At 69.1% G+C, this 55,659-nt stretch carries 51 protein-coding genes and 1 pseudogene (1 of these 52 only partly in view); 29 read left to right on the top strand and 23 right to left on the bottom strand.

The genetic code is table 11. The features are described 5' to 3' along the window. The 11 genes from ACM14_RS20005 to ACM14_RS19955 all read left to right on the top strand — a co-directional run. Positions 1–1,250 carry the 3' portion of a hypothetical protein gene (locus ACM14_RS20005; protein WP_065347118.1) on the top strand. The gene continues 247 nt to the left of window position 1, outside the view, so only the last 1,250 of its 1,497 coding nucleotides appear in the window; its start codon lies beyond the left edge, outside the window; its stop codon occupies positions 1,248–1,250. 153 nt (positions 1,251–1,403) lie between these two features. Further along, positions 1,404–2,516, top strand: a complete 1,113-nt coding sequence (locus ACM14_RS20000) for a hypothetical protein (RefSeq protein ID WP_065347117.1) — start codon at positions 1,404–1,406, stop codon at positions 2,514–2,516. A 22-nt stretch (positions 2,517–2,538) separates the two neighbouring features. Further along, positions 2,539–3,783: a toxic anion resistance protein gene (locus ACM14_RS19995; protein ID WP_065347116.1), complete on the top strand. Its 1,245-nt coding sequence runs from the start codon at positions 2,539–2,541 to the stop codon at positions 3,781–3,783. A gap of 2 nt (positions 3,784–3,785) precedes the next feature. Next, positions 3,786–5,396 carry a VWA domain-containing protein gene (locus ACM14_RS19990; protein ID WP_065347115.1) on the top strand — a complete coding sequence of 537 codons (1,611 nt, stop codon included), beginning with the start codon at positions 3,786–3,788 and terminating at the stop codon, positions 5,394–5,396. A 28-nt stretch (positions 5,397–5,424) separates the two neighbouring features. After that, on the top strand, positions 5,425–6,048 hold the full coding sequence (locus ACM14_RS19985) for a hypothetical protein (protein ID WP_065347114.1): 624 nt from the start codon (positions 5,425–5,427) through the stop codon (positions 6,046–6,048). A 398-nt stretch (positions 6,049–6,446) separates the two neighbouring features. Next, complete coding sequence (locus tag ACM14_RS19980; protein ID WP_012202700.1) at positions 6,447–7,034, top strand: aminodeoxychorismate/anthranilate synthase component II; 588 nt, start codon at positions 6,447–6,449, stop codon at positions 7,032–7,034. A gap of 29 nt (positions 7,035–7,063) precedes the next feature. Next, a complete protein-coding gene (trpD, locus tag ACM14_RS19975; protein ID WP_013804671.1) occupies positions 7,064–8,098 on the top strand; it encodes an anthranilate phosphoribosyltransferase in 1,035 nt (344 codons plus the stop codon). A 50-nt stretch (positions 8,099–8,148) separates the two neighbouring features. Then, positions 8,149–8,952 carry an indole-3-glycerol phosphate synthase TrpC gene (gene trpC / locus ACM14_RS19970; RefSeq protein WP_065347113.1) on the top strand — a complete coding sequence of 268 codons (804 nt, stop codon included), beginning with the start codon at positions 8,149–8,151 and terminating at the stop codon, positions 8,950–8,952. 193 nt (positions 8,953–9,145) lie between these two features. Next, positions 9,146–9,880 (top strand): hypothetical protein, encoded by a 735-nt coding sequence (locus ACM14_RS19965; RefSeq protein ID WP_139093474.1) that lies wholly within the window; start codon positions 9,146–9,148, stop codon positions 9,878–9,880. Between the two features lie 18 nt (positions 9,881–9,898). Continuing rightward, positions 9,899–11,392, top strand: a complete 1,494-nt coding sequence (locus ACM14_RS19960; RefSeq protein WP_084027414.1) for a fibronectin type III domain-containing protein — start codon at positions 9,899–9,901, stop codon at positions 11,390–11,392. Positions 11,393–11,549: 157 nt separating this feature from the next. Further along, positions 11,550–12,281, top strand: coding sequence for a uracil-DNA glycosylase (locus tag ACM14_RS19955; protein WP_043780562.1), 732 nt, complete (start codon positions 11,550–11,552; stop codon positions 12,279–12,281). On the opposite strand, the gene ACM14_RS19950 is transcribed toward ACM14_RS19955, so the two are convergent. Continuing rightward, a complete protein-coding gene (locus ACM14_RS19950) occupies positions 12,275–14,308 on the bottom strand; it encodes an alkyl/aryl-sulfatase (RefSeq protein ID WP_065347111.1) in 2,034 nt (677 codons plus the stop codon). The genes ACM14_RS19955 and ACM14_RS19950 overlap by 7 nt on opposite strands. Before the next feature lie 87 nt (positions 14,309–14,395). On the opposite strand from ACM14_RS19950, the gene ACM14_RS19945 reads away from it, so the two are divergent. After that, the gene (locus ACM14_RS19945; RefSeq protein ID WP_012202707.1) at positions 14,396–15,109 is read left to right on the top strand and encodes a Crp/Fnr family transcriptional regulator; all 714 of its coding nucleotides are present in this window, start codon (positions 14,396–14,398) and stop codon (positions 15,107–15,109) included. Positions 15,110–15,136: 27 nt separating this feature from the next. Here ACM14_RS19945 and ACM14_RS32105 read toward each other — a convergent pair whose 3' ends face one another. The 4 genes from ACM14_RS32105 to ACM14_RS19930 all read right to left on the bottom strand — a co-directional run bounded on the left by ACM14_RS32105 (position 15,137) and on the right by ACM14_RS19930 (position 17,838). Next, positions 15,137–15,274 carry a hypothetical protein gene (locus ACM14_RS32105; protein ID WP_175403289.1) on the bottom strand — a complete coding sequence of 46 codons (138 nt, stop codon included), beginning with the start codon at positions 15,272–15,274 and terminating at the stop codon, positions 15,137–15,139. Continuing rightward, on the bottom strand, positions 15,264–15,812 hold the full coding sequence (locus tag ACM14_RS19940; protein WP_065347110.1) for an ATP/GTP-binding protein: 549 nt from the start codon (positions 15,810–15,812) through the stop codon (positions 15,264–15,266). Before ACM14_RS19940 ends, ACM14_RS32105 begins: the two co-directional genes overlap by 11 nt. After that, on the bottom strand, positions 15,805–16,464 hold the full coding sequence (locus ACM14_RS19935) for a hypothetical protein (protein WP_065347109.1): 660 nt from the start codon (positions 16,462–16,464) through the stop codon (positions 15,805–15,807). Before ACM14_RS19935 ends, ACM14_RS19940 begins: the two co-directional genes overlap by 8 nt. A gap of 453 nt (positions 16,465–16,917) precedes the next feature. Continuing rightward, positions 16,918–17,838, bottom strand: a complete 921-nt coding sequence (locus ACM14_RS19930; protein WP_034366405.1) for a LysR family transcriptional regulator — start codon at positions 17,836–17,838, stop codon at positions 16,918–16,920. Between the two features lie 153 nt (positions 17,839–17,991). Here ACM14_RS19930 and ACM14_RS19925 point away from each other — a divergent pair, with 153 nt between their 5' ends. The 3 genes from ACM14_RS19925 (at position 17,992) to ACM14_RS19915 (ending at position 21,146) form a co-directional block, all read left to right on the top strand. After that, positions 17,992–18,999, top strand: a complete 1,008-nt coding sequence (locus ACM14_RS19925) for a tripartite tricarboxylate transporter substrate binding protein (protein ID WP_065347108.1) — start codon at positions 17,992–17,994, stop codon at positions 18,997–18,999. Between the two features lie 157 nt (positions 19,000–19,156). Continuing rightward, positions 19,157–20,758 carry a gamma-glutamyltransferase family protein gene (locus ACM14_RS19920; RefSeq protein ID WP_065347107.1) on the top strand — a complete coding sequence of 534 codons (1,602 nt, stop codon included), beginning with the start codon at positions 19,157–19,159 and terminating at the stop codon, positions 20,756–20,758. 97 nt (positions 20,759–20,855) lie between these two features. Then, positions 20,856–21,146: a hypothetical protein gene (locus tag ACM14_RS19915; protein ID WP_043825481.1), complete on the top strand. Its 291-nt coding sequence runs from the start codon at positions 20,856–20,858 to the stop codon at positions 21,144–21,146. A 74-nt stretch (positions 21,147–21,220) separates the two neighbouring features. On the opposite strand, the gene ACM14_RS19910 is transcribed toward ACM14_RS19915, so the two are convergent. From ACM14_RS19910 to ACM14_RS19885, 6 genes are read right to left on the bottom strand one after another with little or no spacing between them, the layout of a single operon-like run. Further along, on the bottom strand, positions 21,221–21,862 hold the full coding sequence (locus ACM14_RS19910; RefSeq protein WP_047328012.1) for a nucleoside/nucleotide kinase family protein: 642 nt from the start codon (positions 21,860–21,862) through the stop codon (positions 21,221–21,223). Then, positions 21,859–22,728: a sugar phosphate isomerase/epimerase gene (locus ACM14_RS19905; protein WP_065347106.1), complete on the bottom strand. Its 870-nt coding sequence runs from the start codon at positions 22,726–22,728 to the stop codon at positions 21,859–21,861. Before ACM14_RS19905 ends, ACM14_RS19910 begins: the two co-directional genes overlap by 4 nt. Then, positions 22,725–23,762, bottom strand: coding sequence for an ABC transporter permease (locus ACM14_RS19900; RefSeq protein ID WP_065347105.1), 1,038 nt, complete (start codon positions 23,760–23,762; stop codon positions 22,725–22,727). The genes ACM14_RS19905 and ACM14_RS19900 overlap by 4 nt, the downstream gene beginning before the upstream one ends. Further along, the gene (locus ACM14_RS19895) at positions 23,759–24,805 is read right to left on the bottom strand and encodes an ABC transporter permease (RefSeq protein WP_065347104.1); all 1,047 of its coding nucleotides are present in this window, start codon (positions 24,803–24,805) and stop codon (positions 23,759–23,761) included. Before ACM14_RS19895 ends, ACM14_RS19900 begins: the two co-directional genes overlap by 4 nt. Further along, positions 24,798–26,297: a sugar ABC transporter ATP-binding protein gene (locus ACM14_RS19890; RefSeq protein WP_065347122.1), complete on the bottom strand. Its 1,500-nt coding sequence runs from the start codon at positions 26,295–26,297 to the stop codon at positions 24,798–24,800. The genes ACM14_RS19895 and ACM14_RS19890 overlap by 8 nt, the downstream gene beginning before the upstream one ends. An 11-nt stretch (positions 26,298–26,308) precedes the next feature. After that, on the bottom strand, positions 26,309–27,298 hold the full coding sequence (locus ACM14_RS19885; protein WP_065347103.1) for a substrate-binding domain-containing protein: 990 nt from the start codon (positions 27,296–27,298) through the stop codon (positions 26,309–26,311). Between the two features lie 177 nt (positions 27,299–27,475). On the opposite strand from ACM14_RS19885, the gene ACM14_RS19880 reads away from it, so the two are divergent. Next, complete coding sequence (locus ACM14_RS19880) at positions 27,476–28,507, top strand: LacI family DNA-binding transcriptional regulator (RefSeq protein WP_254662101.1); 1,032 nt, start codon at positions 27,476–27,478, stop codon at positions 28,505–28,507. Between the two features lie 19 nt (positions 28,508–28,526). Here the strand turns inward: ACM14_RS19880 and ACM14_RS19875 are convergent, their stop codons facing one another. The 3 genes from ACM14_RS19875 to ACM14_RS19865 all read right to left on the bottom strand — a co-directional run bounded on the left by ACM14_RS19875 (position 28,527) and on the right by ACM14_RS19865 (position 30,845). Beyond that, positions 28,527–29,288 carry a DUF1828 domain-containing protein gene (locus ACM14_RS19875; RefSeq protein WP_065347101.1) on the bottom strand — a complete coding sequence of 254 codons (762 nt, stop codon included), beginning with the start codon at positions 29,286–29,288 and terminating at the stop codon, positions 28,527–28,529. Continuing rightward, positions 29,285–29,749 (bottom strand): hypothetical protein, encoded by a 465-nt coding sequence (locus ACM14_RS19870; RefSeq protein WP_016454004.1) that lies wholly within the window; start codon positions 29,747–29,749, stop codon positions 29,285–29,287. The genes ACM14_RS19875 and ACM14_RS19870 overlap by 4 nt, the downstream gene beginning before the upstream one ends. 178 nt (positions 29,750–29,927) lie before the next feature. Then, positions 29,928–30,845: a LysR family transcriptional regulator gene (locus tag ACM14_RS19865; protein ID WP_065347100.1), complete on the bottom strand. Its 918-nt coding sequence runs from the start codon at positions 30,843–30,845 to the stop codon at positions 29,928–29,930. A gap of 111 nt (positions 30,846–30,956) precedes the next feature. On the opposite strand from ACM14_RS19865, the gene ACM14_RS19860 reads away from it, so the two are divergent. The 3 genes from ACM14_RS19860 (at position 30,957) to ACM14_RS19850 (ending at position 33,875) form a co-directional block, all read left to right on the top strand. Continuing rightward, positions 30,957–32,186, top strand: coding sequence for an alpha-hydroxy acid oxidase (locus tag ACM14_RS19860; protein WP_013804649.1), 1,230 nt, complete (start codon positions 30,957–30,959; stop codon positions 32,184–32,186). Positions 32,187–32,237: 51 nt separating this feature from the next. Then, entirely contained in the window at positions 32,238–33,224 is a 987-nt protein-coding gene (locus ACM14_RS19855) for a tripartite tricarboxylate transporter substrate binding protein BugE (protein WP_065347099.1), read from the top strand. Between the two features lie 147 nt (positions 33,225–33,371). Next, the gene (locus ACM14_RS19850) at positions 33,372–33,875 is read left to right on the top strand and encodes a carboxymuconolactone decarboxylase family protein (protein ID WP_065347098.1); all 504 of its coding nucleotides are present in this window, start codon (positions 33,372–33,374) and stop codon (positions 33,873–33,875) included. Between the two features lie 15 nt (positions 33,876–33,890). Here the strand turns inward: ACM14_RS19850 and ACM14_RS19845 are convergent, their stop codons facing one another. The 5 genes from ACM14_RS19845 to ACM14_RS19825 form a co-directional block, all read right to left on the bottom strand. Then, a complete protein-coding gene (locus tag ACM14_RS19845) occupies positions 33,891–34,871 on the bottom strand; it encodes a tripartite tricarboxylate transporter substrate binding protein (RefSeq protein WP_175403288.1) in 981 nt (326 codons plus the stop codon). A gap of 42 nt (positions 34,872–34,913) precedes the next feature. Beyond that, positions 34,914–36,119 (bottom strand): tricarballylate utilization 4Fe-4S protein TcuB, encoded by a 1,206-nt coding sequence (gene tcuB / locus ACM14_RS19840; protein WP_065347097.1) that lies wholly within the window; start codon positions 36,117–36,119, stop codon positions 34,914–34,916. 141 nt (positions 36,120–36,260) lie between these two features. Then, positions 36,261–37,676, bottom strand: a complete 1,416-nt coding sequence (tcuA, locus tag ACM14_RS19835) for an FAD-dependent tricarballylate dehydrogenase TcuA (RefSeq protein WP_065347096.1) — start codon at positions 37,674–37,676, stop codon at positions 36,261–36,263. An 87-nt stretch (positions 37,677–37,763) separates the two neighbouring features. Further along, positions 37,764–38,726 carry a LysR substrate-binding domain-containing protein gene (locus ACM14_RS19830; RefSeq protein ID WP_012202727.1) on the bottom strand — a complete coding sequence of 321 codons (963 nt, stop codon included), beginning with the start codon at positions 38,724–38,726 and terminating at the stop codon, positions 37,764–37,766. Positions 38,727–38,782: 56 nt separating this feature from the next. After that, the gene (locus tag ACM14_RS19825; RefSeq protein WP_013804645.1) at positions 38,783–39,589 is read right to left on the bottom strand and encodes an IclR family transcriptional regulator; all 807 of its coding nucleotides are present in this window, start codon (positions 39,587–39,589) and stop codon (positions 38,783–38,785) included. A gap of 173 nt (positions 39,590–39,762) precedes the next feature. On the opposite strand from ACM14_RS19825, the gene ACM14_RS19820 reads away from it, so the two are divergent. The 6 genes from ACM14_RS19820 to ACM14_RS19795 are packed head-to-tail and all read left to right on the top strand — an operon-like array spanning position 39,763 to position 46,208. Continuing rightward, the gene (locus ACM14_RS19820) at positions 39,763–40,791 is read left to right on the top strand and encodes a tripartite tricarboxylate transporter substrate binding protein (protein WP_065347095.1); all 1,029 of its coding nucleotides are present in this window, start codon (positions 39,763–39,765) and stop codon (positions 40,789–40,791) included. Positions 40,792–40,847: 56 nt separating this feature from the next. Further along, positions 40,848–42,347, top strand: a complete 1,500-nt coding sequence (locus ACM14_RS19815; protein ID WP_065347094.1) for a class I adenylate-forming enzyme family protein — start codon at positions 40,848–40,850, stop codon at positions 42,345–42,347. 31 nt (positions 42,348–42,378) lie between these two features. After that, positions 42,379–43,164, top strand: a complete 786-nt coding sequence (locus tag ACM14_RS19810) for a citryl-CoA lyase (protein ID WP_065347120.1) — start codon at positions 42,379–42,381, stop codon at positions 43,162–43,164. Positions 43,165–43,212: 48 nt separating this feature from the next. After that, positions 43,213–44,379: a CaiB/BaiF CoA-transferase family protein gene (locus ACM14_RS19805; RefSeq protein WP_175403287.1), complete on the top strand. Its 1,167-nt coding sequence runs from the start codon at positions 43,213–43,215 to the stop codon at positions 44,377–44,379. A gap of 36 nt (positions 44,380–44,415) precedes the next feature. Further along, a complete protein-coding gene (locus ACM14_RS19800) occupies positions 44,416–45,420 on the top strand; it encodes a tripartite tricarboxylate transporter substrate binding protein (protein ID WP_065347093.1) in 1,005 nt (334 codons plus the stop codon). A gap of 11 nt (positions 45,421–45,431) precedes the next feature. Next, positions 45,432–46,208 carry an enoyl-CoA hydratase gene (locus ACM14_RS19795; RefSeq protein WP_065347092.1) on the top strand — a complete coding sequence of 259 codons (777 nt, stop codon included), beginning with the start codon at positions 45,432–45,434 and terminating at the stop codon, positions 46,206–46,208. Between the two features lie 2 nt (positions 46,209–46,210). Here the strand turns inward: ACM14_RS19795 and ACM14_RS19790 are convergent, their stop codons facing one another. Beyond that, complete coding sequence (locus ACM14_RS19790; RefSeq protein ID WP_065347091.1) at positions 46,211–47,137, bottom strand: LysR substrate-binding domain-containing protein; 927 nt, start codon at positions 47,135–47,137, stop codon at positions 46,211–46,213. Between the two features lie 102 nt (positions 47,138–47,239). Here ACM14_RS19790 and mnmA point away from each other — a divergent pair, with 102 nt between their 5' ends. Further along, the gene (mnmA, locus tag ACM14_RS19785) at positions 47,240–48,358 is read left to right on the top strand and encodes a tRNA 2-thiouridine(34) synthase MnmA (RefSeq protein WP_065347090.1); all 1,119 of its coding nucleotides are present in this window, start codon (positions 47,240–47,242) and stop codon (positions 48,356–48,358) included. A gap of 120 nt (positions 48,359–48,478) precedes the next feature. Next, positions 48,479–50,038, top strand: coding sequence for a serine hydrolase (locus ACM14_RS19780; RefSeq protein WP_065347089.1), 1,560 nt, complete (start codon positions 48,479–48,481; stop codon positions 50,036–50,038). Here ACM14_RS19780 and ACM14_RS19775 read toward each other — a convergent pair. Together ACM14_RS19775 and ACM14_RS19770 are read right to left on the bottom strand one after the other, a co-directional pair. Further along, a complete protein-coding gene (locus tag ACM14_RS19775; RefSeq protein ID WP_065347088.1) occupies positions 50,007–52,001 on the bottom strand; it encodes an ATP-binding protein in 1,995 nt (664 codons plus the stop codon). The genes ACM14_RS19780 and ACM14_RS19775 overlap by 32 nt on opposite strands. A 5-nt stretch (positions 52,002–52,006) precedes the next feature. Next, on the bottom strand, positions 52,007–52,690 hold the full coding sequence (locus ACM14_RS19770) for a response regulator transcription factor (RefSeq protein ID WP_013804635.1): 684 nt from the start codon (positions 52,688–52,690) through the stop codon (positions 52,007–52,009). Positions 52,691–52,881: 191 nt separating this feature from the next. Here ACM14_RS19770 and ACM14_RS19765 point away from each other — a divergent pair, with 191 nt between their 5' ends. Next, a complete protein-coding gene (locus ACM14_RS19765) occupies positions 52,882–53,517 on the top strand; it encodes a TetR/AcrR family transcriptional regulator (protein ID WP_034389704.1) in 636 nt (211 codons plus the stop codon). A gap of 15 nt (positions 53,518–53,532) precedes the next feature. Here ACM14_RS19765 and paaN read toward each other — a convergent pair whose 3' ends face one another. Next, the gene (gene paaN, locus ACM14_RS19760; RefSeq protein WP_065347087.1) at positions 53,533–55,191 is read right to left on the bottom strand and encodes a phenylacetic acid degradation protein PaaN; all 1,659 of its coding nucleotides are present in this window, start codon (positions 55,189–55,191) and stop codon (positions 53,533–53,535) included. Between the two features lie 148 nt (positions 55,192–55,339). On the opposite strand from paaN, the pseudogene ACM14_RS19755 reads away from it, so the two are divergent. Then, positions 55,340–55,659, top strand: a pseudogene (locus ACM14_RS19755) (phenylacetate--CoA ligase); the annotation flags it as partial.

The raw sequence follows: 55,659 nt of genomic DNA, 5'->3' as shown, positions 1-55,659 counted from the left end.
TGGCGCGCAACCTGGGCCTGGGCCCGTCGGCCAGCCTGGCCGACCGCTGGCGCGGCCTGGGAGGCGCCCTGCTGTCGCGCTTTGCGGCCACGCCGTCGGACTACCAACAGACGGTTGCGGAGTACCAGGCGCCCACGGCGGCCGACTCCGTCGCAGGCAGCGCGGATGCGCAGGCCCTGGACAAGTCCGCACTGAGCGATGTGTCCGTGGGCGCTGCCACCGTGAGCCTGAAGATCCGCACGCAATCGGGCCAGACCGTGGAGCTGCGGATTGCCACGAACGACGGCAGCGAAGCGGGCAGCAGCAGCGGGCTGCGGGTCGAGGTCAAGAGTTCCGGCACCTTGAGCCAGGCCGAGAGCGCGGCCATTGCCCAGCTGGCCGACGGGCTGGACGAGGCGCTGGAAGGCCTGGGAAAGCCGGGCAAGCCCCAGCTGGAACTGGGCAAGCTGATGGACTTCGACCGCAGCGTGCTGTCCGGCCTGGACCTGGACATCAAGAACCCCAAGCCTTCGCAGCCCCTGTCCTCGTTCAGCCTGCATGTGGGCGCCGATGGCCGATCGGTGGCGATGAAGGGCGCGGCGGGCGAGCTGGCCGTCAACCTGGAGTCCGATGCCCCCGTGGGCGCCAGCGCTTCGCAGCGCCAGGCCGCGCTGGACCAGCATCTGAAGCGCTTTGATGCCGCCGCGCAGCGCGGCCGTGCGGATGCGGCGCTGGTGGACATGTTCAAGAGTGCCTTCAGTCAGCTGCACAACGCGCAGGCGCCGGCCGCGCCGGGCGCCATCGTCGCGCTCTCCGGGCTGGAGCGTTCCGTGCAGTCCCTGCAAAGCGGCCTGGCCGATTTCCAGGCCAGCTTCAGCGGTGACTTCGAGAACACCAACGAATTCGGCGCCGTGACCGAAATCGGCCGCGCCGAGTACCAGGTGGGCCAGAAGACCACCCGGCAGTCCCGCGGCAGGGAGGGCGAGTCGATCGCCCAGGTGGTGACCGAGTCCCTGAACGCCGAGTCCAAAAAGGCGCGCAACCGCAGCATGCTGGATTTGCAGTCGGGCAACTATGACCTGACCAAGGTGCAGGACAGCCGCACCATCACCACGCTGATCGAGACAGCCGGCAAGCAGGTCACCGGTGCGCTGCGCAAGACGCAAGAGCGCCAGATGCAGACGTGGGACCAGCTGGTGGAGCACCGCACCCAGCAGCACCGCGAAACGCCTGGTGGGCGCAGTTTCACTGAGCAACTCGCGCTGAGATAGTCGCGTTGAGGTAGTCGCGGCGCGGGCCGGGCCGCGTGTCGTCGTTGTGTCACAAAACTTCCGTATAAGAAGTTTTTTTGAACAAAACATGACAACGGCCCGCGCGTTCATGACCGAATTTCATCTTGCCGTCATCCAGGGCGGAGCCTCTCAATGAACGCGCGCCGTGCTTTGGCGGCGGGGCTGGCGGCGCTGCTGCTGGCGGCCGTGGGCGGCGGCGTCTGGTACTCGCGCACGGCCCTGGTGCAGGACCGCCAGGCGCAGCTGACGCAGCAGCAGTCCGTGACGGCACGCGGCCTGATCGGCTCCGAGAAGGAAGCCTTCTTCCAGGACGAGCGCGTGCGCGATGTGCTGGCGCGCCACGGCGTGACGGTGACGGTGCAAAAGGCCGGCTCGCGCAGCATTGCCAACAGCTACGACCCCAAGCAGTACGACTTCGGCTTTCCCTCGGGTGCGCCGGCGGCGGCCCAGCTCAAGGCGGCGGCCAGGGCCGCTACCGTCTATACGCCGTTCTACACGCCCATCGTGTTTGCCAGCTGGCGGCCCATTGCCGAGATCCTGATCGCCAACGGCGTTGTGCAAAAGCAGGGCGACTTCTTTTACGTGACCGATCTTCCCGCCCTGCTGGCCATGGCCGGCAAGGGCACGCGCTGGCGTGACCTGAAGGCCTCCGGCGCCTTTGCCACCGGCAAGGCCGTGCTGCCCGCCAGCACCGATGTGCGCAGCTCCAACAGCGCGGCCATGTACCTGGCGCTGGCCAGCTATGTGCTCAACGGCCAGCAGGTGGTGCAAAGCCCGGCCGACCTGGAGCGCGTGATGCCGCAGGTGGCGCCGCTGTTTTTGCGCCAGGGCTTCCAGGAAAGCTCGTCGGCCGGCCCCTTCGAGGACTACCTGGCCCTGGGCATGGGCAAGGCGCCGCTGCTGGTGGCCTATGAATCGCAGCTGGTGGAGTTCCTGCTGCGCCACCCGCAGCGCAGGAGCGGCGAGATGGTGATGCTCTACCCGCAGCCCACGCTGTATTCCAAGCATGTGCTCGTGCCCTACACGCCTGCGGGCGATCGCGTGGGCCAGCTGCTCGAATCCGATCCGCAGCTGCGCGCATTGGCGCAGGAATACGGCTTTCGCACCGGCGGCGACACGCACGGGCCCGAGCGCTGGGCCGGGCAGGGCGTGCAGGCGCCCGCGCAGCTGGTGGAGGTGATCGATCCGCCCAGCCAGGAGTGGCTGGAGCGAATGATCGTGGACATGGAGCAGCGCTTCAAATGACCGAACGTTCCAGGAGCAACCGATGAGCAACACCCCCCAGACCACCACGGCCAGCGCCGCCGTGGCCGTGCCTGCACAGGAGCAGGATTTCGTGCTGGAGCCGCCTGCGCCCGCCCTGCCCGTGCCCATCGAGTCGGCCAGCGGCAAGGTCCGCCTGAAGGCCGAGGAAGTGCAGCAGCTGGACGCACAGGTGGCGCAGTTCATCGACGACATCACCGCCAACGACAGCCAGTCGCCCGCCTTCAAGGGCGCGGTCGAGCGCATCCACGGCATGGGCAACAAGGAGGTGCAGGCCGCTGCCGCCGTCTCCAACCGCATGCTGGAGCGCCCCGTCAAGACGCTGAACAACGGCCTGTTCGACCAGGGCAGCCAGGTCGGCCAGGGCCTGATCGACCTGCGCCGCCAGGTGGAGGCACTGGACCCCTCGCGCCAGGACGACCTGTTCAAGCCGCGCAAGCTGCTGGGCCTGATCCCCATGGGCAACAGGCTGGTGGACTACTTCGACAAGTTCCAGTCCAGCCAGAGCCACCTGAACGCCATCATCGACAGCCTCAAGCGCGGCAAGGACGAGCTGCTGCGTGACAACGCCGCCATCGAGCAGGAAAAGGCCAACCTGTGGGGCCTGATGGAGCGGCTGGAGAAATACATCCACATCGGCAAGAAGCTGGACGCGGCGCTGGAGGCCAAGGCCGCACAGCTGGACGCCAGCGACCCGGAAAAGGCCCGCGTGGTGCGCGAGGACATGCTGTTCTACGCACGCCAGAAGGTCACCGACCTGCTCACCCAGATGGCGGTGAACGTGCAGGGCTACCTGGCACTGGACCTGGTGCGCAAGAACAACCTCGAACTGGCCAAGGGCGTGGACCGCGCGACCACCACCACGGTCTCCGCCCTGCGCACGGCCGTCATCGTGGCGCAGGCACTGGCCAACCAGAAACTGGTGCTGGACCAGATCACGGCGCTGAACACCACCACGGGCAACCTGATCGCCGGCACCAGCGAGCTGCTGCGCGAGCAAAGCGGGAAGATCCACGAGCAGGCGGCCAGCAGCACCATCGACATCGCCAAACTGCAGCAGGCCTTCGGCAACATCTACCAGACCATGGACGCCATGGCCGACTTCAAGGTCAAGGCCCTGGCCTCCATGCAGACCACGGTGGACACGCTGTCGCAGGAGGTGGACAAGTCCCGCGCCTATCTGGAAAAGAGCCGCCGCGAGGACGTGCGCGAGGCGCTGCAGGCGCCCGCCGGCGAGGTGGTGCTGTGAGCATGTTCCGGCGCCTGGCGGCCTGGTGGCTGCTGGGCCTTGCGCTGGCCCTGGCCGGCTGCGGCAAGTCGCCCGAACCCGCGACGCAGGCCGCGGCAAAGGCCGATGCGCCTGCTGGTCCCCAGGGTGCATTCACCGTGCTGGCCGGCTCCGAGCTCAAGGACGTGGCGCCCGCGCTGGAGCAGGCCGCCACGGCGGCGGGCGTGCCGCTCAAGCTCAGCTATGCGGGCACGCTGGAGATGGTCGAGCGCATCAATGCGGGCGAGCAGTACGACGCCATCCTGCCGCCCAATGGCGCCTATCCCGCGCTGGCGCTGGCGAACAAGCCGCTGGCGCGCGAAAAGCTTTTCTACTCGCGCGTGGCCCTGGGCGTGAAGGCCCCCGTGCTGCAAAAGCTGGGCTGGGACAAGGCACCGCCCACCTGGGCCGACATCGCACGCGCTGCCGCCCAGGGCCGGCTGCGCTACGGCATGACCAATCCGGCCAGCTCCAACACCGGCATGAGCGCGCTGTTCGCCGTGGCCTCGGCCGTGGCCGGCAAGACCGAGGACCTGGACGCCAGGGAGGTCAACGCCAAGGTGCTCAAGGATTTTCTGTCGGGCCAGAAGCTCACCGCCGGCAGCTCCGGCTGGCTGGCCGAGGCCTTCGAGCGCGAGCCCGGCGCCGTCGATGCGCTGGTCAACTACGAGGCCGTGATCCTGCGCCTGAACGAGAAGCTGCCCGCCGCCGACCGGCTCACCCTGGTCTACCCGCGCGACGGCGTGATCTCGGCCGACTATCCGCTGATGCTGCTCAACGCTGCGCGGCGCGCCGACTATGACAAGCTGGTCGCCCAGTTCAAGGCCCCCGCCTTCCAGGGCCAGCCGCTGCGCCAGGCCCAGCTGCGCCCCGCCAGCCCCGAGGCACAGGCCAGCCCGGCGCTGCCCACGGCGCCCGTGGTGGAGTTGAGCTTTCCGAACCGGCTGGAGGTGATCGATGCCGTGCTCTCGGCCTACCAGAGCGATCTGCGCCGCCCGGCCACCAGCATCTTCGTGCTGGACGTGAGCGGCTCCATGAAGGGTGCGCGGCTGGCGCAGATGAAGGAGGCGCTCAAGCTGCTGTCCGGCGCCGAGGCCTCGGCCGCCAGCCAGCGCTATGCCGCCTTCCAGGCGCGCGAGCGCGTGCTGCTGATTCCGTTCTCGGGCCTGGTCGGCCAGCCCGCGCGCGTGCAGTTCGCGGCGGGCGACCTGCAGGCCGCAAGCGCCCAGGTGCTGGCCTATGCCGACAGCCTCGTGGCCGACGGCGGAACGGCCATCTACGACGCGCTCACGCTGGCCCAGCAGCAGGCACGCCAGGAACTGCGGGCCGATCCCGAGCGCTTCGTCAGCATCGTGCTGCTGACCGATGGCGCCAACACGGCCGGCCGCGACTGGGCCGCATTCGAGCGCGAGCAGCGCATGGCGCGCGACGGCGGCGCGCCGCTGGTGCGCGTCTTTCCCATCATCTTTGGCGAGGCGCAGTCCGGCGAAATGCAGGCCCTGGCCGCGCTGACGGGCGGGCGCGCCTTCGATGCGCGCAACACCGGCAAGAGCGGACTGCCGCTGGTGTTCAAGGAAATCCGGGGCTACCAGTGACAGCGCCGCCACCGATCGGACCCGCCTGATGCGCCGCCTGCAGCTTTTCTTCTACGGCAACGGCAACCTCGCCGGCCTGGCGCTGGCCCTGCTGGGGCCGGTGCTGCTGTTCGCGGGCGTGATCGGCGCCGGCTGGGGCTGGATCACGCTGGGCCTGTACGTCGCGGGCCTGCTGCTGGGCTGGGCCCTGCAGCCTGCGGGCGCCAGCTTCGAGCGTGCGCTGCAGCAGCACTGGAGCGCCGAGGACATCCGCGAACGCATCGACGAGCTGGTGCAAAAGGCCCGCCCGATGCTCACGCCCGAGATGCAAAAGCATCTGGACAGCGTGCGCGGCTCGGTGCACGAGGTGCTGCCCTCGCTGGCCGACGCCGGCCCGGTCTTCAACGACGGCCTGTTCACCGTGCGCGAGACGGTGCTGCAGTACCTGCCCGCCACGCTGTCGCACTATGCGGCGCTGCCGCCGCTGTTCCGTGTCACCCAGCCCGTGCAGGACGGCAAGACGGCCAGGCAACTGCTGACCGAGCAGCTGGCGCTGCTGGCCGGGCAGATGCAGCAGGTGGTGGCCCATGTGGCGGCCAGCGATGCGCAGGCGCTGCTGGCCAACGGGCGCTTTTTGAAGCAGAAGTTCGACCAGCCGGATTTCCTGAAGTGAGGCGCCTGCAGGGTCGTCCCGCCACGCTGCGCGGACCCTGTGTTAGCATGCTCCGCCATGCAGCCTGCTGCATTCCCGTCTTCCAGACACTTGAACTCTCGATCCAAGACAGCCATGAACGGTACGCCCGTTTCGATCATCGTTGCACAGTGGTGGCGCTTCCAATAAGGAAGCGGCACGTCGTTGCGGTTGCGTACCGCGCCTTGCCGCCGTGACGGCAGCAAGGCTCACCCAGCAGATGGCTCCCCGGCACGGCGGCTCCCAGAACCCAGGAGATTGCCCAGATGCCCTCAGATTCCCCCTTCCAGACCCAGGCAGCATTGCGCGCATTCCCGCGCCAGCCTTCGCTGCGGCATGCCCGCGCCACCCGTTTTTCCCTTTGAGACCCAGGAGCCGGTATGACCAGACTGCTGATGATCGACAACTACGACAGCTTCACCTACAACATCGTTCAGTACTTCGGCGAGCTGGGTGCCGATGTCACCGTGGTGCGCAATGACGAGGCCACGCTGGACGAGGTGATCGCCCTGGTCGAGCGCGAGAAGATCGACCGCCTGGTGATCTCGCCCGGCCCCTGCTCGCCGGCCGAGGCCGGCATTTCCGTGGCGGCCATCCAGCACTTTGCAGGCCGCCTGCCCATCCTGGGCGTGTGCCTGGGCCACCAGAGCATTGGCGCGGCCTTCGGCGGCGACATCGTGCGCGCGGGCCAGCAGATGCATGGCAAGACCAGCGTCATCACCACCGACCGCAAGGGCGTGTTCGCCGACCTGCCCGAGCAGTTCACGGTCAACCGCTACCACTCGCTGGCCATTGCGCGCTCCAGCCTGCCCGAATGCCTGGAGATCACGGCCACCAGCGAGGACGGCGAGATCCAGGGCGTGCGCCACACCAGCCTGGCCATCGAGGGCGTGCAATTCCACCCCGAGAGCATCCTCACCGAGCATGGCCACGCCATGCTCAAGAATTTCCTGGAACAGAAGGCCTGAGCAGGCCGGCACCCAACCGAGACACCGCAATGACCCAGATCACCCCCCAGGAAGCGCTGCAGCGCACCATCGAGCACCGCGAAATCTTCCACGACGAGATGCTGCACCTGATGCGCCTGATCATGCGCGGCGAGCTCTCGCCCGTGATGACGGCCGCCATCGTCACCGGCCTGCGCGTGAAGAAGGAGACCATCGGCGAGATCACGGCCGCGGCCGAGGTCATGCGCGAGTTCTCCAACAAGGTCCATGTGGAGGACAAGCGCCACCTGGTGGACATCGTGGGCACGGGCGGCGACGGCGCCAACACCTTCAACATCTCCACCTGCTCCATCTTCGTGATCGCGGCGGCGGGCGGCAAGGTCAGCAAGCACGGCGGGCGCAGCGTCAGCAGCAAGAGCGGCAGCGCCGACGCCATGGAGGCGCTGGGCGTCAACATCCAGCTCAGCCCCGAGCAGATCGCGCGCAGCATCGCCGACGTGGGCATCGGCTTCATGTTCGCGCCCAACCACCACCCGGCCATGAAGAACGTGGCGCCCGTGCGCAAGGAGCTGGGCGTGCGCACCATCTTCAACATCCTGGGTCCGCTGACCAATCCGGCCAGCGCGCCCAACATCCTCATGGGCGTGTTCCACGAGGACCTGGTCGGCATCCAGGTGCGCGCGCTGCAGCGCCTGGGCGCCGAGCACGCCATCGTGGTCTATGGCCGCGACGGCCTGGACGAGATCAGCCTGGGCGCGGGCACCCTGGTGGGCGAGCTCAAGGACGGCGTGGTGCGCGAGTACGAGATCCATCCCGAGGACTTCGGCCTGCGCATGGTGGGCACGCGCGCCTTCAAGGTGGACAATCCCGAGGAATCCAAGGCCATGCTGCTGGGCGTGCTCCATGGCGAAAAGAGTGCCGCGCGCGACATCGTCTGCCTGAACGCGGGTGCCGCCCTGTATGCGGCCAACGTGGCCTCCAGCATCGAGGACGGCATGGCCCGCGCCCAGGCGGCGCTGGACAGCGGTGCTGCCCTGGCCAAGCTCAACGAACTCGTGGCCTACACGGCCCGGCTGACGGCCTGAGCCGCGCAGCCCCCATCGACCACCGAATACAAGAAACCAAGGAAAGCAACGTGTCCGACATCCTCAAGCAAATCTGCGACGTGAAAGTGCAGGAAGTGGCCGCCGCCCAGAAGCGCATGCCCTTCGCGGACATGCGCCGCGACGCCGAAAGCCGCGTGCTCACGCGCGACTTCGTGGGCGCGCTGCGCGCCAAGATCGCCGCCGGCCATGCCGGCGTGATCGCCGAGATCAAGAAGGCCAGCCCCAGCAAGGGCGTGATCCGCGAGGACTTCATCCCCGCCGACATCGCGCAAAGCTATGCCGATGGCGACGGCAAGGGCGTCAGCGCCGCCTGCCTCTCGGTGCTGACCGACAAGCAGTTCTTCCAGGGCAGCGTGGACTATCTCAAGCAGGCGCGCGCCAGCTGCCACCTGCCCGTGCTGCGCAAGGACTTCATGGTCGATCCCTACCAGATCTACGAATCGCGGGCCATGGGTGCCGACTGCGTGCTGCTGATCGCCGCCTGCCTGGACGACGCGCAGATGGCCGAGATGGAACAGATCGCCCACAGCCTGGACATGGCCGTGCTGGTCGAGGTCCACGACGGCGCCGAACTGGACCGCGCCCTTCGGCTCAAGACGCCGCTGGTGGGCATCAACAACCGCAACCTGCGCAGCTTCGAGGTCAGCATCCAGACCACGCTGGACCTGCAAAAGAACGTGCCGGCCGACCGCCTGCTGGTCACCGAGTCGGGCATCGGCAGCCGCGAGGACGTCAAGGCCATGCGCGATGCCGGCATCCACAGCTTCCTGGTGGGCGAGGCCTTCATGCGCGCCAAGGAGCCGGGAGAGGCGCTGGCCAAGCTGTTTGCCTGAAGCCAAGACCGGATCGGTCCCTCGGTGGTGCGCCACCGAAGCAGCCCGCCGCAGCCATGCGTGCGGGCTTTTTTTGTGCAAATAGTGTTTCTAAAAGTTTTTCGTTTGCATGATAATTATTGACAATGCGCATGAAATGCCGCTCCGGCAACATGGCCGCAGCCCATCGCCTACGGAGACTTCGATGTCGTTCATGCCCCGTGCCCCTTTCCTGTCCAGCCGCGGCTGGGCTGCCCTCATCGTTTGCGCATCGGCCACGCTGGCATCGTCCGGCGCCTGGGCACAGGCCACGCGCACCTGGGTCTCGGGCGTGGGCGATGACGTCAACCCCTGCAGCCGGACAGCACCGTGTAAGACGTTTGCGGGGGCCATCGCCAGGACGGCCGCCAATGGCGAGATCAACGTGCTGGATCCTGCGGGCGTCGGTGGAGTCACCATCACCAAGTCCATGCAGGTGGACGGCACAGGCGTGCTTGCCGGCGTGCTGGTCTCCGGTAGCGCGGGCATCACCATCAACGCGGGTGTTTCTGACACCGTGGTGCTGCGGGATCTGGACATCGTCGGCAACGGCACAGGAACGTTCGGCGTCAGAATCTTCCAGGCAGGCAAAGTGGTGCTGGACAACGTCAGGATCCAGGGCTTCACGCAGGCGGCGGTCAAGGTCGAGACGAGCGCTACTTCTGTGTCTGTTCTGGTGCAACGCTCGCAATTGCTGGGCAATGTAGTGCCAGCACAGGGCGAGCCGGAACGCGCCGCCATCAGTGTCCAGAGCACGACCGCCCAGGTCTACCTGTCCAACACCACGGTGTTCGGCAATGACAAGGCGTTCAACGCTGTGGCAGGCGGGAAGATCACCTCGTTCAACAACAACCGGGTCATGGGCAACACCCAGGACAGCGCGCCCACCGACACCGTCTACGAACGCTGATCGGCGCAAGGCAGCATCATGCACAGCGTAAAAGGCGTTGCCCGCAAGTCCTGTCTGGGGCTTGCGGTGTTTGCGGCCCTGGGCCCGGCGCAAGCCGCCGAACTGCTGGCCAACGGCAGTTTCGAGCAGAACTCCGGTCCGGGTTCCCTGGTTTTCACGGGCTGGCAATCCGTGTCCCAGGCCGGCTCCAAGGGCGGCTTCGCCGCCCAGCAAGGCACCAAAGGCGCCATCACGCCCGTGGCCGTGCCTGCACCTCCCGACGGGGCGTTTGCCCTCATGAGCGACCAGCCCGGCCCCGGCAGCCATGTGCTCTACCAGGACGTCGCCATTCCGGCGGGCAGCCCGGCCACGCTGAGCGCCCGCGTCCATGTCCAGAATGCGGCCAAGGTCGCTGCGGCGCCGGCCACGCTTGACTACACGGTGGCTGTGCCCAACCAGCAGGTGCGCATCGACGTCATGAACCCTGCCGCCGCGCCCGACAGCCTGGGCGCCGGTGTGCTGGCCAATGTCTTCCAGTGGCCGCCGGCCACGGCGCCCGGTCCTTCGGACAGCGGCAGCGGCTACCAGTCGCTGCAGTTCGACCTGTCGGCCTACGCGGGCCAGATCGTGCGCCTGCGCATTGCCGAGGTGGACAACCGGCAAAGCCTGTTCTTCGGCGTGGATGCGATGAGCGTCTGGTCCGGCAGCGTTCCGGGCGCACTTCAGCCACCTGCCGATACGGGCTTTTTCGCGCAGGGCACGGCCGTGCAGCTGACCTTCGATCCGGTGGCCTCCATCCCCGGCCAGACGGTCACGGGCTATGTGGCGCAATGTGTCCCGCAAGGTGGCGGCGCGGTGCTGATGGGCACGTCCAGCACTCCGACGGTGGCGGTCAACGGCCTGACACCCGGCGTGGCCTACAACTGCAGCGTGGCGGCACAGTCCAGCAGCGGTGCGGGGCCCGCCTCGCAGCCCCTGACGGTCAACGCTCCTGTCGCTGGCGCCACCACCATCTCGACCCTGCAAGGCGGCAGCGCGACGCTGACCGTCAGCAATCCGGCCAGCGGCTGCAGCCTGCAATCGGCATCGCTGGTGCGTGCGCAAAGCCTGCCCACGGCGCCGCCCCAGGGTGCAGCGGCCTATCCGCTGGGTGTGCTGGACCTGCGCTCGTCGGGCTGCAACTCAGGCGCGACGCTGAAGCTCAGCGTCACCATGCCGCAGGCCCTGCCTTCGGGTGCCCAGTACTGGAAGTACGGTCCCACGGCGGCCAACCCGGCACCGCACTGGTATGCCTTCAACGATGGCTTCAAGGTGACCTCGGCCAATACCTACACCCTGGAAGTCCAGGACGGTGGCCTGGGCGATGATGACCTGCAGGCCAATGGCGTGGTGGTCGATCCGGGTGGTCTGATGGTGATGGCGGCGACCTCTCCTGCCGCCATTCCCGTGTGGAACCTCGCGGGTCTGGCGGCCACATCGGCCTCGGTGCTGCTGGCCATGGCGGCAATGCGCCGGCGCCGCCGGACGCGCTGATGCGCTGACGTGCATGTCGCACACGCCGGGCGGCTGTGCGACTGCGGGTATCCTCAGGACATCAATGCACCGGCCGCGCGCCGGTGCATTCCCGTTTCTTTCGTACCTTCGAGGAATCACCATCGCGCGCCATGCGTGCGCTGGTGCCCCATCCGCCATGGCCCTTCAAGACGACGCAATCGCCCCGGCGCAAGCCGACCAACTCCAATCCGCCGATCCCGCCGACTGGCCCGTTGCGCCCGACTGGCAGCCCCTGGTCGAGGACTTCTTCGCGGGTGCCACGGGCCAGCAGCTGCTGACCTTTCTGCACCAGCGCCTGGAAGCCGGCGCCGTGATCTTTCCGCCCCAGCCGCTGCGCGCGCTGGAGCTGACCCCGCCCGAGGAAGTGCGCGTGGTCATCCTGGGGCAGGACCCCTACCACGGCCGGGGACAGGCCGAAGGCCTGTCGTTCTCGGTGGCGCCGGGCGTGCGCATGCCGCCCTCGCTGCAGAACATCTTCAAGGAGATGCAGCGTGACTTGGGCGTGCCCTTCCCGCCGTTCCCCAACCCGGGCGGCAGCCTGGTCAAGTGGGCCAGGAACGGCGTGCTGCTGCTCAACACCTGTCTCACGGTGGAGGAAGGCCAGGCGGCCAGCCACTCGGGCAAGGGCTGGGAGCTGCTGACCGATGCGGTGATCCGACACATCGCCCAGGGCGCGCGGCCCGTGGTCTTCATGCTCTGGGGCAGCCATGCGCAGTCCAAGCGCGCCTTCATTCCGGCCGACCGGGGCCATCTGGTGCTGACCAGCAACCATCCCTCGCCGCTGTCGGCGCTGCGCCCGCCCGTGCCCTTCATCGGCAACGGGCACTTCGGCAAAGCGCGCGACTTCCGCGCCCAGCACGGTTACTGAGCGGCCCGCTCGGGGCGTGGCTCCACGATGGGGAACACGCTGTCGAAGCGGTCCAGCATGGACATGAGCGCCGTCACCTTGGAGGCGTCGCCCTCGATGCGCAGCTGGCCGCTCTTGATGGCCTCGGCCATCGTGGTCTCCTGGCCTGCAATGGCGTCCAGCGTGGCTCGCGTCAGGCGCAGGCTGGCATGGGCGGCGGGCGCAAGGCCCGGGCTCTGGGTGAGGGCGCTGTTCTCCAGGTTCAGGCTGCGCTGCTCGCCGGTGTCGGTGAAGGTCCAGTTGAGCACGATGCGCTGGCCTGCGGCCTTGCCCGCGTCCAGCCGCACGCCCAGGTAGTCGAAGAACATCTCCAGCGGCAGGCTGCGCACCAGGTCGCGCGCGGTGCTACCGGGCCTGGGCAGCTGGGGCACGCCCTGGCGCAGTTCCGCCGCGCCCTGCAGGAAGGCGTTGCGGGCCGTGGCCGATTCCATCTGGTAGCCCAGCTGTTCATAGGCATTGGCCGCCAGGCGGCGCGCGGCCTGGTTGGCCGGGTCGGCAAAGACCAGTTGCGAGGCGATCTGCGCAACCCAGCGGTATTCGCCGCGCTCGTAGTCGGCCTGCGCACGGCGCAGCACGGCGTCGGCGCCACCCATGTATTCCACGGTCTTGCGCGCGGCGGGCACGGGCGGCAGCGCCTCCAGCTGGGCCGGGTTGCCTTCGTAGTAGCCCAGGTAGTGCTGGTAGATGGCGCGGATGTTGTGGCGCAGGTGGCCGTAGAAGGCATGCGTTGCGCCGTCGCGGGCCAGGGATTCGGGCATCTTCAGCATCTCGGCGATCTCCGAGCCCACGTAGCCGTGGTTCATGAGGCGCACGGTCTGGTCGTGCAGGTATTTGTAGGTGTCGCGCTGGCCGGCCAGCAGGTGCTGCAGCCGGGGCTGGCCCCAGACCGGCCAGTGGTGCTGGGCAATCATGATCTCGGCCTTGCCGCCATAGGTGTGCAGGGCGTCGTTCAGGTGGCGGGACCAGCCCAGCGCGTCACGCACCTGGGCGCCGCGCAGCGGCAGCAGGTTGTGCTGGGTGTGCACGGCGATCTCGGCCATGTTCAGCACCTTGAGCTGGGGGTAGTACATGATCATCTCGGCCGGCGCCTCGGCCCCGGGCGTGAGCGCGAACTCGATGTCCACGCCGTCGATGCGCAGGGTCTCGCGCGGCTCATCGATCACGCGCGTGGGCGCGATCAACCCCATGGTGCCGGGCGCACCCGCCTTGCCCAGCCCTGCGTCCACCTGTCCCCTGGAATCGCGCGGCAGCAGCATGCCGAACTGGTAGAGCGCGCGCCGGCCCATGGCGTGGCCGGCGATCACGTTCTCGCCCACGGCCTCGGCCATGAAGCCCGCCGGCGCGATGACCTGCACGCGGCCCGCATCCACCTCTTCCTGGCGCACCACGCCGCGCACGCCGCCGAAATGGTCCACATGGCTGTGCGAGTAGACGACGGCCACCACGGGCTTGCGCGGGCGGTGCTGGAAGTACAGGTCCATGGCGGCCTGGGCGGTCTCGGTGTACATCAGCGGATCGACCACGATCAGGCCGGTCTCGCCCTCGATGATGCTCATGTTCGACAGGTCCAGGCCGCGCACCTGGTAGAGCCTGTCCGTCACCTGGAACAGGCCGCTGACGCGGTTGCGCTGGGCCTGGCGCCACAGCGCGGGGTGCACGGTGTCGGGCGCCTGGTCCTGCTCCAGGAAGGCATAGGACTGCATGCTCCAGATGGGACGGCCCTGGGCATTGCGCACGACCAGGGTGTCGGCCGGTGCGACCAGGCCGCGCCGGGCGTCCTCCATGGCCTGCGCATCATCCAGCGGCTGCTGCGCCAAGGCCGCCTGCTGGGCCGCGCGCGTGGCGGCGCTGGCCGGCTGGGGCCTGGCCATGTCGGAGACGGGCAGGCTGCCGTGGGCGCAGGCGCCCAGCAAAGCGGCTGTGGCCAGGCTGGCCAGCAGGCGGGAAGGGCGCGCCAGCGCGCGGGGCAGGGGGTGTGAGGCTTGCATGGAAAGGTCTCCTGGCATGTTCGATGTCAGCGGCGAAAATACGCAGGCCCGCCGGCTGTGTCTGTCAGCCACCCGACATCCCTTTCCATGCAAGCTTCCCTCGCCTCTTCCTACCTGCCCACGCTGCGCGCCGGTCGCTGGTTCAGCGCACTGGCGCCGCAGTTTGCCGATTTGCTGCTGGCGCTGGCCCAGCCGCGCAGCCTGGAGACGGGCGAGGCCCTGTTCCTGCGCGGCGATGCGCTGGAGGGCGGGCTGTTCGCCGTGGTCCGGGGCAGCATCGGTTTCTCCGGTGTGGGTGGCCAGAGCGAGCAGGCGCGCGAGGCGCTGCTCACGCGCATGGGACCGGCCACCTGGTTTGGCGAGATCGCGCTGTTCGACGGTTCGCCGCGCACCCACGATGCCCACGCCATGGAGCCCAGCGTGGTGCTGCAGGTGCCGCGCCAGCCGCTGCTGGACTGGCTGCAGCAGCACCCCGCGCACTGGCATGACCTGGGCGTGCTGATGTCGGGGCGCATGCGCGCGGCCTTTGCGGCGCTGGAGGACCTGGCCCTGCTGCCCGCGCCACAGCGCCTGGCGCGCCGCCTGGTGGCCATGGCGCGCGGCTACGGCGAGCGGCTGGACGATGTGCCGGCCCGGCCGCGCCTGGATATCACCCAGGAGCAGCTGGCGCGCATGCTGTCGATCTCGCGCCAGACCACCAACGTGCTGCTGCAGGGCCTGCAGGCGCGCGGCCTCATCCGGGTGCAGCGCGGCGAGATCGAGATCCTGCAGTGGCAGGCGCTGTGCGCCGAGCGGTTCTGAGCGGCGCAGCCAGTCAAGGGCTGTTGTTCAGACCACCAGCGCATTCTCCACGACCTGCACCTTGCGGCGCGCCAGCGCGAGATTGGCCTTGGCCTTGTCGAGCACCAGGTACAGGAACAGGCCCTCGTGGTGGGCGCGCGCCTTCAGGGCGGGGTCATTCTGCATGGGGGCTGTCCTGCGACAGGGCTTCGATCTGCAGCAGCAGCAACTCGATCAGTGCCACCACCTGCGCGCGCTCGCGCACATCGGCCGGCACCACCGGGCACAGCAGGCCACGCGACTGCAGGTGCAGGGCAAATCCTTCGAGGTCGGGCCGACCATGCCGGTCCATGCGGCACACGGCCACCACGCAGGCCGTGGTGCGCAGCGTGGCGGACAGGGCATTGATGTAGGTATCCAGGTCGCCCAGTGGATCGGGCCGGCTGTTGTCGATCAGCAGGATCACCCCCAGCGCGCCGTGCGAGAGGATGTTCCACATGAAGTCGAAGCGCTCCTGGCCCGGCGTGCCGTACAGGTACAGTTTTTCGCCGTTGTCCAGGGTGATTTCTCCGTAGTCCATGCCGGCGGTGGTCAGGGCCTTGTCCACTGCTGCGCCGGTGTTGCGCACGTCGGTGCTTACCGGCGCGATCTCGCTGACGGCGCGTATGGCGGTGGTCTTGCCCGCGCCCGCGGTTCCGCAAATCAGGATCTTCAGCTCACTCATGCACGGAGGCTCTCGTCAATTGGGCAAGCCGCTGGCGGATGCGGTCGAGGATGGCCTGGGCGGGACCCGGGGCAGCGCTGCTGCGGGGTGCCGTGGCGGTCCAGCGCAGCAGGCCGATGGCATCGAGGCGGTTCAGGAAGGCCGCGCAGATCTCTGGCGCAAGGCCCGAGCGCCGGCACAGCGCCTGCAAGGTGGTCGGCCGGCCCGTCATCAACGTTGCCAGGCGCATGTGGTGCGCGCTTGTCAGCAGCCGCTGGGGGGGCCAGCGCAGCAGCTGCACCAGCATGTCGGCCGCCGCTGCCGGGTGGGGTGCCGCCACCATGCGTTGCCCGGACGCCGTCTGGCGCACGGCCAGGGCGCGCAGGCCCATGGCATTGAGGCAGTCCTCCACCACGTCGGCGCGCAGGGGCAGGCTCAGGTAGTCCCCCGTGGGGCGGGTGCTCTGGGGCTGGCGGCCCACGCGCAGCGTCACCCGGCTGGACGGCGGCTCGTGCACGCCTTCATGCAGTACCACCAGGTCGGCCGAGGATTCCGTCCATTCCCAGCGGTGCTGCGTGCGGTGGTCCACCAGCCGCACGAAGGAGCGGAACAGCCTGGCGTCGCGGTCATCGAGGCCGCGCAGCGTGAAAGTGAGAGTGGGACGCTCATCCATGCCGCATTGCCTTCAGCAATTGCAGCCGCAACCGCAACCGCAATCGTAGTTGCCGTGCCTGCAGGCTCCGGCCTGCCTGTTTCCTTGTGCCCATTACGTTGCCGTTTCCTGTCCTGAATGCGCCGCACGGCAAAGCAAGCCGCGCATGCCAATGATTTCAAAGGAGATGCGGGCGCATCATAGGAAGCGCTTGGAGCGGGAGCGGGCAGTTCGCCAGCGTGATTCGGAATCGTCCGATATGTATCCGGATCAGTCCTATCGCATTGCGTTCCTGCAGCGAGACTTCAGACTCTCTGAGCGTTTTTTTGGTCGCTTCCGGATTTTCAGAGCCATGGCGGCGCTGAAAAACAGGAGTTATCTGGTTGTTGTAACCAAGACCTTGGAATGCATTGCCAATTCAGCAGGCTTGCCGTGTTTTGTGTCTGGGCGTCCCATGCCAGGGAGCCAGGTTGACTACCAGGAGGTTGGCAGCCTGAGCTGCAGCATTTCCAGGAAGGACTGCGCCGCATGCGGCAGCGTGCGGCCGGCCAGGGTCTGCACCTCGATGTCGCGCAGGTCCATGCCCCGGTCGCTGAGCGCCACGGCCACCAGTGCGCCTGTGGCCACCATGTGGCGCGCGGCGATCTCGCTGGCCACGGCCACGGCGGCGCCCTGGGCTGCAAAGTTCAGCAGGGTCTTGCCGTGGTTGCTCTCCATCACCGGCATCAGCATCAGGCCCTGGCGGCTGCAGGCGGCGTCCAGCAGCTGGCGCACGGCCGTGTCGGCCGGCGTGAGCGCCAGCGGATGGCGCACCAATTGGGCCAGCGACAGGCGGCGGGCCTGCGCCAGCGCATGGCCGGGTGCGACCAGGGCAACCAGGGGCGCCGCCACGCGGCAGGCCACGGCAATGCCTTTTTCAGGCGCGCGGCTGAAGCACAGGCCGATGTCGGCCGTGCCGCTGCGCACGGCCTCTGGCACGGCAGGCGTGGGCAGCACCATCACCTCGAAGACGATGCCGGCATGCGCGCGCTGGAACGCTGCGCACAGGCGCGGCAGGAATTCGTTGGCAAAGGCGTCGGAGCTTGCGATGCGCACGCGGCCGCTGCGCAGCCCCTGCAGGGCCTCGATCTCGCCCAGCGCGCGCTCGGCATCCAGGCCGGCGCGGCGCACATGGTCGGCCAGGATCTCCCCGGCCGCATTGAGCACCATGCCGCGCGGGTGGCGTTCGAACAGCGGCGTGCCCAGCAGCCCCTCCAGCGCCGCGATCTGGCGGCTGATGGCCGAGGCCGCCACATGCAGCCGCGCCGAGGCCTCGGTCAGCGATCCGCATTGCGCCACTTCGTGGAAGTAGCGCAGCGCGGTGTCCTGCAAAAGAAGGTGGCGGGCGTCGGGCATGTCGCCCCGATTGTCATCAATTTGCCGCAGAGGCAACGCAGGTTTGCAAATTTGCTGATGGCGGCAAAGGGGCGAGGGTTCTACGATGGCCTGTTGCGGCGTTGCTGGGGAGCAGCGGCTGCAGCCGTCCAACCCCTGTCCAGGAGTGTGCCCATGAAGGCATTGCCCAGCGTTTTACTTCCACGCCGCGCCATCGTGGCTGCAGCCTGTGCCCTGGCTGGCGCCATCGCCCTGCCCGCCGTGGCACAGGGCCAGGCGTCCTGGCCCTCGCACCCGGTGCGCCTGGTCGTGCCCTTTCCGGCCAGCGGCGCCACCGACCTCGTGGCGCGCGTGGTGGCGCAGCGCATGTCCCAGGACCTGGGTCAGCAGCTGGTCATCGACAACCGCCCCGGCGCGGGCGGCACCATTGGCACGGGCGAGGCCGCCAAGGCCTCGCCGGACGGCTACACGCTGCTGTTCACCACCAGCAGCACGCATGCCATCTCGCCGCACCTGATGACCCGTCTGGCCTACAAGGCCGACAAGGATTTCACGCCCATTGCCGAGATCGGCGGCGCGGCCAGCATCCTGCTGGTCACGCCCTCGCTGCCCGTGCGCAACGTGCAGGAGCTGATCGCCTATGCCAAGGCCCATCCGGGCGCCCTCAACTACGCCAGCAGCGGCAACGGCACCATCGTCCACCTGAACGCGGCGGCCTTCGCGGCGCGCGCGGGCCTGCAGCTGACCCATGTGCCCTACAAGGGCACGGCCCAGTCCATCACCGACCTGGCCGCTGGCCAGGTGCACCTGCTGTTCGACTCCATTCCCACCGGCATGCCCCATGTGGCCAGTGGTCGCCTGCGCGCACTGGCCGTGACCGGCGACAAGCGCAGCGCGCTGGCGCCCGACCTGCCCACGGTGGCCGAGTCCGGCCTGCCTGGCTATTCTTCGGTCACCTGGTTCGGCGTCTATGGTCCGGCCGGCATGAAGCCCGAGCTGGTGGCGCGGATCAATCAGGCCTTCAACAAGGCCATCCAGAATCCCGAGGTGGTGGCCAGCCTGGCCAAGCAGGGCGTGGAGGCCGCATCGCCCCGCACGCCCGCGCAGTTCGCTGCCATGGTGCAGGCCGACAGCGTCCGCTGGGCGCAGGTCATCAAAGACAACAAAATCACATTGGATTGAGTGAAGCACCCCCTGAGCGGCTTTGCCGCTTCCCCCTCTCCTGCGGGAGGGGGACGACGCCCTTGCTGCGGGGCGGCCCTTGCTTGGCGTCCCTGAGCTGGGCCGTGCCTGCGGTTCCTCAAGCTATCGGTGGCGCGTTGGCGCTATGGAAATTGATATGACAAGCACTGTTACGGATTGGACACTTCCCTACGCCTCGCACCGCTCTTCGGTGCTGGGCCGCAACATGGTCTCCACCTCGCAGCCGCTGGCCGCGCAGGCCGGCCTGTCCATGCTGCTGGCCGGCGGCAATGCCGTGGATGCGGCCATTGCCACGGCCATGGCGCTGACCGTGGTCGAGCCCACGGGCTGCGGCCTGGGCAGCGATGCCTTCTGCATCCTGTGGGATGGCAAGGAGCTGCACGGCCTCAATGCCTCGGGCCGCTCGCCCGAAGCCTGGACGCCCGAGTACTTCGCCGCGCTGGGCGGCATCCCCGAGAAGGGCTGGAACGCCGTCACCGTGCCCGGCGCCGTCTCGGCCTGGGTGGAGCTGTCGCGCCGCTTCGGCAAGCTGCCGTTCGAGCAACTGGCCCAGCCCGCCATCCGCTATGCGCGCGACGGCTTTGCGGTCTCGCCCACCATTGCCACGCTGTGGGCGCTGGGCGGCGCCAAGCTCGGCGACCAGCCCGGTTTTGCCGAATGCTTCCTGCCCGATGGCAAGGCCCCCAAGGCGGGCGAGGTGTTCCGCAGCGAAGCCCATGCGCGCACGCTGGAGGAGATTGCCGCCACCAAGGGCGAGTCCTTCTACCGTGGCGCACTGGCGCGCTCGATGGCCGAGCACGCCAAGGCCTGCGGCGGCGCCATGACCGAGGCCGACCTGGCCGCCCACCAGGCCGACTGGGTCGGCACGGTGTCGCAGACCTTTGGCGATTCGGTGATCCACGAGATCCCGCCCAACGGCCAGGGCATTGCCGCGCTGATGGCGCTGGGCATGCTGGACGCACTGGGCGTGGGCGCCGAGCCGCTGGACGGCGTGGAGTCCGTGCACCTGCAGGTCGAGGCCATGAAGCTGGCCCTGGCCGACCTGCACGAATACAACGCCGACGGCGACCACATGCGCGTCGAATCCGCCCATCTGCTGGACGCCGGCTACCTGCGCGAACGCGCGGCGCTCATTGACCGCGAGCGCGCCAGCGCGCCCACCTACGGCGCACCGCGCCCAGGCGGCACGGTCTACCTGGCGGCGGCCGATGCCAGCGGCATGATGGTCTCGTTCATCCAGTCCAACTACATGGGCTTCGGCTCGGGCGTGGTCGTGCCGGGCACCGGCATCAGCCTGCAAAACCGCGGCCACGGCTTCACCACGCAAGCCGGCCATGCCAACGAGGTCGCGCCGCGCAAGCGCCCCTCGCACACCATCATCCCGGCCTTTGCGATGAACGCCGACGGCACGCCCCAGATGGCCTTCGGCGTCATGGGCGGCCCCATGCAGAGCCAGGGCCACCTGCAGATGGCCCTGCGCGTGCTGCGCTACGGCCAGAACCCCCAGGCTGCCGCCGATGCACCGCGCTGGCGCGTGACGGGCGGCAAGGGCGTGGCCGTGGAGCCCGCCTTCGACGCCGAGGTCGTCGACGCCCTGCGCGCACGCGGCCATGAGGTCACGGTGGAGGAAGGCCATGGCGTCTTCGCCTTCGGCGGCGCACAACTGGTGCTGCGCGACGGCGACCACTACATCGGCGGATCGGACCCGCGCAAGGATGGGGGCGTGGTGGCGTTCTGAGCGCGCGAAAGCCCCAAGGCCTGCCGCGCAGATCGAGTTCGCTTTAGAGTCATGGCATCGAAATCTTGATGCCATGGTGCGAACGGAGGTGGATGCAATGACGGCCAGAGATGATGAATCGGCGCTGCTATCGCGCTGCTCCTTCGTCGCCCGGGAGCGTGCTCAGCCCGCCCAGGACCAGCGCGAAGCCAACGTGTTTCGCCTGGCCGCCATGATCGTCCGTTCACGATTCCCCCAGGAATCTGCGAGCCTGATGCAGGCCAGCGAGCGATATTTCGCCTTGCATCCAGAAGAAAGACTGCCATCGGAAGATGTGGTCAGGCGGGGTTGGGTTCTGAGCCTGCCCCGTCTGCGCGACATGCTCAGCCGCCGACTTGCCGCGTATTGAATCCATGGCCCACTAAGGGCTTGCAAGGTCTGCCCACGCGATTCGAATAACGGCCTGTACGCGGCCACCCCCGCTCACCCCCAGCGCAACACCCAATCCGCCCGTCCCCGCGTTGCCGCAATGCGGCGCGCATTGGGCTCGTCCACCTGCGCCACCCAGTCGCGTGCGGCCTGGGGGCTGCGGCCGTGGAGTTCGTGGCGGCGGGTCAGGCGTTCGATGCGAAGGCGGTCGTCCATGTCCACGTACCAGACCTCGTCCAGCAGCGCGCGCACGGCATGCCAGTGCGTGCCCGGCGCATCCTGTTCATCCATCAGCAGGTAATTGCCTTCGGTGATGACCAGGGGCACGCCGGGCGCGATGGCGATGGCGCCTGCAATGGGCTCCTCGATGGCGCGCCGGAATTCGGGGGCGTAGACCGTTTCACCGGCCACGGGCGCGCGCAGGCGGCGCAGCAGGGCCACGTAGCCGGCCGAGTCGAAGGTGTCGGGCGCGCCCTTGCGCTGCGCGCGGCCCAGGCGCTGCAGCGCGGACTGCGCCAGGTGGAAGCCGTCCATGGGCACGGCCGCCGCCAGCGGGCCCAGCGCCTGCAGCAGGGCGGCGCAGACCGTGCTCTTGCCTGCGCCGGGCGGGCCAGCCAGGCCCAGCAGGCGGCGGGGGCCGGAGCGTGCCAGCGCAAACGCACGCGCCAGGGCCTCGGGCGGCAGGATGGCCGTCATGCGCGTGCCTGCTGCGCGCTGGCCAGCCCGTCTGCCATGAAGCCGCGTGCGTGCAGGGCCAGGTCCATGCCGTCTTCCCACATCGGGCGCCAGATGGCCAGCGCGTTCGACAGCTGCTCGTTGACGATGGCGGACGAGAAACTCTCGAAGGTGACGGTGCCCTGGTAGCCGATCTGCGCGAGCGCACCGAAGAACTGCGCGAAGTCGATGTGGCCCGCGCCCAGGTAGCCACGATGGTTCTCGCCGATGTGCACATAGCCCAGCCGCTGTCCGCAGGCCAGTACGGGCGCGGCGAGGTCGGCTTCCTCGATGTTCATGTGGTAGGTGTCCAGGTGCACGCAGACATGGGGCCGGCCGACTTCGTCGATGAACTCCAGCGCTTGCGTGGCCGTGTTCAGCAGATTGCTTTCGTAGCGGTTGACCACCTCCAGGCCCAGCGTGACGCCGCGCTCGCCCGCGAAGTCGGCAATGCGCCGCACGGCCTCGATCGCGTTGCGCCGGCCCTGCGGCGTGCAGGGGTGGCCGTATTTCGCCATGGCGCCGTAGAGGATGCCGCCGAAATAGCGCCCGCCCAGGCGCGCCGTGATGTCCACGCCCTCTTGCAGCAGCGCCAGGCCGCGCGCGACCACGGAGGGGTCTTCGCTGGAGACATCGGCCTCGAAGGTCAGGCCCCGCGAGCAGCCCACGGCCAGTCCATGCTCCTGCAGCAGATCACGCGTGAGCGACAGGTCCATGAGCCGGGGGCCGTGCAGGGACAGCTCGACCAGGTCGTAACCGGCCTGGCGCGTCTGCTCGATCACATGGCGGGTGGAGGCCGGCGACAGGTCGCCGGCCCAGACAAGGGCGTGGATGCCGAGGGGGTTCATAGGGGCTCCGGGTGGACTCTGCGAGAGCGTGAAGGGGAGGGGGCGGCGGGTGCCCGGGCACGGCCCCGACAGCGCGCGAGCAGGTGGCGCGCGGCCACGGCGGCGATCATGGTGGCGCCCCACAGGGCCTGCGTGAGCTGGGCATTGGCGCCCAGCAGGTTCACCCCGCTGGACAGCACCTGCAGGATGAGCAGTGCGACGAACAGCCCCGACACCCGGCCGAAGCCGCCCATGGGATCGGTGCCGCCCAGGATGGCCGCAAGCACCGTGACCAGCAGGTAGGACTGGGCGTAGCCCGCGCTGGCCGAGTTGAAGCGCGCCATCATCAGCACGGCCGCGATCCAGCACAGCAGCGTGGACAGGGTGTAGACGCCGATCAGCACGCGGCGCGTGTCGATGCCCGCATGGCGCGTGGCCTCGGCATTGGAGCCGACCATGCAGATGGCCAGCCCGTGGCGCGTGCTGCCCAGGTACAGGCCCACCAGCAGGCACACGACCGCGAAGATCCAGAACGGCAGCGGCAGGCCCAGCCACTGGGCGGAGCCCAGGGCCTGGAAGGCCTCGGGAAAGCCTGCAATGGGCTTGCCGCGCGTGAGCCAGACGCACAGGCCGTTGATCAGCGACATGGTGCCCAGCGTGACGAGGATGGGATGGGCATGGACGCGCGCCACCAGCCAGCCGCTGGCCAGCCCCACCAGCAGGCTGGCGAGGGCGCCCACGGTCAGTGCTGCGGCGATGAGCAGGCCCTCATGGCCCGACAGGTCCAGGCCCAGCGCCGACAGGCCTCCCACCAGCACCCAGGCCATGGCCAGGCCCGCCATGTTGGCGCTGGCGACCACGGCCAGGTTGATGCCGCCACTGACCAGCGGCAGCATCTGCGCCAGTGCCAGCAGGCCCAGCTCGGGGATCTGCAGCAGCACCGATTGCAGCGTGCCCAGGGTGGCGAAGCTGCCGGGCAGCAGCAGCGTGAACACGGCGCACAGCAGTGCCAGCAGCGCGATCAGGCCCAGCGGCGCGCCAGGGCTGCGGTTCATGGCGCAGCCCCCGCCAAAGGCGCTGCAGGAGTGGCGTCAGCGCTGCGCTGCTGGTTGCGCCGCTGCGTGCGCCGCAGTCCCGTTGCGGCGGCGCAGGCCAGCACCACGGCGCCCAGCAGCACCTGAAAGAAATACGGCGACACGCCCATCAGGTTCAGCCCGTTGCGCAGCACGGCCAGCAGCAGCACGCCCATCAGCACGCCGCCCACGCTGCCCGTGCCGCCGAACAGGCTTGCGCCGCCCAGCACGGCGGCTGCGAGCACGAACAGCTCCGTGCCGACCAGGGCGTTGGGCACCGACTCGCCCACGCGGTGCGCCTGCACCAGGCCTGCGATGGCCGCCATCATGCCGAGCCAGCCATAGGCCACGCCCTGGATGGCGCCCAGCCCGATGCCCATGCGGTGCGCGGCCTCGGGGTTGCCGCCGAAGGCGTACAGGCGCCGCCCCAGCGCGCTGCGGCCCAGCAGCAGCGCCGTCAGCACGGCGGCTGCGCCGGCCACGGCGATGGGCAGGGTCAGGCGCACGGGGTCTGCGCCGTCGGCGCTTGCGAAGCGGGCCAGCACCACGGAATCGCTCCACCACGACGGCAGGTCGTAGATGGACCGGCCGCCCGTGCCATGCATCAGAAGCGCGAAGTACAGGTTCAGCGTGGAGATGGTGATGATGATGGAGGTGGCGCGCAGGCGGTGGATGAGCAGGGCGTTGAATGCGCCCAGCGCCAGTCCCGTGGCCAGGCCCAGCGCGATGCTGGCCGCCGGTGCCCAGCCCAGGCGTGTGGCCGCGAGGGCCGCAAGGTACTGCGCCACCGTGGCCGTGGCGGCAAACGAGATGTCGATGCCGCCCGCGACCAGCACCACCAGCAGGCCCACGGCCATGATGGCGGTGACCGATGCGCCCTCGGCCACGTCCATCCAGTTGCCCAGTGTCCAGAAGCCCGGCGCCAGGGCGCCGAACAGCAGGGCCATGGCGGCAATGGCCAGGCCCAGCCGGGCCACGGGGTGGTGCAGCAGCGCGTGTGCGTTTGCGTGTGCGTGTTCAGGCATGGACGGCCTCCTCGATCTGGCTTTCGGAATGCACCCCCGGCACGAACTCGCCGGCCATGCGTCCGCCGCGCATGTGCAGCACGCGGTCGCAGTGGGCATGGACCTCGGCCACCTCGTCCGAGATGACGATCACCGCCATGCCCCGTGCGGCGAGCCCGTGCACGATCTCGAAGATGCCCTGGCGGTTGCCGATGTCCACGCCCACGGTGGGCGAGTCGAGGATCAGCAGGCGTGGCGCGGTCGCCAGCCAGCGGGCCAGCACCACGCGCTGGGCATTGCCGCCGGACAGCTGGTGCACGGGCGCGTCCAGCGCGGGCAGGCGCATGTGCAGGCGGTCGCGCCACTGGGCCGCAGTGGCGGCGCGGCGACTGGCGGGCAGCCAGCCCAGCGGGCCGGACAGGCGCGGCAGCATGGCCAGCACCAGGTTGTCCTGCACGGACTGGCGCAGGTTCAGGCCGATGGACTGGCGGTCCTCGGGCACATAGGCAATGCCCGCCGCCATGGCGTCGCGGTTGCTGCGCAGCACCAACGTGCGGCCGCCCAGGCGGATGCTGCCGCGATCGGGCCTGCGCATGCCGAACAGGCCCAGGGCCAGCTCGGTGCGGCCCGCGCCCAGCAGCCCGGTCAGGCCCAGGATCTCGCCCTCGCGCACGTCGAAGCTCACGTCCTCGTAGTCGCCGTCGCGGCCCAGGCCGCGCACTTCCAGCAGCGCGGGCGCGGCGGACATGTCGCGCGCATGCAGGCGCTCATCCACTTCCTGCCCGGTCATCAGCGCGGCCAGTTGCCTGCCCGACAGTTGCGCGGCGGGCCAGGTGCCTAGCTTGCGCCCGTCGCGCAGCACGGTGACGCGGTCGGCGATCTCCATGACTTCGTCCAGCTTGTGGCTCACGAAGACGATGGCCATGCCATCGGCCTGGAGCCGGCGCACCACGGCCAGCAGCGCATCGACCTCGGCACGCGTGAGCGAGGCCGTGGGCTCGTCCATGAACAGCAGCCTGGCCCGGGCCGCCATGCCCCGGCAGATGGCCACAAGCTGGCGGCCCGCAATGGGCAGGTCGCCCACCCGCGCATCCAGCGGCAGCGCAATGCCCAGGCGCCGCAACACGGCCTGGGCCGCCTCGCGCTGGCGCCTGCGGTGCACGGGCGCCCACCAGCGGCCCATGGCCTGGTCGAAGGCGATGTTCTCGGCCACGCTCAGATTGGGAAACAGCGACAGGTCCTGGTAGATCACCTGGATGCCCAGGGACTTGGCCAGCGCCGGGTCCAGCCGCTGCACGGGCTGTCCGCCGATGTCGATGCGCGCGCCCGGCTGCGGCGCATGCACGCCGCTGAGCACCTTGATCGCCGTGCTCTTGCCGCTGCCGTTGCTGCCCATCAGGCAGTGCACTTCGCCGGGCATCACGTCCCAGTCCAGCGCATGCAGCGCGGTGGCTTCGCCAAAGCGCACGGTGACCGCCTGCATGCGGACCAGCGCCGTTGTGGTGGCATCCATGGCAGCGCGGCTCACAGGCCCAGGCTGACCAGCCGGTCTATGGTCTGCCGGTTGATCGGCTCCAGCCTCTGGCCCTGGATGTTGCGGCGCTCGCGGTCCACCTGGACATTGCCCAGGCCCGGTATCTCCATGCCGTCCGTGGGCTCGCGGCCGTCGATCAGCATCTTGCCCACATGCACGATCACCTCGCCGGCCAGCGCGGGGTTCCAGATGAAGCCTTCGCGGATCACGCCGTCGCGCACCAGCTTCGCCCCCTGGCCCGGCGAGAACGAGCCCACCACGGCAATGCGCTCGGCTTTGCGCGCATCGGCCACCGCACGGCCCGCGCCAATGGGGCCCTGGCTGCCGAAGGCCAGAAAGCCCTTGAGGTCGGGGTGCGCGCGCATCAGGTCCTGGGCGCTGCGGTAGGAGTCGTCCAGGCTCTCGGCCACGCCGAAGCGCTCGGACACCAGCTGCATCTTCGGCCACTGTTTTTTCTGGTGGGCGATGGCCGCATCGGCCCAGGCGTTGTGCAGCGGCACGGTCAGCGAGCCCACGAAGACCACGTACTTGCCCTCGCCACCCATGGCCTTGGCCAGGCTGTCCATGTGGCGCTCGCCAAAGCCCGCGACGCTGCTCAGCTCGATGTTCCAGTCGGCGCCCTTCTGGTCGGGCGACTCGTGCGTGAGCACCTTGATGCCCGCGCTGCGCGCACGCCGGAACACGGGCTCCAGTGTCCTGGCGTCATTGGGCACCACGGCGATGACCTTGCTGCGGCGCGCGATCAGGTCCTCGACCGCGCGCACCTGCTGGGCCGCATCGGCCTCGGTGGGGCCGACCATGCCGCTGGAGATGCCCAGCTCGCGGCCTGCCTTGCGGATGCCGGTCTCCATGGCGTTGAACCACGGAATGCCCCCGACCTTGGCCACCACCGACACATCCTCGGCACCGGCCGCGCCTGCCAGCGCCGCCAGGGTGCAGGCCAACAGTGCCCTCGAGAACCGGCTGAATCCATGGAACATGGCGCTCCTCCCTGTGTTTTGCACAATCGATTGCGCAAACTATAGACAGATGGACTTCCATTGCCGATGCGGGATTTCCCGGGCCGCTGCTGCGTGCCGGTGCCGGTCCGCCCGAATCGCTGTCGCAGCGGCTACGATGGCCGCCGAGCGCTCCCGTCCCAACCCCTGCAGAGCACCGTGAACCGCCCCCGAACCTCCACCATCTACGACCTGGCCGAACTGGCCGGCACCTCGGCCTCGACGGTCAGCGCCATCCTCAACGGCAGCTGGCAGTCGCGGCGCATCAGCGAGGAGACCGCGCGCCGCGTGCAGCAGCTCGCGCAGGAACACAGCTTTGCCGTGAACCGCCAGGCCAGCGGCCTGCGCCGCCAGCGCTCGGGGCTGATCGGCATGGTGATTCCCACGCACGAGGACCGCTTCTTCGGCGCGCTGTCCCAGGCCTTCGAGCGCATGGCCCATGAGCGCGGCCTGTGCCCGCTGGTGGTCAGCACGCTGCGCGACGGCGCGCTGGAGGTGGAGACCGTGCGCTCGCTGATCGCCTTTCGCGTGGAGCACCTCATCGTCACGGGCGCCACCCGGCCCGACGCCGTCAGCGCCGAATGCCGACAGGCCGGCGTGCGCCATGTCAACGTGGATCTTCCCGGGGAGAAGGCGCCCTCCGTCACCAGCGACAACCGCTGGGGTGCGGCCGAACTCACGCGCCTGCTGCTGGCGCGCTCCAGGCCCCCGGCAGGTGCGCCGCAGGACGCCGTCTGCTTTCTGGGTGGCGTCCGCAAGGAGTACGCCACCGAGCAGCGCCTGGCCGGCTTTCGCGAAGCCCTGGCGCCCCACACGCCGGTGGCGGACGAGCACATCGTCTGCTGCGGCTACGACCCCGAAGCGGCCCGCCTTGCCATGGCCGCGCTCTACCAGCGCCTGGGCGGCCTGCCGCGCGCCCTGCTGTTCTCATCGGGCATCACGCTGCAGGGCGCCATCCGCTTCCTGCGCGCACTGCCCGATGCGGAACTGGCGCAATGCAGCTTTGGCAGCTATGACTGGGACCCCTATGCCGAATGCCTGCGCTTTCCGGTGCACATGGTGCGCCAGAACGTCGAAGGCCTGATGGCAGAGGCCTTCCGCGCCATCGACGGCGAAGGCCTGCGCGCGGGGCAGGTGGTGCAGGTGCGGCCGCAGTTGGTGGAGTGGGGGATTTTGAGTCCCCCGCCATAGGCTCAGGGCTTTTGCCTGCTCAGTGCACGATCGCAGCGCTTGCAGAGTCTGCAGGGACAAGCTTGCTGAAGTGGATCACGTCGCTGACGATGCTTCTGAAGACTTGCTGGGTGTTTTTGGCGGCCTGTTTGTCGAATCTGTCATCGATCACGACCACGATGTTTTCGCCGTCATTGGTTTGCCGGTTGGTGATGTCCACCAGCTTGTAGAGGGCGGGAGCCGCAGACTGCTGCGTTGGCTTGACGGCCAGATACCCAGAGCCTTCCATCTTGAAGTCCAACTCATGCCGCTTGCCCGAGCTTCCAAGGTATTCGGGCCTAAGTTGCAGCTCCTTGCCGGGGTACCTTTGGAGCAGGGCTTGTGCTACCTCCGTGGCAAATGCCGATCCATCGGCGTCCACGCCCTGGTGCTCCATCTCCCAATGGGTGATGGCTACAAGGCAGGAGATGTACCGTGCAAAGGCGTCGGCGGACGACGAGTCCGTTGACAGGATCTCTATGACGCCCTTGGCATTGAGTGAGGCCCCGTGTTTGCTCGCCAGGTTGCTGAGGAACCTCAGCTTGTGCCCTGACGAGAAATTCATCCCTCTGCCAATGAAGTGCAGGACGGTCTGGCCATCGTCGAAAAACCGATGTACGTCGTTGTCGAAACTCTGCACATACACAGGCACGGGGTCGCCATCGGCAAAACAGAAGGGCGTGTTGATCCTTGCAAGCGTGCCTTGCTCGTTGATGGGCTGGCACGCAAACCCGGTCAGGTTGAGAAGGTTCTGGCAGATCATGGTTGGAGCCTCAGCTGTTCTGGATCCTCAAGTGCGGGCCTGAATTCGATGTTGGTGCGTTGACAGAAAAATGCGAAAACATCATGGAAAGTCCGCCATGACTTCCACTCTGGAACAGGGTTTCGTGCATCTCCCAGATGCTCATGCGCCTGATCGTGCCAATTGTCGGGGTTGTAGCTTTTCGTCGTGATCTGCAATTGGTAAACCCTTGCCTTGGGCTGCTTCTTCATGTGACGGAACACACTCATCTTCAGGGTGATGAGCCCAGTATCCGAAGAGCGATAGAAGTTCAACTGGACCACAAGGCCTGTCCCCTTGCCGCTGTCCGTTACCAGGCCCTGTTCAAAGTTGAACGCTCCCTGTGGCTTGTCCAGTAACTTCCAATCGTCGGCCTCGGCGTCGTCGCAATAGTGACGTTCTGACAGTATCTGGCGAGCCTCCGCCTCGTCAAGACTATCCACCCTCTCCTCCTTTCATGTTGTTTGTGCAGGAGTTGCCGACAGCCAGCGCAGTGGCGCTGCTCACCTCCTGCCCTTGGTCACAACCGCGCTCGCCCTTTGATTCTGGAGTGCGCCGACCTTGACGCATGTTGTATCGCATCAACGCGATCAAGGGTATTGCGTCTGGATCCATTGGCCTTCATCGCCCTGACCCCACCAACCCCGGCATCACCGTGAAATCCACCTGCGCCTGCGCCATTTGCTGCATGGCCGGGATCAGGGCGCGGGCGTCGCCGCGCCGCCATTGGAAGGCGTAGTGCAGGGGCGCGAGGGCGGCCTTGGGATGGGCGCCCCCGACGGCGCGCAGGCCCAGGGCGGCGATCCAGCCGGTGGGCAGGAAGCCCACGCCCAAGCCGGCGCGCAGCATGCCGGCCACGGCGCCCCAGCTGTTGCACAGGATGCGCTCGCGCACGCTGGCGCCCTGGGCGAGCAGCCAGTCGTCCAGCAGGCGCGTGGTGCCGGCCTGCGGGGGCAGGGTGACCAGCGCATGACGCTGCAGCAGGGCCGTGGCGCCCAGGCGGCCCGCGCCTGCCAGGCCGGGGGCCACGGCCCAGGCAAAGCGTGCGGCGCCCACGGGGCGGGACAGCAGGCTGCTGCGCGAGGAGCGGCCCGCGATGACGGCAAAGTCCAGCTCGCCGTCGTCCAGGCGCTGCTCCAGCACGCCGCCCACGTCCACATGGGGCTCCAGCACCAGTTGCGGATGGGCCTGGCGTGCGGCGGCCACGAAGGCCGGCAGCCAGGTCAGCGCCGACAGGTCGCCCACGCCGAAGCGGCAATGCCCGGCCAGCGCCTCGCGCGTGTCCAGGGCCTGGCCCAGCGCGGCCATGGCGTTGAGCACCTCCAGCGCGGCGGGCAGCAGGCGCTGGCCGGCGTCGGTGAGCACGGCGCGGTGGCCGCTGCGGTCGAACAGCGGCTGGCCCAGCGCGGATTCCAGTTCCGTGATGCGCTTGGACAGCGAGGACACGGACAGGTGCACGCGCTGCGCTGCCGTGGCGAAGTTGCTGCAGGTGGCGGCCCACCAGAAGGCTTCGAGCTGCTTGACCGAGGGTGTGGACATGGGTCTGTCATTGGCAAAAAGCGAACAAGTGCATTCTAAATAATCCACTTTCATTCAATGGATGCGCGGCCTACAGTGGCGCCGGTTCCTGAACATTCCGAGGTCCACACCATGGCCGCCATCGCCTCCTCCTCTGCCTCCACGCCTTCGGCATCCGCCCTGCCGGCGCCGCGCGCCCCGGCCGTGCTGCGCCGCATGCTGTCGCTGCATGATTTCGAGGAGGCCGCGCGCCGCAGGCTGCCCCGGCCCATCTTCGGCTACATCGCCGGGGCGGCAGAGGACAACGCCTCGCTGCGCGACAACCGCGAGGTGTTCGGCGAATGGGGCCTGACCACGCGCGTGCTGGCCGATGTGTCGCAGCGCTCGCAGGCCGTGGAGCTGTTCGGCGAGCGCTATGCCAGCCCCTTCGGCATTGCGCCCATGGGCATCAATGCGCTATCCACCTACCGGGGCGACCTGGTGCTGGCGCGCGCGGCCCAGCGCGCGGGCATTGTGTCGGTGATGAGCGGCACTTCGCTGATCCCCATGGAGGAGGTGGCGCGCGAGAGCCCGGCCACCTGGTTCCAGGCCTATATCCCCGGTGACCAGGCCCGCATCGACGCGCTGATCGACCGCGTGGAGCGCGCAGGCTTTCGCACCCTGGTGGTGACGGTGGACATACCGATCTCCGCCAACCGAGAGAACAACATCCGCACAGGCTTTTCCACGCCGCTCAAGCCCAGCCTGCGCCTGGCCTGGGACGGCATGGTGCGCCCGGGCTGGGTGGCCGGCACCTTCCTGCGCACGCTGCTGCGCCACGGCATGCCGCATTTCGAGAACTCGTTTGCCACGCGCGGCGCGCCCATCATGTCGTCCAGCGTGATGCGCGATTTTTCGGCACGCGACCACCTGAGCTGGCGCCACATCGAGGCCATCCGCCGCCGCTGGAAGGGGCCGCTGGTCATCAAGGGCGTGCTCAGCGTGGAGGACGCGCTGCAGGCGCGGCGCGTGGGGGCCGACGGCATCGTGCTGTCCAACCATGGCGGGCGGCAGCTCGACGGCGCGGTGTCGGCCATGCGCATTCTTGAGGACGTGGTGGCGGCCCTGGGGCCGGACTATCCCGTGCTGATCGACGGGGGCTTCAGGCGCGGCTCCGATGTGCTCAAGGCCGTGGCGCTGGGCGCGCGCATGGTGCTGGTGGGTCGGCCCTTCAACTACGCCGCCGCCGTGGGCGGCGAGGCCGGCGTGCTGCACGCCATCGGCCTGCTGCGCGACGAGGTGGACCGCAACCTGGCCATGCTGGGCGCCTCCTCCTGCGGCGCGCTGGACCGCTCGCACATCGTGCGCCGCGCATCGGCCTGACAGAAACCTCCACCGTCCGTTCAAAACACAGCCATTCCCAGGAGACATCCCATGAACCACTTCACTTCACGCCGCAGCCTGTGCGCCCTGCTGCTGGCCGCTGGTGCCGCACCGGGCGCCATGGCGGCCGATGCCGGCGCCTATCCCACGCGCCCGGTGCGCCTGATCGTGCCGTTTGCGGCCGGCGGCACCACCGACATCGTGGCGCGCGCGATCGCGCCGCGCATGGCAGAGGCCCTGGGCCAGCCGCTGGTGGTGGACAACAAGGGCGGCGGCGGAGGCGCCATCGGCGCGCACGAGGCCGCGCGCGCCCAGCCCGACGGCTACACGCTGGGCGTGGCCACCGTGTCCACCACGGCCACCAATCCGGCCATCAACCCGCGCCTGCCCTACAACCCGCTCACCGATTTCACGCCCATCACCAACATTGCGGCCACGCCCAATGTGCTGGCCGTGCATCCGGGCTTCAAGGCGCAGAGCTTTGCGGCCTTCGTGGAGGAGGTGAAGAAGAACCCCGGCAAGCATGCCTACGGCACGGCGGGCACGGGCTCCATAGGCCACATGCTGATGGAGCTGATGTCCAGCCGCTCGGGGCTGTCGCTCACGCATGTGCCCTACCGGGGATCGGGCCCTGCGCTCAACGATGCGGTGGCGGGCCAGGTGCCCATCGTCTTCGACAACCTGCCCTCGGCCCTGCCCTTCATCAAGGCGGGCCGGCTCACCGCGCTGGCGGTGGCCGCGCCCGAGCGCCTGGCCCAGCTGCCGCAGGTGCCCACCTTCAAGGAGCTGGGGCTGGAGCCGGTCAACCGCAGCGCCTTCTATGGCATCTACGGCCCCAAGGGGCTGTCGCCCGAGATCGTGGCGCGCCTGCATGCGGCCGCCCAGCGCGCGCTGGCCAGCCCCGAGGTGCGCCGCCAGATCGAGGACACGGGCTCGCGCGTGATCGGCAACCGCCCCGAGGAGTTCGCGCGCGAGATCGCGGCCGAGAACGCCCTGTACCGCAAGATCGCCACGGAGCGGCGCATCGTGGCGGATTGAGCGCCAGCCGGGGCGGGAATGGGGGATGGGGGCCGGGGCTGCGAAAGAATTTTCGCCAACGCTGTCACAACGCGCACGCCCCGCGCGTCTTGAAGGTATGGGCCAGCCATTCCGGCCGGCTGCTACATCCCTCAAGGAGTGTTTTCCATGACCGCTTCGTCTTCCGCTGCCACCGGCGCCCGTCCTCTTGCCGCCCCCACGCCGCGCCTGAACTTCCAGGCCATCGCCCCCGAGCTGTACAAGGCCCAGGCCGGCATCAACGCGCTGCTTAACCAGTCCAGCCTGGGCATCCAGCTGCTGGAGCTGGTGTTCCTGCGCGTCTCGCAGATCAACGGCTGCGCCTTCTGCGTGGATATGCACACGCGCGAACTGCTTTCCCGGGGCGAGGTCCTGCAGCGCATCAACAGCATCGTCACCTGGCCCGAGGTGGATTTCTACGACGGGCGCGAGCGCGCCGCCCTGAACTGGGCCGAGCGCTGCACGCGCCTGAGCCAGGCCCATCCCGAGCAGCAGGACTTCGAGGCGCTGCGCCCGCATTTCAGCGAGCGCGAGATGGTGGAGCTGACCTATGCCATCGGCAGCATCAATGTCTGGAACCGCCTGTGCGCGGGCTTTGCAGCGCCCGTGGCACGCAAGCCCATCAAGCTCTGAACGCCTGCAAGCCGCTCACTCCGCCGTGAGCTTTCGCTCCTTCACCAGCCGGCCCCACTGCTCGTATTCCTTCTTCATGAAGGCCGCGAACTCGGCACGCGTGGTGGGCTGGGGCGTGAGGCCGTGCTTGTTCAGCGCCTCCTTGACGCCGGGGTCATTGAGTACCTTGACGATCTCGGTGTTCCAGCGGTCCAGCATCGGCTTGGGCGTCTTGCCGGGTGCCACGAAGGCATACCAGTTCAGCGCTTCGAAGCCGGGATAGCCGGCTTCGGCCACCGTGGGGATGTCGGGCATGTACGCCGGGCGCGTGAGGCCCGTGGTGGCCAGCGGGATCAGCTTGCCGGCCTCGATGTGGGGCAGGGCCGTGGGCGGCGCGGCGAAGTAGCTGGTCACGCGCTCGCCCAGCAGGTCCTGCAGCGCGGGCGCGCCGCCCTTGTAGGGCACGTGCACCATGTCGATGCCGGCACGCTGGTTGAACAGCTCGCCTGCCAGGTGGGAGGCCGAGCCCGCGCCCGTCGATGCGTAGTCCACCGTGCCCGGGTTCTTCCTGGCCTTGGCCACGAACTCCGCCAGGGTCTTCACGCCCGCGCCCTTGTGCACCACCAGCACGTTGGGAAAGTTCACGCCGCCCGAGATGGGCGCCAGGTCCTTGAAGGGGTCGTAGGGCAGCTTCATCAGGTGCGGCGCAATGGTCAGCGGCCCCACTGAGCCGAACAGCAGCACCGAGCCGTCGGCCGCCGCATTGGCCACCTGCTGGTGGGCGATGTTGCCGCCCGCGCCGCCCTTGTTCTCCACCACCACGCTCTGGCCGATGTTCTCGCCCAGCTTCTTGGCGATCAGGCGCGCGGCCGCATCGGCAGCGCCGCCGGCGGCGAAGCCCACGACCAGGGACACGGGCTTTTTGGGAGGAAAGTCCTGGGCCTGCGCGCTGGCGGCCAGGGTGAGCAGGGAGGCGGCCAGGGCGCTGGCGTGCAGGAAGTTGCGCTTGTTCATCATGGGGTTGTCTCCGTCATTGGCTGGGAATCGGGGCGCATGCGGCTAGTCGGCGCCAAGACCGATGGGGCTGGGCTGGCGCTTTTCGGTGTTGTGGCGCAGCAGGGATGCCGTGCGGAACACGCCGTGCGCGAACTTGCCGTAGGGCAGGGTGGCGAACAGGGCGATCACCGCGCCCAGGTGCAGGCACAGCAGCAGGGCCAGGGCCGGCGTGCCGCGGCCCAGCCACAGCGCCATGCCGCTGGCGGCGACCAGGAACAGCAGGGCGATGAAGCCCAGGTCCATGGGTTTCTGGCGCGCGTCGCCATGCAGCGGGTGGCGCCTGCGGTTCAGGCGCCACAGGCCTGCGGTGCCCAGCATGAGGCTGGTGCCGCCCACGGCGCCCAGCAGCTTGGGCAGGCTGGGGAATTCGTAGGGCGCGGCCCAGCCGAACACGTAGTGGTAGACCGTGGCCAGCGCCGTGGCCGCAAAGCACAGCATGAATCCGTAGAAGGTCAGGTGGTGAAAGCGCCTGCGGCTCAGGGTGTAGGCATCGTCCTCGTTGTGGCAGCCCTCGCCGTGGCCGCCGTCCAGGTATTTGAGGCGCAGCACGTCGTGCGCGGCCTCGGCCGCCGCCGGCGTGCCCACGTCCACGCCGCCGGTGGCGGGCTTGACGTCCTTCCAGAAGCGGCGCACGCCCATGGCCAGCGCCAGCACCACGAACAGGAACACGGGCGCGAAGATGCCCACCAGCAGGTTGTGCGGGAACAGGTTGTAGAAGTTGGCGCCCAGGTCCGCGCCCCACAGCCGGCACAGGCCGCCCTGCAGGGCCACGGCCAGCACCAGGAACAGCGACAGGCCTGCGGCCAGGGCCAGCGACAGCGTGAGCCCGTTCCTCTGGTACAGGCGCCCCAGGGCGGGCGGCCAGGCGTAGTCGGCATAGGTCTGGCCGCGCACCTCGGCCATGGCCTTGGGGATGTTGATGGCGAACTCGTGCGGCGGCGCGTACTGGCAGGCATGCAGGCAGGCGCCGCAGTTGTGGCACAGGTTGGCCAGGTAGTGCACATCGGCCTTGCCGAACTCCAGCCGCCGCGTCATGGCCGGGAAGACCGCGCAAAAGCCTTCGCAGTAGCGGCAGGCGTTGCAGATCTGCAGGGCGCGCGCCACCTCGCCTTCGGCGGCGGTTTCGGTGGAAACCGGCAGGATGGGAATGACCCGGCCGGCGGCCAGGTCCTGGGCTTCTTGTGCCAGGGCGCTAATTGTGTTTTGCATATGTGTCGTCCATGGGGTTGGCTTGCCGCCCGCAGCGCTTGAAGTAGGCCTGCTCCTGACCAGGGACAGCGAGCAAGGGCCGCCCCGCAGCGAGGCTGTCGTCCCCCTTGGGGGATGGCGCGCAGCGACTCAGGGGGGTCTTCATCTCACTGCGCCGCGCACGGCGGGTTGGCCCGCGGCGGCCAGGGCTGCGTTGCGGCCCGCGATGCGGCCGAAGGCCGTGCCGATGGACATGCCCACGCCGGCCGTATAGCCCTTGCCCAGCACGTTGCCGGCCATCATTTCGCCGGCCACGAACAGGTTGGTGCTGGGCTGGCCGGCAAAGCGCACGGCCGCCGTGTCGTCGGTCTCCAGGCCCAGGTAGGTGAAGGTCACGCCGGGGCGCAGCTGGTAGCCGTAGAAGGGCGCCGTGTCGATGGGGCGGGCCCAGTGGGTCTTGGCGGGCGCCAGGCCCTCGGTATGGCAGTCGTCCAGCGCCGTGTGGTCGAAGTGGCCGACGCGGCAGGCGCCGTTGTAGGCATCCAGGGTCTGCATGAAGCGTTCCTCGTCCAAGCCCAGCTTGCGTGCCAGCTCGGGCAGGGAGTCGGCGCGCACGCCCGGGAAGACCGGCGGCATGAAGCGGCCAATGGCCTTGGCGTCGATGACGGACCAGGCGGTCTGGCCCGGCTGCTGGGCCACCAGGCGGCCCCAGATGGCATAGCGCTTGGGCCAGAAGTCCTCGCCCTCGTCGTAGAAGCGCTCGGCCTCGCGGTTGACCACCACGCCCAGCGAGACGCAGTCGATGCGCGTGCAGATGCCGCCGTCGTACAGCGGCGCGCGCGCATCGATGGCCACCATGTGGGCCTGGGTGGGGTCGCCGATGCGGTCGGCGCCATGGTCTTCGAGCAGGTGGCGCAGCAGCACGCCGCGGTTGAAGGCCGTGCCGCGGATCAGGAAGTTGTCGGACGGCCACTCGCCGCGTGCGTTCTGCCCCCAGGCCTCGCGCAGCCACTCGCGGTTGGACTCGAAGCCGCCCGCCGCCAGCACGCAGGTCTTTGCGGTGATGCGCTGCTCGCCCACCCAGGCGGCCTTGAACTCTCCGTCCTCGATCTCCAGCCGGTCCACGGGCGACGCGTAGCGCACCTGCACGCCCAGCCGTTCGGCGCTGCGGTAGTAGGCATTGACCAGGGCCTTGCCGCCGCCCATGAAGAAGGCATTGGTGCGCGCCACATGCAGGGCGCCCGACAGCGGCGGCTGAAAGTGCACGCCGTGGCGGCGCATCCAGTCGCGGCAGGTGGAGGAGGCACGGATCACCATGCGCGCCAGGTGCTCGTTGGTGATGCCGCCCGTGACCTTGAGCAGGTCCTGCCAGAACTCCTCCTCGGGGTAGGCCTCGACCAGCACGTCCTGGGGCGCGTCGTGCATGCAGCGCAGGTTGCGCGTGTGGCCGGAATTGCCGCCGCGCCAGTCGCGCGGCGCCGCCTCCAGCAGCAGCACGCTGCGGCCTGCCTCGCGCGCCATCAGGGCCGCGCACAGGGCGGCATTGCCGCCGCCTATGACCAGGACATCGGGGTCCATGGAGTTCTCCTTGCATTCGCCATCGTGGGGATTGCGAATGTAGGGAGAACGCCGCGCGGCGGGCAGGGGCCCGCCGGCATGGGGGTATCAGTCTTCGTGATGGATGAGGGCCGTGCCAGCCCAGGCACCGCCGCGCAGCAGCTGGCGCACGCAGTCGATCAGCACCACGCGCGCGGCCAGGGCGGCGGGCGACAGCTCATCCTCGGACAGGCTGCACAGCAGGTTGGTGCGCAGGGCATCTTTGTCCGTGATACGCGACCACTCGAAGCGTTGCGCGGCATCGGCATAGCGGCCCATGGAGGCCCAGGGCTGCACCGTGCTGCCCAGGCCTGCATCCACGGCCGCCATGACCATGGACAGCGAGTCCACCTCCAGCACCAGATGCGGCGTGAAGCGCGCCTGCGAGAAGGCCGTGTCCAGCGTGCTGCGCAGGCCGTGCAGGCCCGTGGGCAGGATCAGCGATTCGCCGGCCAGGTCGGCCAGCGCCATCTGCGGCGGCAGCGGCTCGGGGTGGTGGCCGCGCGCGCGGATCAGGAACAGCTCTTCCTCGATCAGCGGATGCACCTGCCAGCGCCGCCCGCCTGCGCGGGCCTGACCGCCGTGCAGGCGGGCGTCGAACAGCACGGCCATGTCCAGCGCGCGCGCATTGAGCATGTCGGTCAGGTGGCCGGACATGCCCTCCACCATGTGCAGGCGCACATCGGGGTAGCGCGCGCGCATGGCCTGCATCATGGGCAGGCCCAGCATGGCCGAGGTGGTGGGCGCCAGGCCCACGCTGACCGAGCCCGACAGCCGCGCCTGCTGCGCGCTGCGCACGGCCTGCTCGGCATGGCGCAGCGTGAGCTGGGCCTCGCGGAAGAAGGCCACGCCTGCCTCGGTGGGCACCACGCCGCGCGGCGTGCGCTGCAGCAGCCGGGTGGACAGCTCGCTTTCCAGGCGGCTGACCTGCTGGCTCAGCGCGGACTGGACCATGTCCAGGTCCAGGGCGGCGCGGCTCATGGAGCCCAGTTCGACGATGCGGACGAAGTAGCGGAGTTGTCTCAGTTCCATGGGGGCGGCGCTCGTGGTGTGCAGCGCCGATTGTCGGTGCAGACCGGGGCTTGGCCTCAGATGCCGCGCGGCAGCAGGGCCGCCAGGGCCTCGCCTATCGAGCGCGCAATCAGCTTCTGGCGCTCGCCGGGCATGCGCTCCAGCGTGGAGGCCACGCTGACGGCGGCCACGGGCTCGCCTTCGGCATTGCGCACCGCCATGCCCACGGCCAGCACGCCGCGCGTGGCGTGGTTGCCGATGACGGACCAGCCGCGCTGGCGCGTGGCCTTCACCAGCAGGGCCATGCGCTCGGGCGTCATGCCGCCGTACTGCTCCAGCACGGGGGCGTTGGCCGCCATCGCAGCCTGCACCTCGGCATCGGGCAGGGCGGCCAGCAGGGCCAGGCCCGCCGCTCCCACGCCCAGCGGCTGGCGCGTGCCCACCTGGATCACCAGGATCTGCACCGGATGCGTGCCCACATGGCGGGCGATGCAGTGCGATGCCGCGCCTTCGCGCACGATGGCAAAGGCCGCGTCCGCGCAGCCCGCGCTCACGCGCTCCAGCACGGGCTGCAGCCGCACGGCCATGTTGGGCTGGCCTGCGCTGGCGGCCGTGGCCGCCAGCCGGTGGCCGGCCGCATAGCCGAAGCGCCCCCTGTGCGCCACATAGCCGCTGTCCACCAGGGTGGACAGCAGGCGGTACACCGTGGCGCGCTCCAGCCCCGTGGCGCGGCACAGGTCAGCGACGCGCAGGCCTTCGCGGCCTGCGGCCAGCACGGCGTCCAGCACCTGCAGGCCACGGCGCAGCGTGCGGCTGCCGGCATCGTCGGCGGAGACTGGAATGTCCGCTGGCCGGACGTTTGGATTGGTGCTGCGCGAAGGCATGGAAAAGAATTTCCCGGTGATTGCAGGCAGGGCAGAAAAGGGCCTGCGTGCAGCGCGCAGTGTGCCGCAGGCCGTCGAAAGCCCACACAGGCAGACATAAGCAGACATAAGCGGACATAAGCAGACATAAACAGACATAAACAGACATCAGAACGATCACCTGGAGACAAGACATGACAACCCCTGCCCGTTTCAATCCGTGGGCGCGCCGGCGCCTGCTGGCCTGTTCCTTCACCTGCGCACTGGCCGGCATGGCCGCCGCGACCGTGGCGTTGGCGCCCGCGCCCGCGTTGGCGCAGCCGGCGTCCTGGCCGGCCCGGCCCGTGCGGCTCGTGGTGGGCTATGCGGCCGGTGGCGCCACCGACGTGATCGCACGCCTGGTGGCCGCCCGGATGGGCGAGCAACTGGGCCAGAGCGTGGTGGTGGACAACCGCACGGGCGCCAACAGCAATGTGGGCGCCGAGGCCGTGGCGCGGGCGCCTGCGGACGGCTACACGCTGTATGTCTACACCATTGCCAACACCATCAATGCCTCGCTCTACCCCCGGCTCGGCTATGACCCGGTCAAGGACTTCGAGCCCATCGGCCTGATCGCCAAGATTCCCAACATCCTCGTGGTCAACCCGCGCCTGCCCATACAGAACGTGGCCGACTATGTGCGCTACGCCCGGCAGAGTGCGCAGGGCATCAGCTTCGCCTCGTCGGGCAGCGGCTCGTCGATCCACCTGTCGGGCGAGATGTTCCGGCAGCTGTCGGGCCTGCGCATGCTGCACGTGCCCTACCGGGGCAGCGCACCGGCCATCACCGACCTGCTGGGCGGGCAGGTGGATTCCATGTTCGACAACGCGCCCTCGGCCCTGCCCCATGTGCAGGCCGGCAAGCTGCGCGCGATCGCCATCACCAGCGCCCGGCGCTCGGCGCTGCTGCCCGATGTGCCCACGCTGGCGGAGTCGGGCTATGCGGGCTTCGACGTGCAGTCGTGGTTCGGCCTGGCCGCCCCTGCGGGCACGCCGCCCGCCGTGATCGAGCGCCTGAACCATGCCCTGAATACCGCCCTGGCCGCACCCGAGCTGCGCCAGCGCCTGGGAGAGATGGCTGCCACGCCCGAGCCCGGCACCCCGGCGCAGATGCGCAGCTTTGCGGCGTCGGAGATCAAGCGCTGGCGCGAGGTGGTCAAGGCCTCGGGCGCCACCGCCCAGTAGTTCGGCACACGTTCGGCACAAGCTCAACACAACCGCCCCACAAGGAGACGACCCCCATGCAACCCATTGATTTTTTCTGGCGCGCGGCCGAACGCTGGCCGCAGCGCATCGCCATCGACGCGCCGGGCGGCTGCATCCGCTATGACGCGCTGGCCCGCAAGGTGGCCGCGCTGGCGGCCGGCCTGCAGGCGCTGGAGCCCGCCGTGCAAAGCCGCGTGGGCATCTGCGCGGGCAACAGCGCAGACCATATCGCCGCCCTTCTGGCGGTGATGGCCAGCGGCAAGGTCTGGGTGCCGCTCAATCCCAAGAGCACGCAGTCCGAGGTGCGCCGCATCATCGATGCCACCGAGCCTTCCATCGTGCTGTGCGATGCGGGCGGCGCTGCACTGGTGCAAGGGGCGCCGGGCATCCACCTGGTGCTGGGCGAGGGCACGGCGGCGCTGGAGCAGGCGCAGATCGGCGCTTTGCCTGTGACACCCGACCTGCCCGCCGATGCCATCCAGGCCATCAAGTTCACGGGCGGCACCACGGGCCTGCCCAAGGGCGTGATGCAGCCCTGCCGCGCCTGGATGGCCGGCATTGCCAACCAGATCCAGGCCTGGGGGTTCGATGAGCATGACCGCTACGTCATGGCCGCGCCCATCACGCATGGCACGTCCACCTACCTGCTGCCCATCCTGGCGCAGGGCGGCTGCCATGTGCTGCTCGACGGTGCGGGTGCCGAGGCCGTGCGCAGCGCCTTTGCCCTGCGCGGCGGCACCGTGTGCTTCATGCCGCCCACCCTGATCTACATGCTGATGGCGCTGCCGGGCGCCAGCCGTGCGGACTTCCCCGGCCTGCGCCGCCTCATCTACGGCGGTGCCGCCATGCCGCCCGAGAAAATCCGCCAGGTGCGCGCCTTCTTCGGCCCCGTGCTGGCCACCACCTATGGCCAGACCGAGGCCCCGCAGATCCTCACGGCCATGCGGCCCGAGGACTTCGAGGACGAAGGCCTGTGGACCTCCGTGGGCCGGGCCACCTGGTTCAGCGACCTGTCCATCATGGCGCCCGACGGCCGCCTGCTGCCCCGGGGCGAGGTGGGCGAGGTCGTGGCGCGCGGCGATCTGCTGATGAGCGGCTACTGGCGCCTGCCCGGCAAGACGGCCGAGACCCTGGTGAACGGTTGGCTGCACACGGGGGACCGGGGCCTGATCGATGCGCAGGGCTACCTGCACCTCAAGGACCGCCTGAAGGACCTGGTCATCACGGGCGGCTTCAACGTCTATCCCGTGGATGTGGAAAACGCCCTGGGCCAGCACCCGGCCGTGCACGAGTGCGTGGTCTTCGGCATCCCCGACGACCATTGGGGCGAGGCCGTGCAGGCCGCCGTGCAATTGCGCGCCGAACTGCGCCCCGACCAGCGGCCGGACGAGGCCGAACTGATCGCCTTCGTGCGCCAGCGCCTGGGCCCCGTGCAGACACCCAAGCGCATCCACTTTCACGCCAGTCTGCCGCGCTCGCCCGTGGGCAAGCTGCTCAAGACGGCCGTGCGCGAGCTTGCGCTGGCGCCCCGTTGATCCCGAACACCATCACAAGGAGACCCTGGCCATGGCCACGCACCAACCCCCCGTCACCCGCCTGTGCACCCACACCCTCACCAGCCTGCATTACCGCGATGCCGACCTGGTCGAGGACCTGATGGGCAAGAAGACCTTCACCGAGGTGATGCTGATGCAGATCCTGGGCCGCACGCCGCGCCCCGTGGACCTGCGCATCGCCGATGTGGTGCTCATCGTGCTCATGGAGCATGGCCTCACGCCCAGCGCCATCGCCACGCGCCTCATCTACATGAGCGCGCCCGAGAACCTGCAGGGCGCCGTCTCGGCCGGCCTGCTGGCCGTGGGCAGCTCCTTCGTGGGCACCATGGAGAACTGCGCCGCGCTGCTCGACCGCATCGTCGCCGCCGCCGACCCCGAGGCCGAGGCCCGCGCCATCGCCCGGCACCACAAGGCGTTGAAAAGCCCTGTGCCCGGCTTTGGCCACCACCTGCACAAGCCCGTGGACCCGCGCGCCTACAAGCTGCTGGACATGGGCCGCGCCGAACCCGAACTGGCGGGCAGCAGAATCCGCGCGCTCGAAATCCTCTCTGCCGCCGTGGACGCCGCGGCGGGCCGGCCCATCACCATCAATGCCACGGGGGCCGTGGCCGCCCTGCTGGGCGAGATCGGCGTGCCCACGGCCGTGATGCGCGGCTTTGCCGTCATCTCGCGGGCGGCCGGGCTGGTGGCGCATGTGGTGGAGGAGCAGCAAAGCCCGTCGGGCCGGTTCATCTGGGAAACGGTGGAGGAAGCCATCCCCTACGCGGGGCATGCAGTTTCCGCGAACGCTGCGTGAAGCAATGACCGATGGACCACCGCGCGCCATGCCGCGAGCATGGAGTCCATGCAACAAACCCATGGATTGTCCAGCGCCCTCGACGGCCTGCGCGTGGTGGACCTGTCCCGCATCCTGGCGGGACCCTGGTGCACCCAGAACCTTGCCGACCTGGGCGCATCGGTGCTCAAGATCGAGCGTCCCGGCACGGGCGACGACACGCGCGCCTGGGGCCCGCCCTTCGTGCAGGCGCCCGGTGGCGAGGCCGTGTCGGCCTACTTCCTGTCCTGCAACCGCGGCAAGCAGTCGGTGGCGCTGGACTTCACCGAGCCGGCCTCGCATGCCTGGCTGCTGCGCCAGATCCGCGATGCCGACGTGCTGGTGGAAAACTACAAGGCCGGCGCGCTGGCGCGCCACGGCCTGGACTACGCGGCGCTGGCCGCGATCAACCCCGGGCTGATCTACCTGTCGATCACGGGCTTCGGCCAGAGCGGCCCGTTTGCGCACAAGCCCGGCTACGACTATGTGTTCCAGGGCCTGGGCGGCCTCATGGGCTACACGGGCGTGGCCGATGGCGAGGAGGGCGCGGGCCCGTTGCGCACGGGCGTGGCCGTGGTGGACCTGATGACGGGCATGTATGCCACCAGCGCCGTGCTGGCGGCCGTGGTGCAGCGCCAGCGCACGGGGCGCGGCCAGCACATCGACCTCGCGCTGCTGGACGTGGCCGTGGCCATGAATGCCAACCAGGCGGCCAACTACCTGGTCAGCGGCGAGAACCCGCGCCGCACGGGCAACGCCCATCCCAATTGCGCGCCCTACGAGGTGTTTGCCTGCGAAGACGGGCATTTCATCCTGGCCATCGGCAATGACGGGCAGTTCGCCGCCCTGTGCTCCGTGCTGGGCACGGACTGGCACCTGGACGCGCGCTTTGCCACCAATGCCGCGCGCCTGACCGGCATGGCGCAGCTGCGCCCGCTGCTGCGCGCGGCGCTGGGCCGCTGGCCGCTGCAGGCCCTGACCGATGCGCTGGACACCGCCCAGGTGCCCTGGGGCTGCATCAACACCATGGAGCAGGTCTTCGCCCATCCGCAGGTCCGGCACCGCCAGATGCTGCAGACGGTGGAGCACCCGCAGCTGGGCACGCTGAAGCTGGTGCGCAACCCCATGGTGCCGGCTGGCAGCGGCGCCCAGGTGCCGCCGCCGCCGGTGCTCGGTACGGCGCCGCAGGACCTCTGAATCCCTAGACATCGACAAGCCAAGAAGGAGACAAGGATGACGAAACGCATGAAAGCACTGAAGGCCGCCGTGGCAGCCGCCGCGCTGGCGGGGATGCCGCTGGCATATGCAGCAGGGGCAGCGGGGGCGGCAGGGGCAGGAAGCTATCCCGAGCGGCCCGTACGCCTGGTCGTGCCCTATGCGGTGGGCGGCGCCACCGATGTGATCGCGCGCGTGGCGGCCCGCTATCTGGGCGAGACGCTGGGCCAGCCCGTGGTGGTGGAAAACCGCCCCGGCGCGGGCGGCAGCACGGGCTCGGCCTATGCGGCCAAGCAGCCGGCCGACGGCTACACCCTGGTGATGATGGTGGAGAGCTCGCATGCCGTGAACCCCAACGTCTACGCCAAGCCCGCGTATGACCCGGTGAAGGACTTCACCCCCATCACCAACATCGCCAATGTGCCGGGCGTGATGGTGGTCAGCGCAGGCTCGGCCTACAAGAGCGCCAAGGATGTGAGCGACGCGGCGCGCGCCGCGCCGGGCAAACTCAACTACGGCTCCTCGGGCAATGGCGGGCTCAGCCACCTGAGCGGTGCGCTGTTCGGCAGCACCACGGGCACCACCCTCACCCATGTGCCCTACAAGGGCCTGGGGCCGGCGCTCAACGACCTGATGGCGGGGCAGCTCGATGTGGTGTTCGACAACATGCCGTCCTCGGGCGCGCTGATCGCGGGCGGCCAGCTGCGTGCCCTGGCCGTGTCCAGCCCCGTGCGCCTGCCGGCCCTGCCCGGCGTGCCCACCTATGCCGAGGCCGGGCTCAAGCCCATGAACGACATGTCCTGGTATGGCCTGGGCGCGCCTGCCAGGCTCGATCCCGCCATTCTTGCCAGGCTCAGCGAAGCCATGCGCAAGACCTTGCAAAAGCCCGAGCTGATCAAGACCATAGAGCAGCAGGGCGCCGTCGTGGACTTCCAGGAGCCTGCGCAGTTCAGGCAGACGGTGGAGCGCTCCAACCGCGCCTGGTCCCAGCTGATCCGCGACATCGGATTCGAGAAACTTTGAGGAGATCTGCCGTGCATGCACAAGTGACCTTTCCCACCCCGCAGACCGCCGTGCTCACCATCACCGGCGGCGGGCCACTGAACATCCTGGGCACGCCCGTGATCCGCGCGCTGACCGCGCAATTGGCCGAGCTGGCCGAGCGCCCCGATCTGCACTGCCTAGTGCTGCGCGGATCGGGCACGCGCGCCTTCGTGGCAGGGGCCGACATCCGCGAGATGGCGTCGCTCAACGCCGCCTCGGCACGCGCCTTCATCAGCGGGCTGCGCGACCTGTGCAACGCGGTGCGGCATTTCCCCGTGCCGGTAATCGCCCGGTTGCAGGGCCATACGCTGGGCGGCGGGCTGGAGCTGGCCATGGCGGCCGACCTGCGCATTGCGGCCGATGATGCCGTGGTGGGCATGCCCGAGGTCAAGGTCGGCATTCCCTCGGTGATCCACGCGGCCATGATGCCGGCGCAGATCGGTGGCACGCGCGCCAGCTGGCTGCTGCTCACGGGCGAGAACATCGGCGCCCTGCAGGCCGAGCGCTGGGGCCTGCTCAACGAATGCGTGCCCGGCGACCAGCTCGATGCGCGCATCGCGCAAATTGCCGAGGGGCTGGGCGGGATCGGCATCGAGGCACTGCGCCAGCAAAAGCGCCTGCTGCGCCGCTGGGAGGGCATGGGCGTGGACTCGGCCATCACCGACAGCGTGGCCGAGTTCGGCGCGGCCTTCAACACGGGCGAGCCGCAGCACCACATGAATGCCTTCCTGGAACGCAAGCAGGCCAAGGCCCAGCCCCAGCCCTGAACCTAGGCCTTGTCGGCCAGCCCTTTCAGAAAGCTGCGCAGCCGCTGCGCGGTGGGCGTCAGCGGCCGTTCGCTGGAGCGCACCAGCTGCAGCGGGCGCCGTGCCCAGGTTTCCTCCAGCGGCAGGCAGGCCACCGCATGCGCGGTGCCGAGCCTGCGGTAGATGCTGTGCGGAATGATGGCCAGGCCCACGCCCTGCGAGACCAGCCGCACGATGGAGGTGAAATCGTCCACGTGGATGCGGCAGCGCAGCGGCCGGCCATGGCGCTTGGCCAGTTCGCGCAGAAAGGCGTAGTTGCTGCTGGTCAGCGCCATGCCCACGAAGGCATGGGCCAGGGTGTCGAAGAAGCGGCAGGAAGGGCCTTCGCCGTCGTCTTGCCTCTCGCCCGGCTGGGGCACCAGCGGATGGCCGGGCGGGGCGATCACCACCAGGCGGTCCAGCGCAAAGGTCTCGCAGGCCACGGCGCCCGCCATGGGCTCGCCCGCGTAGACGCCCAGGTCGGCCTCGCCCTCGGCCACGCTGGCGGCAATCGTCTCGCTGGTCTGCTCGACCAGGGTCAGGTTCACCTCGGGGAAGGCGGTCAGGAACTCGCCGATGTGCGGGCCGATGAAGCCGTGCAGCGAGGAGCTGTTGGCCGCCAGCGTTGCCTTGCCCTGCAGGCTGCTGCCCAGCAGGGCGGCCTCGGCCTCCATGCCGTCGATGGCGGCGAACACGCCGCGCGCATGCTCGAGCATGGCGTGGCCTTCCTCGGTCAGCCGCATGCCCTTGTGCTCGCGCGTGAACAGCTGGCAGCCCAGGGCCTGCTCCAGGTTGCGCAGGCGCTGGCTGGCGGCCGAGGGCGTCAGGTGCCGCGCCTGGCTGGCACGCGAGAGATTGCCGGCCTGGGCGATGGCCATGAACAGCTTGAGATCGGTCAGGTCGTAGCGCATGCGGGCGTTTCCTAGGGGGCAGGAGGGCCATTATTCCTGCTGGCGCAGGGCTGCAAAGCCCGTGGCGCGCAGCCTTTGAAGGGCGCGGGGATAATCGCTGCCATGACTAAACACCGCGTCGTGGTGGGCCTGTCGGGCGGTGTGGACTCCGCTGTCACGGCCCATCTCCTCAAGCAACAGGGCCATGAAGTGGTCGGCATCTTCATGAAGAACTGGGAAGATGACGACGACAGCGAATACTGCTCGTCCAATGTCGATTTTGTCGATGCCGCCGCCGTGGCCGACGTGGTCGGCATCGAGATCGAGCATGTGAACTTCGCCTCCGAGTACAAGGACCGCGTCTTCGCCGAGTTCCTGCGCGAGTACCAGGCCGGCCGCACGCCCAACCCCGATGTGCTGTGCAATGCCGAGATCAAGTTCAAGGCCTTCCTGGACCACGCCATGCGCCTGGGCGCCGAGAAGATCGCCACGGGCCACTACGCCCGCGTGCGCCAGAACCCCGACACGCAGCTGTTCGAGCTGCTCAAGGGGCTGGACCCGGCCAAGGACCAGAGCTACTTCCTGCACCGCCTCAACCAGGCCCAGCTGTCCAGGTCCATGTTCCCCGTGGGCGAGCTGAAGAAGACCGAGGTGCGCCGCATTGCCGAGGAGATCGGCCTGCCCAACGCGAAGAAGAAGGACTCCACGGGCATCTGCTTCATCGGAGAGCGGCCGTTCCGCGACTTCCTGAACCGCTACATCAGCAAGGAGCCCGGCAACATCCTCGACGACCGCAACCGCAAGCTGGGCAAGCATGTGGGCCTGTCGTTCTACACGCTGGGCCAGCGCTCGGGCCTGGGCATCGGCGGCGTCAAGGAAAAGGGCGCGCCGCGCGGTGGCGGCGACCATGAGCCCTGGTTCGTGGCGCGCAAGGAGCTGGACACCAACACGCTGCGCGTGGTGCAGGGCCATGACCACCCCTGGCTGCTGTCGCAGTCGCTGCTGGCCGACCAGGTCAGCTGGGTGGCCGGCCATGCGCCCGCCGAGGGCAAGGCCTACGGCTCCAAGACGCGCTACCGCCAGCCCGACTCGCCGGCCCTGATCTCGGGCGCCACGCCCGAGGGCTTCCGGCTGGATTTTCCCGAGCCGCAATGGGCCGTCACGCCCGGCCAGTCGGCCGTGCTCTACGACGGCGACGTGTGCCTGGGCGGCGGCATCATCGCGGCGGTGGATCCGCACTGATGCGGCATTGATGCCGGGCAGGATTCGGCCCGGCGCGTTTTGCTATCGTCACGGGGGGCGGCACAACCGCCCCTTTTTCTTTTTCCTTTTGTTCTTCACGACAGCACCACAGGAGACCCCATGGCTTCATCGATTCTTGCGCGCCGGCATTTTCTGGGAGCGGCCCTGGGCGCCGTGGCCACGGCCGGATGCAACGGCGAGGTGTCCTGGGGCGATCCCATCGATCCGCCCGTGACGGACCGCGTCAAGCGTGCGCTCGATCAACTCGATGGCCAGGTGCGCGCGCAGATGCGGCGCACGGGCGTGCCCGGCGTGGCCGTGGCCGTGGTGCATGAGGGGCGCCTGGTCTATGCCCAGGGCATGGGCGTGCGCCGTCTGGGCTCGTCGCTGGCCGTGGATGCGGACACGGTGTTCCAGCTCGCCTCGGTCTCCAAGTCCGTGGGCGCCACCGTGGTGGCGCAGCAGGTGGGTCAGCGCCGCGTGTCCTGGGACACGCGCGTGCAGCAGGGCCTGCCCTGGTGGACGCTGGAGGACGCCGACGCGGCCCAGCGCATCACCGTGGGCGACATGTATGCCCACCGCTCGGGCCTGCCCGGCCAGGCCGGCGATGCGCTGGAGGAGCTGGGCTACAGCCAGCGCCAGATCCTGGAGCGCCTGCGCTACCTGCCGCTGCGGCCCGTGGGCACCCAGTACGCCTACAGCAACTTCGGCCTGACCACGGGCGCCGAGGCCGTGGCCGCCATCGCGGGCCAGTCCTGGGCCGCGCTGTCGCAGCAGGCCGTCTACGGCCCGCTGGGCATGACGCAGACCAGTTCGCTGTTTGCCGATTTCGAGGCGCGCGCCAACCGCGCGGCCGGCCATTTGCGCGTCAACGGCGTGTGGCAGACGGGGCCGGTGCGCCGGCCCGATGCGCAGTCGGCCGCGGGCGGCGTCAGCTCCACGGTGCGCGACATGGCGCGCTGGATGACCATGCTGCTGGACGAGGGCCGCTTCGAGGGCCGCCAGGTGGTCGATGCGCAGGCGCTGCGCACGGCGCTGTCGCCGCAGATGCTGCAGTCGCCGGCCGGCAACGGCGAGCCTGCGCGCTACTACGGCTTCGGCTTCAACGTGGGCGTGTCCGAGGCGGGGCGCACCACCTACAGCCACTCGGGTGCCTTCGGCACGGGCAGCGCGACCAGCTTCACCGTCATGCCCGAGCTCAAGCTGGGCATCGTGGTGCTGACCAACGGCATGCCCATCGGCGTGCCCGAGATCGTGGTCTCGCAGTTCCTGGACCAGGTCGAATGGGGCCGCCAGCGCCAGGACTGGGAGAGCATCTGGACCAAGCGGCTGGCACCCATCATGCAGCCGCATGGCGAGCTGGTAGGCAAGACCCGGCCCCCTTTCCCCCGACCGCCCCGGCCGCTGGGCGCCTATGTGGGCAGCTACGCCAACCGCTTCTACGGGCCGGCCCAGGTCAGCCTGCAGACGGGTGGCGGGGGGCTGCAGGTCAGCCTGGGTTCGCAGCGCATGCTGCTCAGCCACTGGGATGGCGAGGTCTTCAGCTTCGTGCCCGAGGGCGATTCGCCGGGCAGCCTGTCCAAGGCCACGTTCGACGGCAACCAGCTCACGCTGGAGTATTTCGACGATGTGCTGACGCCGGCCGGCGTCAGTGCGGGGATAGGGCGCTTTTCGCGCTGAGGGTGGCCTGCTCCGTGCCGTCGTGCAGGTGATCGCCGGGCACGGGCAGCCAGGCGGCCAGCACGGTGGCGCCGGGTTCTGAATCCATGTCCAGATGGCCGCCCAGGCGCTGCAGGCGCGCCTGCATGCTGCGCAGGCCCACGCCCATGCCGGCCTGCTGCACGGCGGCCACGTCAAAGCCTGCGCCGTCGTCGGTGATGCGCAGCATCAGCCAATGCGGCTCGGGCCACTGCAGCTGCACCTGCACGCACTGGGCGCGGCTGTGCTTGATCACATTGGCCAGCGCCTCCTCCAGCACGCGCGTCAGCGCCAGGCACTGCAGCGCACCGGGCGGCTGCGGCCAGGCGGCCGGCACCTGCCAGTCGGACTGCATGTCCAGCGCGTCGAACAGGCTGGCAAAGCGGTGGCGCAGCGGCGCGATCCAGGCCTGGGGCGTGTCCGGCACGGTGACGGAGACGCTGGTGCCGCTGTCGATCATCTGGCGCAGGTCGTCGCGCAGCAGCTTGAGCACGGACAGGAACTGGCGGTTGTGCATGGGGCCGCCCGCCTGCTCCACCATGGCGATGGAGCGCACCAGGGAGCCGCCCAGGCTGTCGTGCAGGTCGTGCGCCAGCTGCATCCGTTCCTGCAGCCGCGAGTGGCTGAGCGCCAGCGCATGCTCGCGCGCCAGCGTGCCGCCGAGCTCGTCGCAGGCACGCGCCACGCTGTCGGTCAGCTCCTGGTTGAACTGTTCGATGCGGCGCATGCTGAGCACGAACTGCCGGCCCAGCACCATGGACAGGGCCAGCATGGTCAGCGGCGCGGTGTAGGGCATCCAGGGCGTGGCGGGGCCAATCACTTTCTTGAGCGCCAGCATGTCGTGCAGGCCCGCGCACAGGAAGACCAGCAGGCAGGCCGCGTAGACCAGGTGGCCCGGCTCGCGCGTGCGCCAGGCGTGCAGCGGAAAGTGCAGCGACACGGCCACGCAGATGCCGAAGTACACCAGGCCGATGTGCAGCACGCCGTCCACCAGCGACCAGGGCGCGAAGATGGCGGCGGCCATGCCGGCCAGCGTCAGCGCCCACAGCAGCTTTTCCAGCCGGGGCAGGTGCAGCCTGCCGAAGCGCCAGGTGAACAGGCAAAAGCTCTGGCTGAACAGCAAAAAGACCAGCAAATTGCCGCGTGCCACGGCCAGGGTGTCGGGGAAGGGCCAGGCCTCGGTGGCCAGGATATTGGCCAGGAACAGCGCCCAGCAGAAGGCATTGAGCGCGTACCAGCCAAAGGCCTTGCTGGCGAGCCGCTGCAGCCAGGCAAAGGCGAACAGCACGCCCAGCACCAGCGAGACCACGATGTTCATGGCAAACAGCGTGCGCTGGTTCCACCAGGTCTGCTCGTGCCACTGGCGCAGCGCCTCGGGCTCGCCCAGGCGCACCTCGCCCAGGCCCGGCGTCTGCTCGGCCAAGCCGTGCACGCGTATCCACACGCTGTTGGTGCCCGCATGCAGGGCGGATTCGGGCAGCAGCCAAAAGCGCGGCATGTTCCAGCTGCGCGACAGGGGCTCGACCAGGTGCCGGTCGCGCCACAGCAGGTCGCCGTTCACGAAGACCTCGCCGGCCATGACCATGGAGTGCAGGGCCAGCGCCACGGGATCGGCGGCGGCGGCAGCGGTGGCAGAAGCGGCAGCGGGGTGAGGGCAGCCGCGCTGCCAGTCGATGCGGTACCAGGCGGCGCCGCTGTAGCCGGGCCAGCGGTCAAGCCAGTGGTCGGGCAGGGTCACGTTGTGCCAGTCGCGTACCGCGCTGGCGATGGGCGGCGGTCCCTGGCCTGCGGCCTTGGCGGACTGGATGGACAGGATCTGTGGCAGGCAGGCCTGGGCCAAGGCGCAGGTACTGCACAGGAGAAACGCAAGGCCCAGGGCGAGGCCTAGGGCCTGGCCCAGGGCGAGGCGCCGCACCGGGCCGAACCACCGGCGCCACCCGCCCATGGCCGTCAGCCCAGCAATCCGCGCACGCGTGCCGTGTTGACGGCGCGCGTGCGCGAGGACACGGCCAGCTTGCGGTAGATGTGCTTGATGTGGCATTCCACCGTGTAGCGCGACAGGTGCAGCTGCTCGGCGATCTCGCGGTTGGTCAGGCCGTCGGCCACCAGGCGCAGGATCTGGCTTTCGCGCGCGCTCAGCGTGGACTCGGTGCCGCTGCTCTCCGGCGTGGCGGGTGCCGCGCCCTGCAGCTCGGCGATCACGCGGCGCGCGATGAAGGGGTCGATGGGCGCGCCGCCGCGCAGCACGCTGCGGATGGACAGCGACACTTCCAGGTCGTCGCGCTCCTTGAGCACATAGCCGGTGGCGCCTGCGCGCAGCGCCGCGAGGATGGCGTCCTCCGTGCTCCAGGCCGAGATCACCAGGATGCCCACGGCCGGGTCTGCGCTGCGCATCTCGGCGATCAGGTCGATGCCGCTGCCGTCGGGCAGGCCCAGGTCCACCAGGGCCAGGGCCACGGGCTCGGCCAGGCAGGCGCGGGCCTGGGCCAGGGAGCCGGCGAACAGCAGGGCATCGGGCGTGTAGCCCAGCTGGCCCAGCACGGACTGCAGCCGCTGGCGGATCAGCGGCTCGTCCTCCACCACCAGCACCGGGGCCGGAAGCGTGGACTCTGGGACAAGCAGGTGGGCGGGCATGGAAAAGGCGTGCGCAGCGGCGGGCGTAAAAAGGGGCAGGATGGCCGCCCGACTGTGGGCGAAGCCCGCATCTTTGCATATCCCTGAAAACTGGTAATCGCGGGGGCGCGCGCCGCTGCTCCGTCCATAATTCCGGCCCGGGCCGCACGGGCGGACCCTGGCAACGACACCTACCGAAAGGACGCCGCCGCATGGCACGCGTACGTGACCCTGCTGGCTACGATGGCCAGCGTGAAATGATCCTCTCCCACGCCGCCCAGCTGTTCGCGCAGCGCGGCTATGCGGGCACCTCCATGAACGAGGTGGCTGCGGCCTGCGGCGTCTCCAAGGCCACGCTCTACCACTATGTGATCGACAAGCACGACCTGGCCGTGCGCATTGCCGAAGAGCATGTGCTGCGCCTCGAAGCCCTGGTCAACGACACCCTGCAGGCCCATGCCGATCCCGAGCAGCGCCTGCATGCACTGATCCGCGGCTTCGGCCAGGAGTACGCCCAGGCCCAGAATGCCCACCGCGTGCTGACCGAGGACGTGCGTTTCCTGCGCGAGGAAGACCAGCAGCGCATCCTGGACGTGGAGCGCCGCGTGGTCGCCGCCTTTGCGCAGACCATTGCCCAGGTGCGCGGCGAGCCCGCCGACAGCGCCCTGGGCAAGCCCCTGGCCATGCTGCTGTTCGGCATGATCAACTGGACCTTCACTTGGCTCAAGCCGGGCGGCACGCTGGACCATGACGCCATAGGCACCATGGTGTCCCAGCTGTTCTTCGGCGGCGTGCGCGCGGTCAGCGTGCCTGACGGCAAGAAGCCGCGCAAGGCCCGCCAGGCCTAGGCTCGGCCCGGTCCCTCACCACCTGCGCTGCACGACCACGAAGCGGTCGGCCACGAAGGCCAGCGTGGTGTAGCTGGCATTGGCCGCGGGATTGCCGCCCGTGGCATGGAAGTCCGAGAAGCCTGCCGACTGGTTGACCATCACGCCCTGCGTGAGGTTGATGGACAGGGCCACGCGCGAGCGCAGCGCCGAGGCCGCCACGGCATCGACAAAGGCCGCATCCGTGGAGTACAGGCCCAGGGTCATCGCGCCATGCGCGCGCACGCTGCGCTCGGCCAGCTCGCGCGCGGCCTGGGCCGAGGGCACGGCCACCAGGTAGGAGACCGGGCCGAAGCATTCGCGCTCGTAGATGGCAGCGTCCGCCACGTCCAGCGCACGCAGCGCGGGCGTGCGCACCTCGGCCTGCGGGTACTCGGGATGGGTGAGCTTTTGCGAGGCGCGCACGGCGCGGCCCACGGTGGCCGCCTGTTCCACGCGCTCCACGGTCTGCGCAGAGCCTATGGCGCCCAGCACGGTGAAGGCCACCTTGGGATCGGCCAGCAACTGGTCGATGGCGGCGGCCAGATCGGCGCCGACCTGCTCGAAGCTCTTGTGGCCCTGGTCAGTCTCTATGCCGCCGGCCGGAATCAGCAGGTTCTGCGTGGTGGTGCACATCTGGCCGCTGTACAGCGACAGTGACAGGGCCAGATTGCGCAGCATGCCTGCGTAGTCATCGGTGGACTCGATCACCACCAGGTTCACGCCGGCCATCTCGGCGTACAGGCGTGCCTGCGGCGCGTTGGACTGCAGCCACTGGCCGAAGGCATTGCCGCCGGTGAAGTCGATGGAGGCCACGGCCGCATGCGTGGCCAGGGCCTGGGTCAATTCGGGCTTGTCGCTCACGGCCAGGGTCACGAGGTTGGGGTCCAGGCCCTGCTCGGTCAGCACATCGCGCAGCACGCTCACGGTGAGAGCGGCCGGCAGCACGGCGTTGGGGTGGGGCTTGACGATCACGGGGTTGCCCGTGGCCAGCGCGGCGAACAGGCCCGGGTAGGTGTTCCAGGTCGGGAAGGTGGCGCAGCCGATGACCAGGGCCACGCCACGCCCCACGATCTCGAAGCGCTTGTGCAGCACGGCGGGCGCATGCTTGCCCTGGGGCTTTTCCCAGACGGCCTCGGCAGGCACGTCGGCCATGGCCTTCCAGGCCACGGCAATGGCTTCCAGGGCGCGGTCCTGCGCATGGGGGCCGCCGGCCTGGAAGGCCATCATCGCGCCCTGGCCCGTGGTCAGCATCACCGCATGCGCGATCTCGAAGCTGCGCTGGTGGATGCGCGTCAGCGCCTCCAGCAGCACGCCGGTGCGGCCCTGGGGTCCCAGCGCCTGCCACGCAGGCTCGGCCGCCTGGGCCGCGTCCACCAGCGCCTGGGCATCGCACTCGGGGTAGCGGATGTCCAGGGCCACGCCATAGGGCGATTGCTCGGTGGCCACGCGGGCGAGTTCACCGGGCTGCTGCAGCGGATAGTCCTTGCCGAACAGCGCCTGCACGGCGGCATGGCCCTGGGCCTGGGCAGTCTCGCCATACACCTTGGGCGAGGGCGCCTCGGGGAAGGGCGACCAGTGGCCCCGGCGGGACAGGGCCTGCAGGGCGTCGTCGAGCAGGGGGCGGTGGCGTTCGTAGAGGGCGTGGGCGGGCATGGGATGTCTCCTGGGTTGGAATGTGGCGTCGCTATCAGGGTTAGTACCGGACAACAAGCCTTGTTGCTCAAGAAAGCTGCATCTTATAATCCTACCGTCCGGTCGGTCAATTATTCTGAACCCCTTGCCTCACGACGCCAGAACCCCGATGAACAAAGACCTGCGCCCCGCCCCCGGCGACCTCGACGCCATCGAAACCGCCAGCCGCGACGAGATCGCCTCGCTGCAGCTGCTGCGCCTGCGCTGGTCGCTGCAGCATGCCTACGACAACGTGCCGCACTACCGCCGCGCCTTCGACGAGAAGGGCGTGCATCCGTCCGACCTGCGCACGCTGTCCGACCTGGCCCGCTTTCCCTTCACCACCAAGAAGGACCTGCGCGAGAACTACCCGTTCGGCATGTTCGCCGTGCCGCGCCAGAAGGTGGCGCGCGTGCATGCCTCCTCGGGCACCACGGGCAAGCCCACGGT

The organism is Delftia sp. JD2, assembly GCF_001682645.1.
Lineage (GTDB): Bacteria > Pseudomonadota > Gammaproteobacteria > Burkholderiales > Burkholderiaceae_C > Comamonas > Comamonas acidovorans.
This window is presented reverse-complemented; position numbering and strand designations above follow the sequence as displayed.

Coding starts and splice junctions, on each gene's coding strand:
- ACM14_RS20000 (WP_065347117.1), top strand. CDS start 1,404: ATGAACGCGCGCCGTGCTTTGGCGGCGGGGCTGGCGGCGCTGCTGCTG.
- ACM14_RS19995 (WP_065347116.1), top strand. CDS start 2,539: ATGAGCAACACCCCCCAGACCACCACGGCCAGCGCCGCCGTGGCCGTG.
- ACM14_RS19990 (WP_065347115.1), top strand. CDS start 3,786: ATGTTCCGGCGCCTGGCGGCCTGGTGGCTGCTGGGCCTTGCGCTGGCC.
- ACM14_RS19985 (WP_065347114.1), top strand. CDS start 5,425: ATGCGCCGCCTGCAGCTTTTCTTCTACGGCAACGGCAACCTCGCCGGC.
- ACM14_RS19980 (WP_012202700.1), top strand. CDS start 6,447: ATGACCAGACTGCTGATGATCGACAACTACGACAGCTTCACCTACAAC.
- trpD (WP_013804671.1), top strand. CDS start 7,064: ATGACCCAGATCACCCCCCAGGAAGCGCTGCAGCGCACCATCGAGCAC.
- ACM14_RS19965 (WP_139093474.1), top strand. CDS start 9,146: ATGCCCCGTGCCCCTTTCCTGTCCAGCCGCGGCTGGGCTGCCCTCATC.
- ACM14_RS19960 (WP_084027414.1), top strand. CDS start 9,899: ATGCACAGCGTAAAAGGCGTTGCCCGCAAGTCCTGTCTGGGGCTTGCG.
- ACM14_RS19955 (WP_043780562.1), top strand. CDS start 11,550: ATGGCCCTTCAAGACGACGCAATCGCCCCGGCGCAAGCCGACCAACTC.
- ACM14_RS19950 (WP_065347111.1), bottom strand. CDS start 14,308: ATGCAAGCCTCACACCCCCTGCCCCGCGCGCTGGCGCGCCCTTCCCGC.
- ACM14_RS19945 (WP_012202707.1), top strand. CDS start 14,396: ATGCAAGCTTCCCTCGCCTCTTCCTACCTGCCCACGCTGCGCGCCGGT.
- ACM14_RS32105 (WP_175403289.1), bottom strand. CDS start 15,274: ATGCAGAATGACCCCGCCCTGAAGGCGCGCGCCCACCACGAGGGCCTG.
- ACM14_RS19940 (WP_065347110.1), bottom strand. CDS start 15,812: ATGAGTGAGCTGAAGATCCTGATTTGCGGAACCGCGGGCGCGGGCAAG.
- ACM14_RS19935 (WP_065347109.1), bottom strand. CDS start 16,464: ATGGATGAGCGTCCCACTCTCACTTTCACGCTGCGCGGCCTCGATGAC.
- ACM14_RS19930 (WP_034366405.1), bottom strand. CDS start 17,838: ATGCCCGACGCCCGCCACCTTCTTTTGCAGGACACCGCGCTGCGCTAC.
- ACM14_RS19925 (WP_065347108.1), top strand. CDS start 17,992: ATGAAGGCATTGCCCAGCGTTTTACTTCCACGCCGCGCCATCGTGGCT.
- ACM14_RS19920 (WP_065347107.1), top strand. CDS start 19,157: ATGACAAGCACTGTTACGGATTGGACACTTCCCTACGCCTCGCACCGC.
- ACM14_RS19915 (WP_043825481.1), top strand. CDS start 20,856: ATGACGGCCAGAGATGATGAATCGGCGCTGCTATCGCGCTGCTCCTTC.
- ACM14_RS19910 (WP_047328012.1), bottom strand. CDS start 21,862: ATGACGGCCATCCTGCCGCCCGAGGCCCTGGCGCGTGCGTTTGCGCTG.
- ACM14_RS19905 (WP_065347106.1), bottom strand. CDS start 22,728: ATGAACCCCCTCGGCATCCACGCCCTTGTCTGGGCCGGCGACCTGTCG.
- ACM14_RS19900 (WP_065347105.1), bottom strand. CDS start 23,762: ATGAACCGCAGCCCTGGCGCGCCGCTGGGCCTGATCGCGCTGCTGGCA.
- ACM14_RS19895 (WP_065347104.1), bottom strand. CDS start 24,805: ATGCCTGAACACGCACACGCAAACGCACACGCGCTGCTGCACCACCCC.
- ACM14_RS19890 (WP_065347122.1), bottom strand. CDS start 26,297: ATGGATGCCACCACAACGGCGCTGGTCCGCATGCAGGCGGTCACCGTG.
- ACM14_RS19885 (WP_065347103.1), bottom strand. CDS start 27,298: ATGTTCCATGGATTCAGCCGGTTCTCGAGGGCACTGTTGGCCTGCACC.
- ACM14_RS19875 (WP_065347101.1), bottom strand. CDS start 29,288: ATGATCTGCCAGAACCTTCTCAACCTGACCGGGTTTGCGTGCCAGCCC.
- ACM14_RS19865 (WP_065347100.1), bottom strand. CDS start 30,845: ATGTCCACACCCTCGGTCAAGCAGCTCGAAGCCTTCTGGTGGGCCGCC.
- ACM14_RS19860 (WP_013804649.1), top strand. CDS start 30,957: ATGGCCGCCATCGCCTCCTCCTCTGCCTCCACGCCTTCGGCATCCGCC.
- ACM14_RS19855 (WP_065347099.1), top strand. CDS start 32,238: ATGAACCACTTCACTTCACGCCGCAGCCTGTGCGCCCTGCTGCTGGCC.
- ACM14_RS19850 (WP_065347098.1), top strand. CDS start 33,372: ATGACCGCTTCGTCTTCCGCTGCCACCGGCGCCCGTCCTCTTGCCGCC.
- ACM14_RS19845 (WP_175403288.1), bottom strand. CDS start 34,871: ATGATGAACAAGCGCAACTTCCTGCACGCCAGCGCCCTGGCCGCCTCC.
- tcuB (WP_065347097.1), bottom strand. CDS start 36,119: ATGCAAAACACAATTAGCGCCCTGGCACAAGAAGCCCAGGACCTGGCC.
- tcuA (WP_065347096.1), bottom strand. CDS start 37,676: ATGGACCCCGATGTCCTGGTCATAGGCGGCGGCAATGCCGCCCTGTGC.
- ACM14_RS19830 (WP_012202727.1), bottom strand. CDS start 38,726: ATGGAACTGAGACAACTCCGCTACTTCGTCCGCATCGTCGAACTGGGC.
- ACM14_RS19825 (WP_013804645.1), bottom strand. CDS start 39,589: ATGCCTTCGCGCAGCACCAATCCAAACGTCCGGCCAGCGGACATTCCA.
- ACM14_RS19820 (WP_065347095.1), top strand. CDS start 39,763: ATGACAACCCCTGCCCGTTTCAATCCGTGGGCGCGCCGGCGCCTGCTG.
- ACM14_RS19815 (WP_065347094.1), top strand. CDS start 40,848: ATGCAACCCATTGATTTTTTCTGGCGCGCGGCCGAACGCTGGCCGCAG.
- ACM14_RS19810 (WP_065347120.1), top strand. CDS start 42,379: ATGGCCACGCACCAACCCCCCGTCACCCGCCTGTGCACCCACACCCTC.
- ACM14_RS19805 (WP_175403287.1), top strand. CDS start 43,213: ATGCAACAAACCCATGGATTGTCCAGCGCCCTCGACGGCCTGCGCGTG.
- ACM14_RS19800 (WP_065347093.1), top strand. CDS start 44,416: ATGACGAAACGCATGAAAGCACTGAAGGCCGCCGTGGCAGCCGCCGCG.
- ACM14_RS19790 (WP_065347091.1), bottom strand. CDS start 47,137: ATGCGCTACGACCTGACCGATCTCAAGCTGTTCATGGCCATCGCCCAG.
- mnmA (WP_065347090.1), top strand. CDS start 47,240: ATGACTAAACACCGCGTCGTGGTGGGCCTGTCGGGCGGTGTGGACTCC.
- ACM14_RS19780 (WP_065347089.1), top strand. CDS start 48,479: ATGGCTTCATCGATTCTTGCGCGCCGGCATTTTCTGGGAGCGGCCCTG.
- ACM14_RS19775 (WP_065347088.1), bottom strand. CDS start 52,001: ATGGGCGGGTGGCGCCGGTGGTTCGGCCCGGTGCGGCGCCTCGCCCTG.
- ACM14_RS19770 (WP_013804635.1), bottom strand. CDS start 52,690: ATGCCCGCCCACCTGCTTGTCCCAGAGTCCACGCTTCCGGCCCCGGTG.
- ACM14_RS19765 (WP_034389704.1), top strand. CDS start 52,882: ATGGCACGCGTACGTGACCCTGCTGGCTACGATGGCCAGCGTGAAATG.
- paaN (WP_065347087.1), bottom strand. CDS start 55,191: ATGCCCGCCCACGCCCTCTACGAACGCCACCGCCCCCTGCTCGACGAC.